The 56,624-nt window shown below is 58.8% G+C and carries 56 protein-coding genes (2 of these 56 running past the window's edge); 21 read left to right on the top strand and 35 right to left on the bottom strand.

The annotated features are described in order from the left end of the window. A protein-coding gene (locus JOE34_RS13815) for an ATP-binding protein (protein WP_024664589.1) crosses the window boundary here: on the top strand, positions 1–533 show its final stretch. 1,819 nt of this gene lie to the left of the window's left edge; 533 of the gene's 2,352 nt are visible here — the last part of the coding sequence; its start codon lies beyond the left edge, outside the window; its stop codon occupies positions 531–533. A gap of 4 nt (positions 534–537) precedes the next feature. Here JOE34_RS13815 and JOE34_RS13810 read toward each other — a convergent pair whose 3' ends face one another. Together JOE34_RS13810 and msrB are read right to left on the bottom strand one after the other, a co-directional pair. Then, positions 538–1,023 carry a glutathione peroxidase gene (locus JOE34_RS13810; RefSeq protein WP_003418059.1) on the bottom strand — a complete coding sequence of 162 codons (486 nt, stop codon included), beginning with the start codon at positions 1,021–1,023 and terminating at the stop codon, positions 538–540. 57 nt (positions 1,024–1,080) lie between these two features. Continuing rightward, complete coding sequence (gene msrB / locus JOE34_RS13805; RefSeq protein WP_010422258.1) at positions 1,081–1,476, bottom strand: peptide-methionine (R)-S-oxide reductase MsrB; 396 nt, start codon at positions 1,474–1,476, stop codon at positions 1,081–1,083. 188 nt (positions 1,477–1,664) lie between these two features. Between msrB and JOE34_RS13800 the strand changes: the two genes are divergently transcribed. Together JOE34_RS13800 and htpX are read left to right on the top strand one after the other, a co-directional pair. Next, a complete protein-coding gene (locus tag JOE34_RS13800; RefSeq protein WP_046266072.1) occupies positions 1,665–2,876 on the top strand; it encodes a pyridoxal phosphate-dependent aminotransferase in 1,212 nt (403 codons plus the stop codon). A gap of 265 nt (positions 2,877–3,141) precedes the next feature. Continuing rightward, positions 3,142–4,029, top strand: a complete 888-nt coding sequence (gene htpX, locus JOE34_RS13795; RefSeq protein WP_161421310.1) for a protease HtpX — start codon at positions 3,142–3,144, stop codon at positions 4,027–4,029. A gap of 430 nt (positions 4,030–4,459) precedes the next feature. Here the strand turns inward: htpX and JOE34_RS13790 are convergent, their stop codons facing one another. Beyond that, on the bottom strand, positions 4,460–5,116 hold the full coding sequence (locus tag JOE34_RS13790) for a thiopurine S-methyltransferase (RefSeq protein ID WP_046266052.1): 657 nt from the start codon (positions 5,114–5,116) through the stop codon (positions 4,460–4,462). 101 nt (positions 5,117–5,217) lie between these two features. Between JOE34_RS13790 and JOE34_RS13785 the strand changes: the two genes are divergently transcribed. Beyond that, positions 5,218–5,985 (top strand): class III extradiol ring-cleavage dioxygenase, encoded by a 768-nt coding sequence (locus tag JOE34_RS13785; RefSeq protein ID WP_003393803.1) that lies wholly within the window; start codon positions 5,218–5,220, stop codon positions 5,983–5,985. A 90-nt stretch (positions 5,986–6,075) separates the two neighbouring features. On the opposite strand, the gene JOE34_RS13780 is transcribed toward JOE34_RS13785, so the two are convergent. After that, positions 6,076–7,782: a DEAD/DEAH box helicase gene (locus JOE34_RS13780; RefSeq protein WP_170855933.1), complete on the bottom strand. Its 1,707-nt coding sequence runs from the start codon at positions 7,780–7,782 to the stop codon at positions 6,076–6,078. 421 nt (positions 7,783–8,203) lie between these two features. Beyond that, on the bottom strand, positions 8,204–8,965 hold the full coding sequence (locus JOE34_RS13770) for a spermidine synthase (RefSeq protein ID WP_209995977.1): 762 nt from the start codon (positions 8,963–8,965) through the stop codon (positions 8,204–8,206). Positions 8,966–9,134: 169 nt separating this feature from the next. Here JOE34_RS13770 and JOE34_RS13765 point away from each other — a divergent pair, with 169 nt between their 5' ends. Further along, entirely contained in the window at positions 9,135–10,481 is a 1,347-nt protein-coding gene (locus JOE34_RS13765; protein WP_004411146.1) for a 3-deoxy-7-phosphoheptulonate synthase class II, read from the top strand. A 27-nt stretch (positions 10,482–10,508) separates the two neighbouring features. Here the strand turns inward: JOE34_RS13765 and JOE34_RS13760 are convergent, their stop codons facing one another. Continuing rightward, positions 10,509–10,742: a DUF1127 domain-containing protein gene (locus JOE34_RS13760; protein ID WP_003342689.1), complete on the bottom strand. Its 234-nt coding sequence runs from the start codon at positions 10,740–10,742 to the stop codon at positions 10,509–10,511. Positions 10,743–10,836: 94 nt separating this feature from the next. Here JOE34_RS13760 and JOE34_RS13755 point away from each other — a divergent pair, with 94 nt between their 5' ends. Continuing rightward, complete coding sequence (locus JOE34_RS13755) at positions 10,837–11,691, top strand: LysR family transcriptional regulator (RefSeq protein WP_003314677.1); 855 nt, start codon at positions 10,837–10,839, stop codon at positions 11,689–11,691. Here the strand turns inward: JOE34_RS13755 and JOE34_RS13750 are convergent. Next, positions 11,681–12,427, bottom strand: a complete 747-nt coding sequence (locus JOE34_RS13750; RefSeq protein ID WP_003424767.1) for a sulfite exporter TauE/SafE family protein — start codon at positions 12,425–12,427, stop codon at positions 11,681–11,683. The two genes, JOE34_RS13755 and JOE34_RS13750, sit on opposite strands and share 11 nt — an antisense overlap. Positions 12,428–12,616: 189 nt before the next feature. Here JOE34_RS13750 and JOE34_RS13745 point away from each other — a divergent pair, with 189 nt between their 5' ends. Both JOE34_RS13745 and JOE34_RS13740 read left to right on the top strand, forming a co-directional pair. Then, positions 12,617–13,090 carry a MarR family transcriptional regulator gene (locus JOE34_RS13745; protein WP_003342696.1) on the top strand — a complete coding sequence of 158 codons (474 nt, stop codon included), beginning with the start codon at positions 12,617–12,619 and terminating at the stop codon, positions 13,088–13,090. Positions 13,091–13,292: 202 nt separating this feature from the next. Further along, positions 13,293–13,712: an organic hydroperoxide resistance protein gene (locus JOE34_RS13740; RefSeq protein WP_003342698.1), complete on the top strand. Its 420-nt coding sequence runs from the start codon at positions 13,293–13,295 to the stop codon at positions 13,710–13,712. 102 nt (positions 13,713–13,814) lie between these two features. Here the strand turns inward: JOE34_RS13740 and JOE34_RS13735 are convergent, their stop codons facing one another. Together JOE34_RS13735 and earP are read right to left on the bottom strand one after the other, a co-directional pair. Continuing rightward, entirely contained in the window at positions 13,815–14,384 is a 570-nt protein-coding gene (locus JOE34_RS13735) for an elongation factor P (RefSeq protein WP_002554550.1), read from the bottom strand. A gap of 99 nt (positions 14,385–14,483) precedes the next feature. Continuing rightward, entirely contained in the window at positions 14,484–15,620 is a 1,137-nt protein-coding gene (gene earP / locus JOE34_RS13730; protein ID WP_074952140.1) for an elongation factor P maturation arginine rhamnosyltransferase EarP, read from the bottom strand. A 159-nt stretch (positions 15,621–15,779) separates the two neighbouring features. On the opposite strand from earP, the gene JOE34_RS13725 reads away from it, so the two are divergent. The 3 genes from JOE34_RS13725 (at position 15,780) to JOE34_RS13715 (ending at position 16,994) form a co-directional block, all read left to right on the top strand. Then, the gene (locus JOE34_RS13725; protein WP_003424765.1) at positions 15,780–16,178 is read left to right on the top strand and encodes a hypothetical protein; all 399 of its coding nucleotides are present in this window, start codon (positions 15,780–15,782) and stop codon (positions 16,176–16,178) included. 3 nt (positions 16,179–16,181) lie between these two features. Then, positions 16,182–16,664 (top strand): transcription elongation factor GreAB, encoded by a 483-nt coding sequence (locus JOE34_RS13720; protein WP_057406724.1) that lies wholly within the window; start codon positions 16,182–16,184, stop codon positions 16,662–16,664. Positions 16,665–16,787: 123 nt separating this feature from the next. Next, positions 16,788–16,994 (top strand): hypothetical protein, encoded by a 207-nt coding sequence (locus tag JOE34_RS13715; protein WP_002554553.1) that lies wholly within the window; start codon positions 16,788–16,790, stop codon positions 16,992–16,994. 72 nt (positions 16,995–17,066) lie between these two features. Here the strand turns inward: JOE34_RS13715 and JOE34_RS13710 are convergent, their stop codons facing one another. Next, complete coding sequence (locus tag JOE34_RS13710) at positions 17,067–18,344, bottom strand: aromatic amino acid transport family protein (protein WP_003424763.1); 1,278 nt, start codon at positions 18,342–18,344, stop codon at positions 17,067–17,069. Between the two features lie 367 nt (positions 18,345–18,711). On the opposite strand from JOE34_RS13710, the gene JOE34_RS13705 reads away from it, so the two are divergent. Beyond that, positions 18,712–19,503 (top strand): TlpA disulfide reductase family protein, encoded by a 792-nt coding sequence (locus tag JOE34_RS13705; RefSeq protein ID WP_003393787.1) that lies wholly within the window; start codon positions 18,712–18,714, stop codon positions 19,501–19,503. Positions 19,504–19,622: 119 nt separating this feature from the next. Next, entirely contained in the window at positions 19,623–20,192 is a 570-nt protein-coding gene (locus tag JOE34_RS13700; protein WP_003314666.1) for a TetR/AcrR family transcriptional regulator, read from the top strand. Positions 20,193–20,295: 103 nt separating this feature from the next. Here the strand turns inward: JOE34_RS13700 and JOE34_RS13695 are convergent, their stop codons facing one another. The 14 genes from JOE34_RS13695 to mtnA all read right to left on the bottom strand — a co-directional run bounded on the left by JOE34_RS13695 (position 20,296) and on the right by mtnA (position 38,532). Continuing rightward, on the bottom strand, positions 20,296–20,658 hold the full coding sequence (locus tag JOE34_RS13695) for a helix-hairpin-helix domain-containing protein (protein WP_003314665.1): 363 nt from the start codon (positions 20,656–20,658) through the stop codon (positions 20,296–20,298). 158 nt (positions 20,659–20,816) lie between these two features. Further along, the gene (locus JOE34_RS13690; protein ID WP_003393786.1) at positions 20,817–22,811 is read right to left on the bottom strand and encodes a nucleoside-diphosphate sugar epimerase/dehydratase; all 1,995 of its coding nucleotides are present in this window, start codon (positions 22,809–22,811) and stop codon (positions 20,817–20,819) included. Between the two features lie 104 nt (positions 22,812–22,915). After that, positions 22,916–23,926: a glycosyltransferase family 4 protein gene (locus JOE34_RS13685; RefSeq protein ID WP_209995975.1), complete on the bottom strand. Its 1,011-nt coding sequence runs from the start codon at positions 23,924–23,926 to the stop codon at positions 22,916–22,918. Beyond that, complete coding sequence (locus tag JOE34_RS13680; RefSeq protein ID WP_057406726.1) at positions 23,919–24,899, bottom strand: SDR family oxidoreductase; 981 nt, start codon at positions 24,897–24,899, stop codon at positions 23,919–23,921. Before JOE34_RS13680 ends, JOE34_RS13685 begins: the two co-directional genes overlap by 8 nt. Before the next feature lie 198 nt (positions 24,900–25,097). Then, on the bottom strand, positions 25,098–26,531 hold the full coding sequence (locus tag JOE34_RS13675; protein ID WP_209995966.1) for an MBL fold metallo-hydrolase: 1,434 nt from the start codon (positions 26,529–26,531) through the stop codon (positions 25,098–25,100). Positions 26,532–26,943: 412 nt separating this feature from the next. Further along, positions 26,944–27,186 (bottom strand): lipopolysaccharide assembly protein LapA domain-containing protein, encoded by a 243-nt coding sequence (locus JOE34_RS13670; RefSeq protein WP_003314660.1) that lies wholly within the window; start codon positions 27,184–27,186, stop codon positions 26,944–26,946. 24 nt (positions 27,187–27,210) lie between these two features. Then, entirely contained in the window at positions 27,211–27,507 is a 297-nt protein-coding gene (gene ihfB / locus JOE34_RS13665) for an integration host factor subunit beta (RefSeq protein ID WP_002554561.1), read from the bottom strand. A gap of 321 nt (positions 27,508–27,828) precedes the next feature. Further along, a complete protein-coding gene (rpsA, locus tag JOE34_RS13660) occupies positions 27,829–29,520 on the bottom strand; it encodes a 30S ribosomal protein S1 (protein ID WP_002554562.1) in 1,692 nt (563 codons plus the stop codon). Between the two features lie 121 nt (positions 29,521–29,641). Beyond that, a complete protein-coding gene (gene cmk / locus JOE34_RS13655; RefSeq protein WP_003319089.1) occupies positions 29,642–30,331 on the bottom strand; it encodes a (d)CMP kinase in 690 nt (229 codons plus the stop codon). After that, positions 30,328–31,932: a prephenate dehydrogenase/arogenate dehydrogenase family protein gene (locus tag JOE34_RS13650; RefSeq protein ID WP_209995964.1), complete on the bottom strand. Its 1,605-nt coding sequence runs from the start codon at positions 31,930–31,932 to the stop codon at positions 30,328–30,330. Before JOE34_RS13650 ends, cmk begins: the two co-directional genes overlap by 4 nt. 57 nt (positions 31,933–31,989) lie before the next feature. Further along, entirely contained in the window at positions 31,990–33,084 is a 1,095-nt protein-coding gene (gene pheA / locus JOE34_RS13645) for a prephenate dehydratase (protein ID WP_003314657.1), read from the bottom strand. Further along, complete coding sequence (gene serC, locus JOE34_RS13640; RefSeq protein WP_003393775.1) at positions 33,084–34,169, bottom strand: 3-phosphoserine/phosphohydroxythreonine transaminase; 1,086 nt, start codon at positions 34,167–34,169, stop codon at positions 33,084–33,086. Before serC ends, pheA begins: the two co-directional genes overlap by 1 nt. A 204-nt stretch (positions 34,170–34,373) precedes the next feature. Continuing rightward, positions 34,374–37,151, bottom strand: a complete 2,778-nt coding sequence (gene gyrA / locus JOE34_RS13635) for a DNA gyrase subunit A (protein ID WP_024661915.1) — start codon at positions 37,149–37,151, stop codon at positions 34,374–34,376. A gap of 304 nt (positions 37,152–37,455) precedes the next feature. Further along, positions 37,456–38,532 carry an S-methyl-5-thioribose-1-phosphate isomerase gene (gene mtnA / locus JOE34_RS13630; RefSeq protein ID WP_004416794.1) on the bottom strand — a complete coding sequence of 359 codons (1,077 nt, stop codon included), beginning with the start codon at positions 38,530–38,532 and terminating at the stop codon, positions 37,456–37,458. Between the two features lie 120 nt (positions 38,533–38,652). Between mtnA and JOE34_RS13625 the strand changes: the two genes are divergently transcribed. From JOE34_RS13625 to JOE34_RS13605, 5 genes are all read left to right on the top strand, one after another. Next, on the top strand, positions 38,653–39,984 hold the full coding sequence (locus JOE34_RS13625) for a TRZ/ATZ family hydrolase (RefSeq protein ID WP_209995962.1): 1,332 nt from the start codon (positions 38,653–38,655) through the stop codon (positions 39,982–39,984). Positions 39,985–40,069: 85 nt separating this feature from the next. Beyond that, entirely contained in the window at positions 40,070–40,768 is a 699-nt protein-coding gene (ubiG, locus tag JOE34_RS13620) for a bifunctional 2-polyprenyl-6-hydroxyphenol methylase/3-demethylubiquinol 3-O-methyltransferase UbiG (RefSeq protein ID WP_209995960.1), read from the top strand. Positions 40,769–40,771: 3 nt separating this feature from the next. Next, positions 40,772–41,443, top strand: coding sequence for an N-acetylmuramic acid 6-phosphate phosphatase MupP (gene mupP / locus JOE34_RS13615; protein ID WP_057406730.1), 672 nt, complete (start codon positions 40,772–40,774; stop codon positions 41,441–41,443). Positions 41,444–41,455: 12 nt separating this feature from the next. Next, positions 41,456–42,196, top strand: coding sequence for a YciK family oxidoreductase (locus tag JOE34_RS13610; protein WP_024648749.1), 741 nt, complete (start codon positions 41,456–41,458; stop codon positions 42,194–42,196). Between the two features lie 207 nt (positions 42,197–42,403). Beyond that, entirely contained in the window at positions 42,404–43,330 is a 927-nt protein-coding gene (locus tag JOE34_RS13605) for a GGDEF domain-containing protein (RefSeq protein WP_003424751.1), read from the top strand. Positions 43,331–43,357: 27 nt separating this feature from the next. On the opposite strand, the gene JOE34_RS13600 is transcribed toward JOE34_RS13605, so the two are convergent. From JOE34_RS13600 to JOE34_RS13570, 7 genes are all read right to left on the bottom strand, one after another. Beyond that, complete coding sequence (locus JOE34_RS13600) at positions 43,358–44,140, bottom strand: iron-containing redox enzyme family protein (protein ID WP_003314645.1); 783 nt, start codon at positions 44,138–44,140, stop codon at positions 43,358–43,360. A 31-nt stretch (positions 44,141–44,171) separates the two neighbouring features. Beyond that, positions 44,172–46,634 carry an EAL domain-containing protein gene (locus JOE34_RS13595; RefSeq protein ID WP_044312333.1) on the bottom strand — a complete coding sequence of 821 codons (2,463 nt, stop codon included), beginning with the start codon at positions 46,632–46,634 and terminating at the stop codon, positions 44,172–44,174. 123 nt (positions 46,635–46,757) lie between these two features. Then, positions 46,758–48,584, bottom strand: coding sequence for an ABC transporter ATP-binding protein (locus JOE34_RS13590; RefSeq protein ID WP_004416781.1), 1,827 nt, complete (start codon positions 48,582–48,584; stop codon positions 46,758–46,760). Then, positions 48,577–49,209, bottom strand: a complete 633-nt coding sequence (locus tag JOE34_RS13585) for a DsbA family protein (protein ID WP_032661176.1) — start codon at positions 49,207–49,209, stop codon at positions 48,577–48,579. The genes JOE34_RS13590 and JOE34_RS13585 overlap by 8 nt, the downstream gene beginning before the upstream one ends. A 3-nt stretch (positions 49,210–49,212) precedes the next feature. Further along, positions 49,213–50,151: a rhodanese-related sulfurtransferase gene (locus tag JOE34_RS13580; RefSeq protein WP_003424746.1), complete on the bottom strand. Its 939-nt coding sequence runs from the start codon at positions 50,149–50,151 to the stop codon at positions 49,213–49,215. 187 nt (positions 50,152–50,338) lie between these two features. Next, positions 50,339–50,632 carry a BolA family protein gene (locus JOE34_RS13575; protein ID WP_003314638.1) on the bottom strand — a complete coding sequence of 98 codons (294 nt, stop codon included), beginning with the start codon at positions 50,630–50,632 and terminating at the stop codon, positions 50,339–50,341. Positions 50,633–50,647: 15 nt separating this feature from the next. After that, entirely contained in the window at positions 50,648–51,175 is a 528-nt protein-coding gene (locus JOE34_RS13570; protein WP_003314637.1) for a DUF2059 domain-containing protein, read from the bottom strand. Positions 51,176–51,344: 169 nt separating this feature from the next. Between JOE34_RS13570 and JOE34_RS13565 the strand changes: the two genes are divergently transcribed. Then, positions 51,345–52,739 carry a class II fumarate hydratase gene (locus tag JOE34_RS13565; protein ID WP_003342769.1) on the top strand — a complete coding sequence of 465 codons (1,395 nt, stop codon included), beginning with the start codon at positions 51,345–51,347 and terminating at the stop codon, positions 52,737–52,739. Beyond that, complete coding sequence (locus JOE34_RS13560; RefSeq protein WP_003342771.1) at positions 52,732–53,346, top strand: NAD(P)H-dependent oxidoreductase; 615 nt, start codon at positions 52,732–52,734, stop codon at positions 53,344–53,346. The genes JOE34_RS13565 and JOE34_RS13560 overlap by 8 nt, the downstream gene beginning before the upstream one ends. Before the next feature lie 20 nt (positions 53,347–53,366). On the opposite strand, the gene JOE34_RS13555 is transcribed toward JOE34_RS13560, so the two are convergent. Then, positions 53,367–54,326, bottom strand: coding sequence for a DMT family transporter (locus JOE34_RS13555; RefSeq protein WP_003314634.1), 960 nt, complete (start codon positions 54,324–54,326; stop codon positions 53,367–53,369). Positions 54,327–54,428: 102 nt separating this feature from the next. Further along, entirely contained in the window at positions 54,429–55,028 is a 600-nt protein-coding gene (locus tag JOE34_RS13550) for a DTW domain-containing protein (protein WP_003393755.1), read from the bottom strand. Positions 55,029–55,253: 225 nt separating this feature from the next. Here JOE34_RS13550 and JOE34_RS13545 point away from each other — a divergent pair, with 225 nt between their 5' ends. After that, on the top strand, positions 55,254–55,550 hold the full coding sequence (locus JOE34_RS13545) for a hypothetical protein (protein ID WP_003342779.1): 297 nt from the start codon (positions 55,254–55,256) through the stop codon (positions 55,548–55,550). A gap of 86 nt (positions 55,551–55,636) precedes the next feature. Here JOE34_RS13545 and JOE34_RS26135 read toward each other — a convergent pair whose 3' ends face one another. Both JOE34_RS26135 and rmuC read right to left on the bottom strand, forming a co-directional pair. Further along, a complete protein-coding gene (locus JOE34_RS26135) occupies positions 55,637–55,759 on the bottom strand; it encodes a PA1414 family protein (protein WP_003418154.1) in 123 nt (40 codons plus the stop codon). A gap of 200 nt (positions 55,760–55,959) precedes the next feature. Next, positions 55,960–56,624: the 3' portion of a DNA recombination protein RmuC gene (gene rmuC, locus JOE34_RS13540; protein ID WP_161420716.1), read on the bottom strand. 700 nt of this gene lie beyond the right edge of the window; 665 of the gene's 1,365 nt are visible here — the last part of the coding sequence; its start codon lies off the right edge, out of view; the stop codon is at positions 55,960–55,962.

The raw sequence follows: 56,624 nt of genomic DNA, 5'->3' as shown, positions 1-56,624 counted from the left end.
TCATGCCTGGCGAACAGGTTGCCGCCCTGGCCCCGCTGCAACAGCAGGCCCGACCACTGGCGCGCAATGCGCTTTACCACACGCTGCGGCGCATACTGGGTCAGGAAGAAACGGGGCTCAAGGACACGCAGGCGCTCGAACACACTGCGCCACGTCTGGCGCGGGTGTTACTGGTGGAGGACAACCCGGTCAATCAACTGGTCGCCAAGGGCATCCTCGGCAAGCTGGGTTGCGAAGTGATCATCAGCAGCCACGGCGGCGAAGCCCTGGAACAGCTGGAGCAAGGCCATTTCGACCTGGTATTGATGGACTGCAACATGCCGGTCATGGACGGCTATGAAGCCAGCCGCCAGATCCGCAGCAGTGGCCGCTGGCCGAACCTGCCGATCGTTGCCCTTACCGCCAATGCCATGCCCGATGAACGCGAGCGCTGCAAGGCGGCAGGCATGAATGACTATCTGGCCAAGCCGTTCCGGCGTGCCGAACTGGTCAGCATTCTGGATCAGTGGATACCCATTACCGGTATCGACTGAAGGCTCAGCGCAGCAGCGCCTCGATCTCGCCCGTCAGTTCCTCAGGCTTGGTCAATGGCGCGAAACGCTTGACCAGCCGACCATCCTGGCCAATCAGGAACTTGGTGAAATTCCACTTGATGCGCTCCGTACCCAGCAACCCCGGAGCCTGCTGCTTGAGCTGCACGAACAGCGGATGGGCCTGCTCGCCGTTCACATCGATCTTCTTGAACAGCGGGAAGCTGACGCCATAGTTCAGCTCGCAAAACCCGGAAATCGCCCCCTCGTCGCCTGGCTCCTGCTTGCCGAACTGGTTGCAGGGAAAGCCCAGCACCACCAACCCCTGATCCCGGTAATCCTGCCAGAGCTTCTCCAGCCCCTTGTATTGAGGGGTGAAGCCACATTTGCTGGCCGTGTTGACCACCAGCAACGCCTTGCCGGAAAAATCAGCGAGGGTTTTCTGTTCGCCCTTGATCGTCGTGACCGGGATGCTCAGCAGGTTTTCACTCATCAAAGGAGGCCTCGATACTGGAATTGGAACAGGGCGGTGGCTGAATCTGCAGGGCGTTCAGGCGCGCGGCACCAGATCCAGGCATACCGAATTGATGCAATAACGCAGTCCGGTAGGTGGCGGTCCATCCGGGAACACGTGGCCTAGGTGCGCATCACATTTGGCGCAGACCACTTCAGTACGAATCATGCCGTGGCTCATATCGCGAACCTCGATCACTGCACTGCCCTCGAGCGGCGCATAGAAGCTGGGCCAGCCGCAGCCTGAATCAAACTTGGTGGTGGAATCGAACAGCGGCTCATGGCAGCAGATGCATTCGTAGATACCGTCTGTCTTTGTCCCGTTGTACTTGCCGGAGAACGGCCGCTCGGTGCCTTTCAGACGACAGACGTTGTACTGCTCCGGGTCGAGCATCTGCTTCCACTCTTCCCGCGTTTTTTCCAACTTGTCCACAGGTACACCTCCGAATTCGAAAAACCCTGATCTGTACCTTTTCCGCAGATCAGGTGGCACGTATCATTGCGCCAGGTCAGACGTCAGTCTGGCACCCGCGTTTGTCGTACACAAACCCATTTTCATGGCGAATGTAGCGACCTTCATTGCAAGCCGGCGACAGCTCGTCCATTTTCGGGATCATCACCATGCAGTTCAACAAATCGAACAAGCTCGCAAACGTCTGCTATGACATTCGCGGGCCAGTGCTCAAGCACGCCAAACGCCTGGAAGAGGAAGGCCATCGCATCCTCAAGCTGAACATCGGCAACCCGGCGCCGTTTGGTTTCGAGGCGCCGGACGAAATTCTGCAGGACGTGATCCGCAACTTGCCGACTGCGCAGGGCTACAGCGACTCCAAGGGCCTGTTCAGCGCCCGCAAGGCGGTGATGCAGTATTACCAGCAGAAGCAGGTCGAAGGTGTCGGCATCGAAGACATCTACCTGGGCAACGGCGTGTCCGAGCTGATCGTGATGTCGATGCAGGCGTTGCTCAACAATGGCGACGAAGTGCTGGTTCCGGCCCCTGACTACCCGCTGTGGACCGCTGCTGTCGCCTTGTCCGGTGGCAGCCCGGTGCATTACCTGTGCGACGAGCAGGCCAACTGGTGGCCTGATCTTGAAGACATCAAGGCCAAGATCACCCCGAACACCAAGGCCATGGTCATCATCAACCCGAACAACCCGACAGGTGCGGTGTACTCGCGCGAAGTACTGCTGGGCATGCTGGAACTGGCCCGCCAGCATAATCTGGTGGTGTTCTCCGACGAAATCTACGACAAGATCCTGTATGACGACGCAGTGCACATCTGCACCGCCTCGCTGGCGCCGGACCTGCTGTGCCTGACCTTCAATGGCCTGTCCAAGTCGTATCGGGTTGCGGGCTTCCGTTCCGGCTGGATCGCCATTTCCGGGCCGAAACACAACGCGCAGAGCTACATCGAAGGCATCGACATTCTGGCCAACATGCGCCTGTGTGCCAACGTACCGAGCCAGCACGCCATCCAGACCGCGCTGGGCGGCTATCAGAGCATCAACGACCTGATTCTTCCTCCTGGCCGTCTGCTGGAACAGCGCAACCGCACCTGGGAGCTGCTCAACGACATTCCCGGTGTCAGCTGCGTGAAGCCGATGGGCGCGCTGTATGCGTTCCCGCGCATTGACCCGAAGGTCTGCCCGATCCTCAACGACGAGAAGTTCGTCCTCGACCTGCTGCTGTCCGAGAAGCTGTTGGTGGTCCAGGGCACGGCGTTCAACTGGCCATACCCTGACCACTTCCGCGTCGTAACCCTGCCCCGCGTCGATGAGCTGGAGCAGGCCATTGGCCGCATCGGTAACTTCCTCAAGAGTTATCGGCAGTAAACAGCCACAGCCCTCCCGCCTGACCTCTCTGCCCCGACCCGCTCGGGGCAGTTTATTTCTGCGTGCCTGAAACATCATGAGCGCCCTGCCACAAACGCTTCAGGCATCGACCGCTCTGGCTCAGGCGCCGTTCAGCCTTGCGGGATTACCATTGATTGCGACAAGAGGACACAGTTTGAAATAGTCCCTCTGTTGAATAGCAGCAAGCATCACCTTATATACCCGGCATCGAGTTACATATTTACCTGAGGAGAACGTTTCGACCATGATGCGCATTTTGCTGTTTTTGGCCACTAACCTTGCGGTCGTGCTGATTGCCAGCATCACCCTGAGCCTTTTTGGCTTCAATGGGTTCATGGCGGCCAACGGGGTTGATCTGAACCTCAATCAGCTGCTGGTTTTCTGCGCTGTGTTCGGTTTCGCGGGCTCGCTGTTCTCGCTGTTCATCTCCAAGTGGATGGCGAAGATGAGCACCGGTACTCAGATCATCAGCCAGCCTCGCACTCGCCATGAGCAATGGTTGCTGCAGACCGTTGAACAACTGTCCCGCGACGCGGGCATCAAGATGCCGGAGGTCGGTATTTTCCCAGCGTACGAAGCCAACGCGTTTGCCACGGGCTGGAACAAGAACGATGCCCTGGTTGCGGTCAGCCAGGGCCTGCTCGAGCGCTTTTCGCCGGATGAGGTGAAAGCCGTACTGGCGCACGAGATCGGCCACATTGCCAATGGCGACATGGTGACGCTGGCGCTGGTGCAGGGCGTGGTGAACACCTTCGTGATGTTCTTCGCCCGCATCATCGGTAATTTCGTCGACAAGGTGATCTTCAAGACTGAAAACGGTCAGGGCATCGCTTACTACATCACGACGATCTTCGCCGAGCTGGTACTGGGCTTTCTGGCCAGCGCCATCGTCATGTGGTTCTCGCGCAAACGCGAATTCCGCGCTGACGATGCCGGTGCACGACTGGCGGGTACGAGTGCAATGATCGGCGCGCTGCAACGCTTGCGTTCCGAACAGGGCGTCCCGGTGAACATGCCTGACAGCCTGACCGCCTTCGGTATCAATGCCGGTCTCAAGAAGGGCCTCGCCGGCCTGTTCATGAGCCACCCGCCGCTGGAGCAACGCATCGAGGCCCTGCGCCGCCGCGGTTGAATCAGATGGTCGCACCCACGCTCCGCGTGAGACGCTGGTTTTTCTTTGTCAGGGGAAATGAAGTTCGACTCAGGTCACCTTTTCGCCCCTCGGCGACCTACTTTGATGGGGCCAAAGTAGGCAAATCCCCTCGCTCCTGTTTCCGGCCCGACTTCGTCGGGTTCCTTCGCCCCGTCACTAATCCGGGGGTCGCTGCAACGGGCCATCCATGGCCCGGTGCAGCTAACTCGGCGTCCTGCCGAGTTACCCCCGGATCAGCGCCATGACTCAGCCGTCACTTACGTCGCACCCTGCGTCGTCAGTGCCATCGCGATAAAAAAGCGCTTTTATGTGCAGTGGCTATGGACAAGCCATGACGTTGTGCTGCCTCCCAGAATTGACTCAATGCACATCCACGGAAGTGAGAGTCGGGAGGCTTGCGCGCTCAGAGTTACACACGTTCCAACACATAAACATGCTCATCCATACGCTCCAATCCGGCCTTCAACCCCTTGGCACTGCTGTGCAGCGTATCCTGCCCACCAACCTTGGTGACCTCCCAGTTCCCTGACATGACCCTGTGCAGCCATGTTTGCGGGACGGAGAATGGCGGGCCTTCGAGCAGGGCCTGGTCGTATTCCAGGGTAATCAGCAAACCGCTGCACGTCCGCGGCATCAGCGCTTCAAGGTGCTGCACATAGCGTTCACGCATGTCCGCTGGCAAGGCGATCATCGCGGCGCGGTCGTAAAACGCCGCGCAATGACCGATATCGCGCGCAGTCAGCGCGAAGAAATCACCGCACCAGATTTCGATACCCGGCGCTGCATAAACCTTGAAGTCGCCCTGCGACGTAATCTGCGGCTGCTCACCACGCTCGGTGAAATAGCTCCCCACCGCTGCCTCGGAAAGCTCGCCGCCCACCACGTGATACCCCTTTCCCCTCAGCCAGCTCATGTCCTGGCTCTTGCCACATAACGGCACCAGAACCCGCGCTCCCGGAACAACATTCAGCGAGGACCAATATTGTTGCAGGTCCTTATTGACCTCTGACTGGTGAAAGCCGATCTGCCCGGCACTCCAGCGCTGCAGCCAAAAATCCGCCTGCATGAAACCTCCTGAAAATTCGATAAAAAAGCGCCAGAACTTATATTAGATTTAGATCATAAAAATGACCGACTATGAGTCATCCCACTATTCTGGAGCTTTAAATGTTCCCCAGCCTGTTTATTTCCCATGGCTCCCCCATGCTGGCGCTGGAACCCGGCGAAAGCGGCCCGGCTCTGAAGCGACTGGCTGCCAGCCTGCCCCGGCCTCGCGCCATCGTGATGGTGTCTGCCCACTGGGAAAGCCATGAGCTGATCGTCAACGGCAACCCACAACCCGAGACATGGCATGACTTCGGCGGCTTTCCGCCCCAACTGTTTGCAGTGCAGTACCCGGCGCAAGGGCTGCCGGAACTGACGCGCAAGGTGGTTGAACTGCTTGCCGCCAGCGACCTGCCTGCACGCATCGACAGCAGACGTCCCTTCGACCACGGCGTCTGGGTGCCTTTGTCGCTGATGTACCCGGACGCCGATATTCCGGTGGTGCAGGTTTCGCTGCCCAGCCGCCAGGGGCCGGAATTACAGACCCGCGTGGGCCGGGCACTGGCCAGCTTGCGTGAACAGGGTGTGCTGATCATCGGTTCAGGCAGCATCACGCACAACCTGCGTGACCTTGACTGGAACGCCGGCCCCGACAGTATCGAGCCCTGGGCTGCCGCGTTTCGCGACTGGATGATCGACAAACTGCAAAACGACGACGAAGCCGCACTGCACCACTACCGCAGCCTCGCCCCTCACGCGGCCCGTGCGCACCCCAGTGACGAGCACCTGCTGCCGCTGTATTTCGCACGCGGCGCTGGCGGTGTTTTCGGCATTGCCCATCAGGGCTTCACCATGGGCGCACTCGGGATGGATATCTATCGGTTCGGGTGAAGCCAATAGCGCCAACCTGCCTGAATCCAAGGCAAAAAAATCCCCGAACCAGTCGGGGATTTTTTATTGGCCGATCAGCTCAAGAGCAGATCAGTCTTCGCGATAGCGACGCAGCTTGAGCTGCTTGCCAGCAACGCGGGTGTCCTTGAGCTTGGTCAGCAGACGCTCAAGACCATCTTCCGGCAGTTCAACCAGGCTGAAGCTGTCACGAACCTGGATACGGCCGATCGCTTCGCGGGCCAGGCCGCCTTCGTTGAGAATGGCACCCAGCAGGTTCTTGGCAGCGATACCATCACGCGCACCCAGCGCGGTACGGCAACGAGCACGGCCTTCGGCCAATGGAACCGGCGCACGACGCTCACGCTCAGGACGATCACCACGGTCGCTGCTGCGCTCTGGACGATCACCGCGTGGGGCGTTGTTCGGAACCAGTGGACGCTCGCGCTCGATGGCTGCCAGGGTCAGTGCCTGACCGTTGGTAGCCTTGCGCAGCAGTGCAGCGGCAAGAGCGCGAGGGCTGCAGCCGATGTCGGCAGTCAGACGATCGAGCAGATCACCGTGAGTCGATTCGGCATCGGCGACCAGCGGCGACAGGCTGTTGGTCAGTTTCTTGATGCGCGCATCCAGAACGGCCTGGGCATCCGGCAGGCGGACTTCCGCAACCTTCTGACCGGTAACACGCTCGATCACTTGCAGCATGCGGCGCTCACGAGGCGTCACCAGCAGCAGTGCGCGACCTTCGCGACCGGCACGACCGGTACGGCCGATACGGTGAACGTAGGACTCTGGATCGTAAGGCATGTCCACGTTGAATACGTGAGTGATACGCGGAACGTCAAGACCACGGGCAGCAACGTCGGTCGCCACAACGATGTCCAGACGGCCATCCTTGAGGGATTCGATAACGCGCTCGCGCTGGTTCTGGGCGATGTCGCCGTTCAGTGCGGCAGCCTTGTAGCCTTTGGCTTCAAGGGCGCTGGCCAGATCCAGGGTCGCCTGCTTGGTGCGGACGAACATGATCAGGGCATCGAAGTCTTCGACTTCCAGCAGGCTCAGTACAGCCGAGGTCTTCTGGTCAGCGTGAACCAGCAGGTGAGCCTGTTCGATCGCGGTAACAGTCTGGGTCTTGGTCTGGATCTTGACGTGCTTCGGATCACGCAAATGGCGCTCAGCGATGGCACGGATCGACTGCGGCAAAGTAGCCGAGAACAATACGGTTTGCTTGGTTTCCGGCATGGCCTTGAAGATAACTTCGAGGTCGTCCATGAAGCCCAGCTTGAGCATTTCGTCCGCTTCGTCGAGAACCAGGTGGTTCACGGTCGCCAGGACTTTCTCGTCACGACGCAGGTGGTCGCAGAGACGGCCCGGGGTAGCGACGACGATCTGTGCGCCATTACGGATAGCCTTGAGCTGAGGGCCCATCGGCGCGCCGCCGTAGACCGCTACAACGGTCACGCCCGGCATTTGTTTTGCGTAGGTCTCGAACGCGGTGGCAACCTGAAGTGCCAGTTCGCGGGTCGGGGCCAGGATCAGTGCTTGCGGCTCGCGCTTGCTCGGGTCGATCCGATGCAGGATAGGCAGTGCGAAAGCGGCGGTTTTACCCGTACCGGTTTGCGCCTGACCGATCATGTCGTGGCCGGCCATGATGATCGGGATCGACTGCTGCTGAATGGCCGACGGCTCTTCGTAGCCAGTGGCGATAACGGCTGCGAGGATATTTGGATGAAGTTCAAAAGCGGCGAAGCCGCCGAATTCCTGGGTCATGGGTCTGCCTCTAGTGCATCCGCAAAGACCCATGCTCCAAAGCTGCGCGTGCCGTGTACGACCCTAAAGTCACCCTGGCTGCTTTGTCGGCGGGGATTTGCGAAAACGTTTGATGAATGGATCGCCTAGGATAGTCCGCAGAGCGAACAAGCAGCCGAAGCTGGCTTCGGGAAATTGCAATACCTTGACGAGGGTCCTGTTAAAGACCGGCGCGCACTATACCGGAAATACGCACCTTGGTGAGTCTTTTTTTACGAAACGTTGCGCCATTTTTGAGCGGCGGCAGGCCCTGAGTGCGGGCAGAAGACCGCTTGATCAGGGCGCGGGCCCGAGATTGCGGGCATTGCCGCTTAAACGTTTAACCTATTCTTGCACATGACCGGCATTCTGGCCTTCGAGGTGTGGCGAATTGTCCCACCCCGTTTTCAGAACAACCTACTCACCTGCCGCCTGCTCAGGTGGCGGAACGAATGGCCCTGATCAGCGACGCCAGCGAGTAGCCCAGATGCGGCGCAAGTGCCTCGGCTCGCCCGCTCAACGCGTCGATATCCAGCGTCTGATCCAGGTCGGCGGGCACGAGCAGGATGACGTTGCCCTCCTTCACCGGCAGCTCCCAGTAATGACGGTGGTAAAGGCCGCGCAACAACGCCGCTCCCAGCGGTTTGCCGTCGTCAGTGGCCCACTGATTGATGATCAGCCAGCCGCCCGGGTTCAACCGCTGCTGACAGCTCTGCAGGAAATTCCAGGCCAGGTGCCCGACGCCAGGCCCGACATCGGTGTACAGGTCGACAAAGATCAGGTCGGCAGGCTCGGCGCTGTCCAGCAGGTCCAGCGCATCGCCGATGCGGATATACAGTCGCGGATCGTCGTCGAGCCCCATGAACTCCATGGCCAGACGTGGCACATCCGGGCGCAGCTCGATGACTTCCACGTCCTCGAGTGGCAGGAACTTCATGCAGGCCTGGGTCAGCGTACCGGCCCCCAACCCCAGAAACAGCGCGCTTTCCGGCGCGTCATGGCACAGCGCGCCGATCAGCATCGCCCGGGTGTAGTCGTACTCCAGCCAGCTCGGATCGGCTGTAAAGGTGCAGCTTTGCTCGATGGCATCGCCAAACTCCAGAAAGCGGTAGTCCTCCACTTCCAGCACGCGAATCATGCCGAAGTCGTCGTGGACCTCGGCCAGGACTCGCTCTACGCGCTCACGCTCTTCCGTCATCACCGTTCCTGGTTGCCTGCGCTGAGCGCAAAATACGAATTGTCGGGCAAGCGCACGGCTTTGTCACACGTTGTGGCGTACAGCACCGCTCCAATGCTCCGCACCAGACTGGCAGAGCAACGGCGAACTGCTAACATGCCGATCCGATTGCACAACTCTAGAGCCAATAATGAGCCAACCCTGGAGCCCCGACAGCTGGCGGGCACTGCCGATTCAGCAGCAACCTCACTACCCTGATGCCGAGCACCTGCACCGGGTCGAACAGACGCTGGCCAGTTATCCGCCGCTGGTGTTCGCCGGCGAAGCCCGTGAGTTGCGCCGTCAGTTTGCCGAAGTGACCCAAGGGCGTGCGTTCTTGCTGCAGGGCGGCGACTGCGCAGAAAGCTTCATGGAGTTTTCCGCCGCCAAGATTCGCGATACGTTCAAGGTCCTGCTGCAGATGGCAATCGTGATGACGTTTGCCGCCGGCTGCCCGGTGGTGAAAGTCGGACGCATGGCCGGGCAATTTGCCAAGCCACGCTCGGCCAATGACGAAATCATCGACGGCGTGACGCTCCCGGCGTACCGCGGCGATATCGTCAACGGTATCGGGTTCGACGAGAAGAGCCGTGTGCCGGACCCGGAGCGCCTGCTGCAGGCCTATAACCAGTCCACCGCCACCCTGAACCTGCTGCGCGCCTTCGCTCAGGGCGGATTTGCCGATTTGCATCAGGTCCACAAATGGAACCTGGACTTCATCGCCAACTCGGCGCTCGCCGAAAAATACAGCCAGCTGGCCGGGCGTATCGATGAAACCCTGGCGTTCATGCGCGCCTGCGGCATGGACAGCTCGCCGCAATTGCGCGAAACCAGCTTCTTCACCGCTCACGAAGCGTTGCTGCTCAACTACGAAGAAGCCTTCGTGCGACGCGACAGTCTGACCAACGATTACTACGATTGCTCGGCGCACATGCTGTGGATCGGCGACCGCACCCGTCAGCTGGACGGCGCGCATGTCGAGTTCCTGCGCGGGGTCAACAACCCGATCGGCGTCAAGGTCGGCCCGAGCATGAATACCGACGATCTGATTCGCTTGATCGACATCCTCAACCCGGACAACGACCCGGGCCGCCTGAACCTGATCGCCCGCATGGGTGCCAACAAGGTGGCTGATCACTTGCCGCAGCTGATCCGCGCCGTCGAGCGCGAAGGCCGCAAGGTGCTGTGGAGCTCGGACCCGATGCACGGCAACACGATCAAGGCCAGCAGTGGCTACAAGACCCGCGATTTCGCGCAGATCCTTGGCGAAGTGAAGCAGTTCTTTCAAGTCCACCAGGCCGAGGGCACTTACGCGGGCGGCATTCATATCGAAATGACCGGACAGAACGTCACCGAATGCATCGGTGGTGCGCGCCCGATTACTGAAGACGGCCTTTCGGATCGCTATCACACGCATTGCGACCCACGCATGAACGCCGATCAGTCATTGGAACTGGCCTTCCTGATTGCCGAGACCCTCAAGCAGGTCAGGCGCTAATACAGGAAACCCGGGCCAACTGCCCGCTCAATGCTTGAGCGGGTCGTCCCAGAACGGACGTTCGGCTTCCTGCTGAATGTCGGCACGGCTCAAGCCCAGGTCCTTAAGTGTTCCGTCACTCATTTGCGCCAGCAGGTGGCGCTGGCGGTGCAACTCCAGCCAGCGCTGCAGATGACCCTTGAGCACTGTGAACACCGCGCCCGCCTGCAAACACCCATCAGCCCTTTCCACCCCTACGCATTGTTTCTGACCTTTCATCATCTTGCCCTCCTTGTGGGATGACTGAAGTCTCGCTTCGGGCGTAGGATCAATCCAACGAATGTTCGTTATGCCTTCCATCTGGGAGATTGATGTATTGGCCACCTACCCGAGCATTGATACCGAACTGTTGCGCACCTTCGTGGCGATTGCCGATCACGGTGGTTTTACCCGTGCAGGCGAAGCCGTCAACCGCACTCAGTCGGCGGTCAGCATGCAGATGAAGCGTCTGGAAGAAGATGTCGTGCAGCGCCCGCTGTTTCAGCGTGAAGGTCGGGTCCTGAACCTGACCGCCGAGGGCCAGGTATTGCTCGGTTACGCGCGACGAATCCTCAAGCTGCACAGCGAGGTGTTCAACACCTTGCGCGAGCCGCACATGATCGGCGTGGTAAAAATCGGCTCGCCTGACGATTACGTGATGCGCTTCCTGCCCGGCATTCTGGCGCAGTTCGCCCAAGCGTATCCGCTGGTTCAGGTAGAAGTGCATTGCGAGCCATCGGACCTTCTGCTGCAACGTCACGACCTGGATCTGACCATTGTCACGCGCAAGCCAGGCACCGAGATCGGCACATTGCTGCGTCAGGAACGTCTGATGTGGATGGAGGCCATCGGCTTTGCCCCGCATGAGCAAACGCCCATTCCCCTGGCGATGTTCAACACCCACTGCTTCTGTCGTGACTGGGCATGCAATGCGCTGGACGGCGTCGGGCGTGACTACCGCATCGCCTACAGCAGCTCGAGCATGGCGGCGATCACCGCAGTGGTCAGCGCAGGCCTGGCAGTCACCGCGCAGTTCCAGAGCCTGGCCACAGCGGATTTGCGTATCCTCGGCGAGGCGGAACAATTGCCACAGTTGCCAACCGCCAGCATCGTCCTGCTACGCAAGCCTGAAAATCCCTCGCCCATCACCGAATGCATGGCCGATTACATCATCGCCGGCTTCAAACCTTGAGCGCGAGAATGACCGCACAGAGCACTAGAAACACGCAGAACATCAGGCGCAGGGTGCGCTCCGGCAACGAATGCGCCAGCTTCACGCCCCAACTGATGCTGGCCAGGCCGCCAATGGCCAGCGGAATGCCCATTGCCCAGTTGACGTGATCGTGCAGCGCGTAGGTGACCAGCGTGATGCCGGTGCTCGGCGCCGCCAGGGATAGCGCCAGCCCTTGGGCCACGACCTGGGTCGCGCCAAAGACACTGGTGAGGATCGGCGTCGCCACTACCCCGCCGCCAACGCCAAAAAGACCACCGGTCACGCCGGACCCGACGCCCAGCAGCCATAGCCACTTTTCATGACGCAACCCGCCCGCGGCCTGTTTGCTGCGCCAATACATCTGCGCAACGTTGAACACGGTCAGTACCACCAGAAAACCGACGAAGGCCAGGCGCATGCCCTGCGGGTCGACGCGGACCGCGAGCAGTGAGGTCAACCAGGCAAAAATGAAACTGGGGATGATCAACATCAGCGCATTACGCAGCAGAATCCGGTTGCGCTGGTTGTAACGCCACAAGGCAAGCAACACATTGGGCAGGACCATCAACAAGGCGGTCCCTTGAGCGAGTTGCTGATCCAGACCAAACAGCACCCCGAGTGCGGGAATTGCCACAAGACCACCACCGATGCCGAACAATCCTCCCAGGGTGCCCATCGCTGCACCCAGCAACACAAACATCACAATTTCAATCACACTGCATCCCCACCCAATCAATGAGCAAATGCTACGCAGTCCTGCTCTGGACCGACACCCGATGGCGCCGTTTTTTTTCACGCGTCACGCACAATCCCAGCGCGTTGAGCGCACATGAGCAAAATTATCTGGCGCATTAAAGAGTGCAACACTAAGTTAAACTCATCCGACCGAGTTTGAGGACCTGATATGAGCGCCGACGAAAGCCCGACCCGCGCCGCACCTGCCGATTGCGATTCGCTGCTGCTGGATAACCAGTTGTGTTTCGCCCTGTATTCCACGTCGTTGATGATGACCAAGGTTTACAAGCCGCTGCTGCAGGCGCTCGGGCTCACCTATCCGCAGTACCTGGCGATGATGGTGCTGTGGGAAAGGGACGGGCTTACCGTGGGGGATGTCAGCACCCGCCTGCTCACCGATCCGGGCTCATTGACGCCATTGCTCAAACGCCTCGAAGGTGAGGGCTTCATCAGCCGTACGCGCAGCAAGGAAGACGAGCGGGTGGTGCTGCTTCACCTGACTGCGCAGGGCCGCGAATTGCAGCAGAAGGCCTTGACCGTCCCTGGCTGTGTTCTTTCGTCGAGCGGGCTGACCATGGAAAAGCTTCGCGACCTGCAAGCCCAGTTGCTGCAGCTGCGCGAGCACCTGCACCACAGCCTCTAGGAAAAAGTGCAGACCTGCCTCTCGTCACCGCGCGTGAGGTCTGACAGGTGCTCCAAGCATGTTTTCTTGCTTCCAACGACCATCCTCGACCTTTTTGCAAAATTAGCTTGCGCGCAAACTATCCTTGGACTACCTTTGCTTTGCGATTAGTTAGCGCGCAAGTATTTAGCGCAATCAAACCTTCATCGAACGAGGCAAAATCATGGACACTCTTTACACCGCAGTTGCAACCGCCACCGGCGGCCGTGATGGTCGTGCTGTTTCCGACGACAAGATTCTCGACGTCAAGCTGGCGACCCCGAAAGAACTCGGTGGTGCTGGCGGCGCAGCCACTAACCCTGAGCAGCTGTTCGCTGCCGGTTATTCGGCCTGCTTCATCGGTGCATTGAAGTTCGTGGCCGGTCAGAGCAAACGCAGCATTCCGGCAGACACCTCGATTACCGCCCATGTAGGCATTGGCCAGATTCCAGGCGGTTTCGGTCTGGACATCGATTTGCATGTCAGCCTGCCAGGCCTGGAGCAAGCCGACGCTCAGCAACTGGTCGATGCCGCTCACGTGGTTTGCCCTTACTCCAACGCCACTCGCGGTAACGTCGATGTGCGCCTGCATGTAACGGTCTGATCCGGTCTGACGCCTGAGTAACGGCCACCTCACAAGAACCTCAGGCACAAAAAAACCCGCAGCGATGCGGGTTTTTTGCGTAACGGGGTTACAAAACCGTGCTTACTTCGCACGGCCTTTGTAGGAACCGCCTTCACGGGTATCGATCTCGATCATGTCGCCGATTTCGATGAAGTCAGCAACACTCAGCTCGGTGCCGTTTTTCAGTTTGGCAGGCTTCATGACCTTGCCCGACGTGTCGCCACGAGCGGAGCCTTCAGTGTAGTCAACCTGACGCACGATAGTAGTCGGCAGCTCGACGGAAACCAGACGGTCTTCGAAGAACACGGCTTCGCAGACGTCGGTCATGCCTTCTTCAACGAAAGGCAGAACGCTTTCGATGTCTTCGGCGTTCAGCTCGTACATGGTGTAGTCAGTGGTGTCCATGAACGTGTAGGTGTCACCGCTGATGAAAGACAGGGTGGCTTCCTTGCGATCCAGGATCACGTCGTCCAGCTTGTCGTCGGCGCTGTAAACGATCTCGGTCTTGTAACCGGTCAGCAGGTTTTTCAGCTTGGTCTTCATGATCGCGCTGTTACGACCGGATTTGGTGAACTCAGCTTTCTGAACCAGCCAAGGATCGTTCTCGAGACGGATCACGGTACCGGGTTTCAGCTCTTTACCAGTTTTCATTGCATATATCCGAATTTGGATGGAATTAACCAAAGGCTCTGTACGAGAAACAACCTGCGCAGGCCTTTTTCGTACAGAGCCTTGTATCAAGGCCGCGTATCATAGCGAATTTACATAAAACTGCACCAGCGCCGTGGCAAGATCAGTCTGTGCGGCTTGTTGCTGGGACCAGTGTTCGGCATGGTGCTGGATCTGCGGCCAGTGTTCTGCCAGCGCCGCCCAGCACTCGCCAAGGTCGCCACCGACATTCCAGCGCTGCCAGAACTGATTCAGCGCCTGCGCGGCTGCCGGCGAAAGACCCGCGAGATAGAGCGTTAAAAACGCATCGAGCTTGGGCAGATGCGCGTCGTCTTCCTGCTGGTAGATGTGCCAGAGCATCGGCCGCCCCGCCCACTGCGCACGCACGAACGAGTCTTCGCCGCGCACAATGTTGAAATCGCAGCTCCAGAGCAGTTGGTCGTAAAGCGCCTGACGGATGAACGGCAGGACCTGAACCGTCAGCCCGCCGCAGGCCTGAATGAACCCGGCGCGCAGCGGATCTTTGTTACCCAGCCAACGCTGCAGGTCGCCGAGTATGCGCCCCTCTGGCACCAGAAGATGCGTCGGCCGGCTGTCGCAGACCAGGGCATCAAGCCAACTGCCGAGCGCGGGATTTTCATAGGCAAATACCGAGATCAGGCGCGCATCGGCCAACGCTTCGATACCCAACCCGCTCAGGAAGGCTTGCCTTGCCGCGCTGTTTTGCTGAAACGCCTGGCGCTGCTCGATGAGGTTTTTTTCGCGCAACAGGCCACCCGTGGCTTCGGAAAAACCCGGGAAGAAAAAGAACTTCTTCAAACCGTTCGACTGTGGCGAAGGCAGGCCGTGGCAGCCAGACACCCAGTCCTCGGCGCTGAGGTAATCGAGATTCAGCCACAGCGGCCTTGGCGAACGCTGCAGCATCGCTTCGGTGTAGCGCGTCGGCAGGCGGCAGGCGAACGCTTCGATGACGACATCAGGAGTATCGGTGTTCAGCCATTCGGTCGGCCACTGGCAGACGCTCACGCCCTCTTGCCATTGTTGCCGGGCCTGGGGATCGGCACCGGGGCATAAGCGAACGAAGGCCGACAGATCATCGATCCATAAACGCACCTGCAAGCCATGCTCGGCAACCAACTGGCGCGCCAGGCGCCAGGTCACGCCCGCATCACCGTAGTTGTCGACTACGCTGCAAAAAATGTCCCACGAGGCTTTCATCCTGGCTCCCTGAGGCTGGATGGCAAAAAACGCTGATTGTCGTTCAGAACGGCACGTTGTCACCAGCCTGATGCTGTCGGACAAACAGGTGGCACAGTTTTCATACCCAACCATCAGGCATGGCACAATCACATCTGTTGGCCTGCAAGGAGTTCAGCCATGTCATTCCCTACCCGCCGTCGCGACCTGTACGTGTCGTTGAAATTGATCGTGTGCATTGCGCTGGGCATCTGGCTGGGCGCCCTGGCGGTGTTTCTGACCGCCCTGCTGTATTACAAAAGCCTGCCACCGGCCCAGACCCAGGCGCTGGACAATGCCGCCGCACAGTTGACCACCCCGCCCGCGCAAAAGCCCGCCTCCCCGTCTGCGCCGGAGACCGAGATGTTTCGCAAATATGAGCAAAGCCTGCGTGAAAGCGAGGCGCGTCAGGCGCGTGAACAGGCGCAGGAGCAACAGCAGCGCACCTTCAACCGCTCGAAGTGTGACTTCTGGATACAGCAGGATCGCACCGCGCCTAGCGAAAAAAGCCGTGCCAGCATCAATCAGTACTGCGGATAAACCATGAACAAACAGGATGTACTGCAACGGATCGTCGACAAACTGAACAGCGATCTGGACATCGCCGAACGAGCGGCGCAGACCGCCTACGAAACGGCCACTCACGAAGAGAACATTGCCGAGAACAAGTACGACACGCTAGGGCTGGAGGCTTCTTATCTGGCAGCCGGCCAGGCGCGCCGCGTCGAGGAGATTCGTCAGTCGTTGACGCTTTATCGGAAATGGTCTCTCAAGCCATTCGATGAATCGCGTGGCATTCAGACCGGTGATCTGGTGGTCGTCGAGGATGCCGACGGGCAGACACACTATCTGTTTCTCGGCCCCGATGCTGCCGGCCTGAAGGTCAGTGCAGGGGATCAACTGGTCACCGTCATTACTGCCAGAGCCCCGCTCGGGCAGAGCCTGCTGGGCAAATTCGAAGACGATGCCGTACAGATTGTCATCAACGGCAGTCGACAATCCTACGAGATCACACAAACGTTGTGACACACCCGGCATCTGCAGGGTTGATCGCATCAAGTTTTTGTGGGTAAGGTTAACCGTCGCCATCACCACCGCAACCGGGGCAACATCAAAGCAAACAAGGACTAAAACCCAAGGAGATTTTTCATGACGAACGTCATCGCATTCCCTGACGCCCATGAACGTGATCGCCTGAAGTCCAGCCAAGATCCGGCGTTGAGATACTTGAACAAGAAAGAACGACAACTGATCGACCAACTGCGTTCGACCAGCCATGCGGGAAGGCAGTACGTTTACGACTATGCGAGCATCATGCACTTGTCCAGGCCGTTGTATCCCGAGCCAGTGGACTGATCACGATCGCATAACCTTATCGCAGTCTGCGCCGCTGGATCGGCGCAGACTTCGAGGTTTCGCTTGCTGGCTTTAGCGGATCAGCGAAAAGATCAGTGCTGAAATGGCCACCACACCGGCGGCAACCACAAAGTAGTTGGACCACGCGCCAGCGTATTTACGCATGGCCGGTACCTTGTGGATGGCGTACATCGGCATCAGGAACAGCAAAGCCGAAATCACCGGCCCGCCCAGGGTTTCGATCATGCCCAGGATGCTTGGGTTGAGTGTTGCCACCAGCCAGCACACCACCAGCATGAAAGCCGCCGTCATACGGTCCAGCGCCTTGGGTGCAGGACGACGACCCGCCTTCAGAACCAGGCCTTTCAAGCCCTCGCTTGCACCGATGTAGTGACCGAGAAACGACTTGGAAATAGCCACGAACGCAATCAGTGGCGCGACAAAGGCGATGGTCGGGTTGTTGAAGTGGTTGGCCAGGTAGGACAGGATCGAGATGTTCTGCGCCTTGGCCTCGGCGAGCTGGACAGGCGACAGGGTCAACACGCAACTGAATACGAAGAACAGCACCATCACGACCATCAGACCGTGGGCGCGGGCCAGAATCTGCGAACTGCGCACTTCAGCGTTTTCGCCATATTGGCGCTTCTGATCGACGGCAAACGCGGAAATGATCGGTGTGTGGTTGAAAGAGAACACCATCACCGGAATGGCCAGCCACAGCGTGGGTATGAACGCCGATAGCTCAGGGAACGTGGTGGCGGTGCTCAGAATGCCGCCGGTCCAGTGCGGAATGAGGAATATCGCCAGAAACAACAGTGCGACGATGAACGGATAAACCATCAGGCTCATGGCCTTGACGATGAACCGCTCGCCACAACGCACCACGGCCAACAGCCCCATGATCAGCACAAACGCCAGTGCGGCGCGCGGCGGTGGCGTGATGTGCAGCTGGTGCTCAAGAAAACTGCCCACGGTATTGGTGAGGGCCACGCTGTAGATCAGCAGGATCGGGAAGATGGCGAAGAAATACAGCAAGGTGATCATCGCGCCAGCACTCTTGCCGAAATGCTCTTCGACCACATCGGTGATGTCGGCCCCCTCACGTCCTGAGAGCACGAAGCGCGTCAAACCGCGGTGAGCGTAGAACGTCATGGGAAACGCCAGCAGTGCCAGCGCCATCAATGGCCAGAAACCGCCGATACCCGCGTTGATTGGCAAAAACAGGGTACCCGCACCGATGGCGGTACCGAACAATCCGAGCATCCAGGTGGTGTCATTACGATTCCACGACGCGATGCTCTCGGGAGCTACATCCAGACGTTCTACGACGCCATTAGCCTGATCATTCATCCGGTCGACTCTCCGTGGCCGGTTTATCAAAAAGGGAAACGCATCGAAAAAACCGGCAGTTCAGCGCTCCCCTCGAAAACAGCGGGCGAGATTCTCCGGGATTGACGCCAGAAGTCAAAGGTTTGTAGGACAATAGTTTCTTCCACGACATGCTGGCGTTCGAGCGCACGCCTTTTGCACAAAGGGCTGGAGGACGGTCGACCTCTTGTCGAGGAATTAGTGTTTCAACAGCTTACGGGCTCAATCGAGCCGACCCCGCGGCTTAACATTCGGGAACAGTTCTGCGTTTTTCCTGGAGGGACAGCAGCGATACCATGCCGCGCCTGTGCGGTAAATCCGGCAAAAACCTCTTCAAGGACCAAAAACGATGTTGAGCATCAACGCCGGGCCGTTCGCCCTCGCGATATCCCATCTTTTGCTGTTGGGCGCCTTGATAACCGCCACGTGGGTAGAGGCCCGGCTCGTCCGGCACACCCTGACCAGAAAGACCGCAGTATTCGGACTCTTCATTCTGGGTATTGCCACTGCACGTATCGCATTCGTCCTGACCTATTTCGCGCAATACAGCGACGCCCCCTGGAAGGCGCTGGACATCCGTGATGGCGGCTTTGTAGTCTGGCCCGGGGTTATCTGCGCTCTGCTGGGCGGCTTGATCATTGGCTGGCGCCGTCCCGGACAGCGGCGCGCCCTGACGTTCGCAATGAGCATCGGACTGGCGATCTGGGTATCGGGCGGTTTGATTCTGGACCACTATCAGAAGGGCAATTCGCTGCCTGATACAACCCTTCGGACGCTGACTGGCGAGCCGGTCAGGGCCTCCGACTATCGGGGCAAACCAGTGGTCATCAACCTGTGGGCCACCTGGTGCCCTCCGTGTCGCCGCGAAATGCCGGTGCTGCGCGATATGCAACGGGAACGCGAGGACATTACATTTCTGTTCGTCAATCAGGCCGAAAGCGCCGGAGAAGTCAGCGACTACTTGTCGAAACAGCAATTGGTGCTAAGCAACAGCTTTCTCGATCCGGACGGCGAGTTCGCCCGCCAGGTGGGTTCGGCGGCGCTGCCCACCACTCTTTTCTACTCACCAGACGGACGGCTGATCGACAGTCATCTGGGCGAATTGTCCAGAGCCAGCCTCACTCATTACCTGGATAAATAGCTGGGTATTCACCTACCTGATTGAGATGAAGTTGTCATTGCGAGCGAAAGCCTGCTGCATCGTTTCACCTATCCATGTATAAATGCGCTTACACATTGGCCCTTCTGGAGACTCAGCGCATGCGTTACGCGCTTGATCATAAGGCCCAAACGCACCAACGCATCGTCAAGGAAGCGTCCATGCGCTTCCGTCGTGACGGCATTGGTGCTACGGGCTTGCAACCTTTGATGAAGGCACTTGGCTTGACCCATGGCGGGTTCTACGCGCATTTCAAATCCAAGGATGATCTTGTTGAACAGGCATTGAGTCACGCCCTCGACAATGTGAAAGGAATCACCAGCGACGTTTTCGCCAGGCAGGACTCGCTCAGTGAATTCATTGATCTCTACCTATCGATAGCCAGCCGTGATGCGGAAGACGGCGGTTGTCCGTTACCGACTATGTGCCTCGAACTAGGCCAGCGCGATCAGCCCAGCATGACGACGGATAAAATCATCCTTCATCTGCTTGAGCAGTTCGACAAGCCCCTGGCGGAGAATGGACTGGAGTCCAAAAGCCTGCCGGTGCTGTCCGCACTGGTAGGCGGTCTGGCACTCGCCCGCAGCGCTTTTGACGAGGAACTGTCACAGCGCATTCTGGACACGACCCGCGACTATCTCAAAAAGGAGATAAAAAAGAGCACCAACTGATCCTCTGGAACAGATACTTTCTCGGAGAGCTTCCCCGGTGAGAGTTTATAAACACACAGGCCGATCATTGATCGGCCTGTGTGTTTAGCGGATGAAGCACTGATCAGTCGAGTGCAAGCTTTTCGCGATTCCTCTCCAGAATGGCCTTGCCGATTCCTTTTACTTCGATCAGTTCATCAATCGAGGTGAAATCGCCGTTGGCTTCCCGATAAGCCACAATGGCATCAGCCTTGTTCTTCCCGATCCCTGCCAGTTCTTTCTGCAGTGTCTGAGCATCGGCAGTATTGAGATTGACCCTGTCCTTGCGCTGCTCATGCGCCACAGCGGGTGCTGTTTCTTCCATCATCGGCGAATGGGATACCGCGGGCTGCGGGATGGCGGGCTGGGACGCAGGCGCGGCGTTGACCGCAACCGAGGTACTGGTGAGCAAGGCAAAGATCAAGGCACTGAAGATAGGGGTTCGCATAGATAAAGCTCCATAGCAGTTCAAGGCAGCATCCACATGCTGTGCCTGAAACTTAGACCAGCGTCCCCTCCTGGAAAAGAAGTCGAGCGTTGCTGCCTGTTGCCGGATCGTTCAACGTGTTTCCACCCCTGCCCAGAGCCCCGGCAGTACTGATGAAATCACGTTTCGCCGCTGCGTTCCTGATACATCCAGTCAACGATTTCACCTTCTGGCGTATAACCGTTTACCGTTTCGCGCAGCAACTGACGCACGCTGGTGTAATCATCTCGGTCGACCGCATCCAGCAGCTTTGTCAGGCGGCCTTTCAATACATCCCATGGCAGGCAATCTTCGTTTGCACTCATGATCATCGGGTGCTCGGTGGCAACCACGTTGTCGCCGATCAACAGCTCTTCATAGAGTTTTTCGCCGGGACGCAGGCCAGTGAACTCGATGGAGATATCACCGTGCGGATTTTTCTCCGAGCGAATGGCCAGACCGGAAAGATGGATCATCTTCTCCGCCAGTTCGACAATCTTGACCGGCTCCCCCATATCGAGAACGAAGACATCGCCGCCATGCCCCATGGAGCCGGCCTGAATCACCAACTGAGCGGCTTCGGGGATGGTCATGAAATAGCGGGTGATCTTTGGATGCGTCACCGTCAGCGGACCGCCTGACTGGATCTGCTTGTGGAACAGCGGGATCACCGAACCGGAAGAGCCAAGCACGTTGCCAAAGCGCACCATGGTAAAGCGGGTCTTGTTGACCTGATAGACATTGGCCTTGTCACCGAAGATCACTGGCGCGGTTTCGCGGCTCAATGCCTGCAATATCAATTCGGCAAGGCGCTTGGTGCTGCCCATCACATTGGTGGGGCGGACCGCCTTGTCGGTAGAGATCAGGACAAAGTTGGACACCCCCGCCTGCAACGCCGCCTGGGCGGTATTGAGCGTACCCACGACGTTGTTGATGACGCCTTCAGCAATATTGTGCTCGACCATCGGCACATGCTTGTAGGCAGCAGCGTGATAGACCGTATCGACCTTCCAGGTTTTCATGATCGACAGCAGCTTGGGGTGATTGCGTACCGAACCGAGTATGGGCAGCAATTTCACCGAGAGTGACTCTCGAGCCGAGCGCTGTTCAAGTTCGGAGAGAATGCTGTAGAGATTGAACTCGCTATGGTCCAGCAGCAGTAATTGGGTAGGTTGCAGCAGCAGTATCTGTCGGCACAGCTCGGAACCGATCGAGCCGCCGGCGCCGGTCACCAGCACCGTCTTGCCCTTGATGCAGTGCTCGAGCAGGTTATCGCGAGCCGGGACTGCGTCGCGTCCCAGGAGGTCTGCGATGTCGACTTCCTGAAGGTCATCGACCTTGACCCTGCCAGCGGCCAGATCCATGAAGCCCGGAACGCTTCGTACGTGCAGCGGAAAGCCTTCCAGAAAGCCGAGGATTTCCCGACGACGCCCGCGCGACGATGACGGGATTGCCAGGAGGATTTCCTGAGCTCCCGTGGAATCGATCATTCGCTGGATGTTTCGCGGCTTGTAGACCTGAAGACCGGAAATGACCCGGTTGGAAATCGACTCATCATCATCGATGAACGCCACCGGATGCATCAGACGGCCCATGCGCAATGCGGCGACCAACTGGTTTCCCGCTGCACCGGCGCCGTAAATGGCAACCTTCTGCAAACCGTTGTCGCTCTTGGCGAAAGGCACGTGCTGCGCCGCAGCGAACCAGTCGCCGAGAAAATACTGCCGCATGGCCAGGCGCAGACCGCCGATCATGACCATGCTCAGCCACCAGTAATTGAAGATCACCGAACGCGGAACCAATTGCTGGTGGTTGCTGTACACGTAGACCATGCAACCAAGGATCAACGACGACATCGTGACGGCCTTGATGATGGCAATCAGCGCATCATTGCCGAAGTAGCGCATGACTGCGCGATACATGCCGAATCGTATGAACAGCGGGATAGCCGCAACGGGCGCACTGATGAACAGCCACGTGTGCTTCTCGAGAGGATTGATCAGCTCATCGATACCCAGCCGTACCACAAACGCCATCCACAGAGCCAGCCAGACCAGGAAGACGTCGGTAGCAACCTGAATTATTCGTTTTTTGCGGCGTGGTAGAGCCAGTAATCTGGTCCGCAATCTGCTCATCAATTTTTTTATGCTCCGTTATGCTACCGGTTGCAACATGATCTGAAATCGGTACCTGTGAAACAGCTACGTGTCTAAGACAACCAGAAAAACACTTCGTTACCTTATTCTGCCTCGCCGGCGCCGAACCTCAACGCCAGCAGAATCAGCGGGCAGTAAGCAATGACCGCCCATATAAGCCCTTCCCCATCGCCCAGCGCAACCCATAGTGCAATGGGCAGCAACCAGACCAGATTGATCAACCCCACCGCAAGCGTAACCGGCACATGCCTGCCGTAGTGACACGAAGCAAACTGGTACGCATGGCTGCGATGCGCCTCGTAGAGCCTTTCTTTACGTAACAGGCGTCGCACGAGGGTTACGGTCGCATCGACGACAAACACTCCCAGCAGAATCAACCAGGACCAGAATAACTGAGGTGAAGCCCAGGAACCCTGAATGGATAGCACACCGAGCACTATGCCGAGGAAACCACTGCCCGCATCGCCCATGAATATCTTCGCCGGAGGGAAGTTCCAATAGAGGAAACCTGCTGCGGCAGCGCCCAGCATGAGCACTTCCCAGGACAGCCCGGCCTGGCCGCCAAACGCGTAGATAATGCTCATGCCCAGGCATACCGTGACCGCCTCGATACCGGCGATGCCGTCTATTCCGTCCATGAAGTTGTAGAGGTTCAGCATCCACACCAGATAGAACGCCGCGAGCACCTGCCAGAGCACCCCCAGGTCGACCGTCCAGCCCATGACGTCGAGCGGGGCAAGTCCGCCCAGCCAGAACAAGGCCCAGGCAGCCGCAGCAAAATGCCCCAGCAGGCGCCACCGTGCGGCGATATGCCCGTGATCGTCCATGAAACCGATCACCGCCACCAGGCCTCCCGAACCGACAATTGCGGCAAGCGCAGAGGGAGGCAGATAACCCGCCCACCCCAGCACAGCGATCGCCAGGATGAAAGTGATGACGATGGCAACACCGCCGCCCCTGGGCGTGGGTATGGAATGCGAACTTCGGGCGTTTGGAATGTCGATCAGACTTTTGGCGAGCGCATACTTGCGCAGCAACGCCGTTAGAATCAGAGACAGAAAGGCAATAGCGATTACCGACAGCCACTCAATCATGCTTGTCGTGTTCCAGATAATATCGGGCAGTGTCCTGCATGGCGTGTTCAATACTCACAGGTGGATGCCAATCCAGCATCGTACAGGTTTTACTGATATCGACCTGCAGCGAGTTGCACAGCCGTTGTGAAAAAGCTTTCTTGCCTAACAGTGCTGCAGCCGCTTTCAACAGCGAGGCCGGCACCGGCAACAGTCGAGCAGGTTTGCCCAGGGCCTTGCCCATTTCGCGCAGCAGCCTGGTCGTGGACAAATCCTCCCCATCACTGACCAGAAACGTCTGGTCAGCCGCAGCAGGATGATCCACACAGACCGTCACCAGGTCTGCCAGGTTATCCACCGCCACAAGGCTTCTACGATTATCGATGGACCCGAGCGGCAACGGCAGCCCCTTGTCCAGCCAGCGCATCATGCTTCTGAAGTTAGCCTTGACCCCCGGACCGTAGACCAGTACCGGTCGAATGATCACCACCTGCATACCGGTGCGGGCAGACAACTCACGCAAGCCCTCTTCGGCCCTGTGCTTTGAAACACCATAGGCATCCAGCGGATTGCACGGGTCGCTGGCCGTGAATGGCGCACCCACAGGCGTAGACTCGCCATTGGCCTTGATGGAACTGATAAAGATGAAGCGTCTGACGCCTGCGGCTGCGGCCTGCTCGGCCAGATTCAGCGTTGCGGTGACATTAGCGCGGAAGTATTCCTGATCCGGCGCTTCAGCGGTCTCGTTCAGTACATGAACACGGGCAGCACAATGAATCACCACGTCCGCGCCAGCTGCAAAACTTGCCCATTGATTGTCCGGTGCCAATGATTGCGCGCTGACAACATCGATGCGCGGACTGGAAGCGACATAAGCGCCTCGGACTGCAACCCTCACAGCAAAGCCTGTGCGCTCGATCAGCCGACGAACCACGGCACTGCCCACGAAACCTGTCGCACCTGTTATTGCAACCAATGCAACATCACCGCTCATGCAAACACGCCCTTCCAAATCGGCCAAATATTGCTCAAGTAACGCCTTTTGACAACTGAAATATGTTCAATCCATTTTATAACGTTCACGATGATGCTCAACGTGTACCAGGGTCAATGCACAATCATCATGTCCTGGCACTCACTTGCAAGAATTCGATTACCACGCCAGCCGACAACTAACGTGCTCATCGTGCCTTCAAGGGATAAACAGTTCCAACGGGCGTTTTTCGAGCGAGTACTTACGACTCAGAATATTACCCAGAACCTTTTTCGCAGCCGCTTCGCCATGCACCAACCGAATCTGCGTCGGCCACTCTTTCATCCCCGTGACGAACTCGACCAATTCGACCTGATCGGCGTGAGCAGAATAGCCTTTTGCGGTATGGACTCCGGCATTTATATCAAAGCGCTCGCGATCCAGCTCTACATAGCCGCTCGATGGGCCATGTAACTGAATGGCCTCGCCCGGTGTTCCCTTGCCCTGATAGCCGACAAATACCACGTTATGTCGTGTGTCGCCGAGCATGGCTTTCAGGTAATTGACGATTCTGCCTCCTGCACACATGCCGTTACCGGCAATCACAATGGCCGGACGCGCCGTACTGGCCAGGTAATTGACCGTACGCAAATGCTCTTCATGGGTGTCGACGGTAACCAGTTGCTCGAAACCCAACGGCTTTCTGCCGACGTCGAGCCTTAGCCAGGCGTCCTCTTCCCAATAGTCTTCGAACGACTGATAGACCTTGGTAAAGCGACTCGCCAGAGGCGAATCAAGGATGATCGGCAACCTCGACCAGTCTGGGGCACTCTCACCCCGGTGCTCGCTGCTTTCAGTGCAATGATTCGAAGGCATCTTGCGTCGCAGTATGTCTTCCAGCTCGTAGAGCAATTCCTGGGTTCGGCCGATGCTGAACGCCGGTATCAGCACGGTGCCGTTATCCTCCAGCGCCTTGTCTATGATGCGCTCAAGTCCAAGCTGACGAATGTTGCGATCTTCGTGAACACGATTGCCGTAGGTGCTTTCCAGCACCAGCACATCCGCGCGCTCGGGCGGCTTCGGCGCAGGCAGAAAAGGCGTATGACTCGCCCCCAGGTCACCGGAAAACACCACCCGCACAGAACGCCCTTGTGCAGGATATTGAAGATCGCATTCTATATAGGCCGACCCCAATATGTGTCCGGCGCGCTGCAAGCGGACCCGGCAATGCACGGATTCGTTGTCGATCAGGCTGAACCAGTCATCGAATGGCAGAGCGATAATTCTCTTGTTGATGACGTCCAGGTAGCGCGCGACTTGCCCGGGGTCGTGTGCAAATTCAATTTTCAGGAGATCTTCCATGACCAGTGGCAACAGATGGGCACTGGGCTCACTGCACAGTATCGGCCCCTTGTAACCGGATGCCAGCAACTCTGGAATACGCCCGACATGGTCATTGTGTACGTGGCTGATCAGCAGCGCCCTGATAGCCTCGGGATCGAATCCGAATGACGCGCTTTCGGACTGCCTGCCGCGCTCCTGCACCGACCCACAGTCAATCAGCAGGCTGCTCGATACGTCAATGTGCAGCTGATGACACGAGCCCGTTACTGTATCGACAGCGCCGTGATGAATGATTTGCGGATAAGACATGCAGTCACCTTTTCTTGCCAGCCTGCTCTGAATATCCGGGATATCCGATATCAGGGCTGAACATTAAGTTTCGGCGCATTCTGCACTTGAACGAATCATTTTCAAGCCTTGACACAAGGCTGTCAGGGCAGCAGTAATCGACGCTGAAAATCAATATAACCCGCACCCCCTTTAAAATGGGTACACGATTTAAAAAAGCGAATATTCCTACACGGCGTAGTAACTAATCTTCATATAACAGAAGAATAAACCGACAGAATTATAAGACTCTTTTTTCGACAAAACTGTTTGAAGACACAACAAAGCGTGCCAGCTCAGCAGCAGCGCATGCTGCTTCATGAACAGAAGGGAGTAAAATACGCGCGCTATCGTGTCGCCAGATCGTTCTCCGACGACGCATGATCAGCGCTGCTCAGACAGAGCGAGGGGAAGGTGCGCGCTTTTTGCGAAGGCTGGCTATCCACGCCAGTATCGGGCCAATGACCATGCCCACGAGCAACGCGAGGACAACAGGCAATGCCAGCGGAAGCTGAGGCGCCGACCAACCGAAAAACGTCACGGCAACAGACTGCCGGTTCTCAAGCACAAACACAGTTGTTGCCAAAACAACGAGCAATACGGCGACGATCAAAATGACTCGTTTGAAGATACGCATCTGGTGATCCTGTGGTGAATGGCTTTAAAAGCCCTCTTCTTCATCCTCGTTGACCCGATCCCGCAGCTCCTTGCCCGGCTTGAAATGCGGGACAAACTTGCCATCGAGGCTGACCGACTGACCGGTCTTCGGGTTGCGCCCTACCCGCGGTGCGCGGTAATGCAGCGAAAAGCTGCCAAAGCCTCGAATCTCGATTCGGTCTCCGGTTGCCAGACACTGGGACATTTGTTCAAGCATGGTCTTGATGGCCAGCTCGACATCCTTGGATGAGAGCAGCCCTTGATGGGTGACAATTCGTTCGATCAACTCCGACTTCGTCATATTTTTCCCTTCTTTTTCAAGCAGCTAGATCAGCGCTTGGAAGGTTTTAGCATGACCGGATGAATTTGAACAGCCCATCTATTGACTTATGTTCAATCCCGTCTAACCAGGCATAAACAGATTACAGCGACATGACAGGGGCGAGGCAGGGGAAGGGATCTGGAGCAATAGACGAAACGAGACAGCCTGAGAGGCCAATGGAGGCGTTTTGCGACTCACACTGTGCGTGAGAGCAAGCCAGGAAGACCCGAACCTGTAGCGCCTGAACGATAGAAACAAAAAAGGACGACCGAAGTCGTCCTTTTTTTGGTCAAGCAGAACTTAGTTCTGTTTTTCCATTTGCGCGCGCAGCAGGTCACCAATAGTGGTAGGACCAGTGCTTTCAGCGACTTCAGGCTTGCTACGCAGGCTCTGGATCGCTTCTTTCTCGTCTTCAACGTCTTTCGACTTGATGGACAAGCTGATTACGCGGCTCTTGCGGTCAACGCTGATGATCTTGGCTTCGATCTCTTCGCCTTCCTTCAGAACGTTACGCGCGTCTTCAACGCGGTCACGGCTGATTTCGGAAGCCTTGAGGGTCGCTTCGATGTCGTCGGCCAGAGTGATGATGGCGCCTTTGGCGTCAACTTCTTTAACGATACCGCGAACGATGGCGCCCTTGTCATTGACAGTGACGTACTCGGAGAACGGATCGCTTTCCAGCTGCTTGATACCCAGCGAGATACGCTCACGCTCAGGATCAACCGACAGGATCACAGTGTCGAGCTCGTCGCCCTTCTTGAAGCGACGTACGGCTTCTTCGCCCACTTCGTTCCAGGAAATGTCGGACAGGTGAACCAGACCGTCGATGCCGCCGTCCAGACCAATGAAGATACCGAAATCGGTGATCGACTTGATGGTGCCGGAGATTTTATCGCCCTTGTTGAACTGGCCAGAGAAATCTTCCCACGGGTTAGATTTGCACTGCTTGATGCCGAGGGAGATACGACGACGCTCTTCGTCGATGTCCAGAACCATGACTTCCACTTCGTCGCCAACCTGAACGACTTTCGAAGGGTGGATGTTCTTGTTGGTCCAGTCCATTTCGGAAACGTGTACCAGGCCTTCCACGCCTTCTTCCAGCTCTGCGAAGCAGCCGTAGTCGGTCAGGTTGGTAACACGCGCGGTAACGCGGGTGCTTTCCGGGTAGCGAGCCTTGATAGCGACCCATGGATCTTCACCCAGCTGCTTCAGACCCAGGGAAACACGATTGCGCTCGCGATCGTACTTCAGGACCTTGACATCGATCTCGTCGCCAACGTTGACGATTTCCGATGGATGCTTGATGCGCTTCCAGGCCATGTCGGTGATGTGCAGCAGGCCATCGACGCCACCCAGATCGACGAATGCGCCGTAATCGGTGAGGTTCTTGACGATACCCTTGACTTGCTGACCTTCCTGCAGGGACTCGAGCAGAGCTTCGCGCTCGGCACTGTTCTCGGCTTCCAGGACACTGCGACGGGAAACGACAACGTTGTTGCGCTTCTGGTCCAGCTTGATGACCTTGAACTCGAGCTCTTTGCCTTCCAGGTGAGTCGTGTCACGCACAGGGCGGACGTCAACCAGAGAACCAGGCAGGAACGCACGGATGCCGTTAACGTCGACAGTGAAGCCGCCTTTAACCTTACCGTTGATAACGCCCTTGACCACTTCTTCAGCTGCGAAAGCCGCTTCCAGAACGATCCAGCACTCGGCACGCTTGGCTTTTTCGCGGGACAGCTTGGTTTCGCCAAAGCCATCTTCGACCGCGTCCAGCGCAACGTGAACTTCATCACCGATCTTGATGGTCAGCTCGCCAGCGTCGTTGTGGAACTGCTCCAGCGGGATGAGGCCTTCAGATTTCAGACCGGCGTGAACCGTAACCCAACCTGCCTGGTAGTCGATATCAACGATGATCGCGGTGATGATCGAACCGGCCTGAAGGTTGAGGGTCTTTAGGCTTTCTTCAAAAAGTTCTGCAAAGCTTTCGCTCATTTTAATTCCTGTTGATCAAGGGCGAAGAATACGCCCATCTGCCACGCTCCAGACAACGTGGGTTTCGTTCAAGTAAAAGAAAGCCTGCGGGACTATGACTGGTCTCCCACATGCTTCTTCGTCATCCGGCAATACCGCGAAGCGCGATTTCGCTCAGAATGCGTTCCAGCACCTGTTCGATGGACAATTCAGTGGAATCCAGCTGTATGGCGTCGTGCGCCGGCTTCAACGGTGCTACCGCTCGCTGGGTGTCACGCTCGTCGCGTGCACATATCTCATCTAGCAGACTCGACAGACTAACATCATCGCCCTTGGCCTTCAACTGCAAGTAACGTCGACGCGCACGCTCCTCGGCACTGGCGGTGAGGAATATCTTCAGCGGTGCATCCGGAAAGACCACGGTGCCCATGTCGCGACCGTCCGCGACCAGACCCGGCTCTTCCTGAAACGCTCGCTGACGCAACAGCAACGCATCGCGCACCGCCGGCAGCGAGGCCACCTGTGATGCGCCGCTGCCGACCTGCTCGTTGCGAATGGCGTGGGTGACGTCCTCGCCTTCCAGAATGATGCGCTGCCCCTGCCCTGCCGCAGTCGCTTCGAACTGAACATCAAGATGAGCGGCCAGAACCTTGAGCGCTTCTTCATTGGTCAGGTCGACACCGTGATTGCGCGCCGCGAAAGCCAGCAGGCGATACAACGCGCCGGAGTCGAGCAGGCACCAGCCAAGTTTCCTGGCCAGCAATCCGGCAACCGTGCCCTTTCCGGAACCGCTAGGGCCGTCGATGGTAATAACAGGAGCTTTGATTTTCACTTTTTGTCCTCTTGCGCTACACGCATGCCAACTTGAGCGCACAGCGCCAGAAAATGGGGAAACAATGCGGCGGCATCCGCGCACGCCTGGATACGGATGGGTGCCGAAGCCCTCAACGATGCAACGCGAAACGCCATGACGATACGCTGATCACCGCGAGCATCCACCTCGCCGCCACCCGGCACACCGCCTTCGATAATGATGCCATCCAGCACGGGCTCGGCCTCGATACCGAGCGCCAGCAAACCGTCAGCCATCAGCCTGACGCACTCCGACTCATCGGCTTGCAGGGCCTGCGCGCCGCGCAGAATGGTACGCCCTTCTGCGCAGGCTGCGGCAACAAGAAGCACCGGAAATGCATTCAGCGCCAGAGGCACCAGTGCTTCGGGGATGTCAGCGCCTTTGAGCCGGGCCGAGCGAACATGCAGGTCAGCGACCGCTTCATTCGCCAGCTTGCGGACGTTCTGCAGCACGATATCGCCGCCCATCAGGCGCAAAATATCGATCGCCCCCTCGCAAGAGGAACTGACGGGAACGTCCTCCAGCAGCAGATCGCAGCCTTCACTGATCGACGTCGCGACCATGAACAGCACCGCCGACGTCACGTCAACCGGCCCCTTGATGCGATGACTGACACCCTCAGCAGACCCGCTGTGAAGTGCACGAGGCTCCTCAGGTTCGGTATCGACACGCGCACGGCTGGCGAGAATTCTGCCGAAGTGCTCCCTCGCTGCGCGTGCACGGGTAAATACATCCATCAACTGCGCGCCATCACCGGCATCCACAGCCTCGCGCAAGGCGTCGAGATCGGTGCGAAAGCTGTCCAGGGTGCGCAGTACGGCATCACGATTGGCCATGAAAATGTCATGCCACATGGTCGGATCGCTGCCTGCGATGCGCGTGAAATCACGAAACCCGCCCGCGGCATACCTGAATATGTCCAGGTTCTCATTGCGCTTGGCCAGCGAGTCGACCAGACCGAATGCCAGCAGATGCGGCAGATGGCTGGTGGCAGCCAGCACCTCGTCGTGGCGCTCGACCTGCATGTGCTCTACGTCGGCCCCAAGGGCTGACCACAACTGGTCGACAATCGCCACCGCCTGGGGATCGGTTTCAGTCAGTGGCGTGAGAATGACCTTATGGCGACGAAACAGCGCCGCATTGGACGCCTCGACACCGCTCTGCTCGGAGCCTGCAATCGGATGGCCGGGAACGAAGCGCGACGGCATGTGCCCGAACGCCTGACGTGCAGCCCTCACCACATTGCCTTTGGCGCTGCCGACATCGGTCAGGATTGCATGACCCAGATCGATCGGCGCCAGCAGCGCAAGCAGCTTTTCCATGGCCAGTATCGGCACCGCCAGCTGGATCACGTCCGCACCACGGCAAGCGGTGGCAAGGTCAGCCTCACAACGGTCCACGACCCCCAGCTCGACCGCCAGCTGTCGCGACTGCGGATCGAGGTCGACGCCGACCACTTCGCCACACAGGCCGCTTTCGCGCACACCCTTGGCAAAGGAACCACCGATCAGCCCGAGCCCGACGACCACCAGACGACCGATCACCGGCCGTACTGACTGTTCTGCAATCACATCAACCACGCGAACACACCTGACAACCCGGCAAGGTAAAAAACAAACGAATCATGGACCACACCCTCAGAGCACCGCTTTCGGGTAGGAACCCAGCACCTTCAAGGCGACGGCTTCGCTGCTGATTCGCTCCAGCACGGCCTTGACCAGCGGATCCTTGTGATGGCCGACGAAGTCGATGAAGAACACGTAGGTCCACTTGCCACTGCGCGAAGGACGGGTCTCGATACGCGTCAGGTCCAGGCCATTCTCGTGAAACGGCACCAGCAGCTCGTGCAGCGCGCCCGGCTTGTTGCTCATCGACACAATGATTGAGGTCTTGTCATCGCCGGTCGGCGGGACTTCCTGATTGCCGATAATGAGAAAACGCGTGGAATTGTCCGGACGATCTTCGATCTTTTCCGCCAGACGGGTCAGGCCATACAGACCTGCCGCCATATCGCCGGCGATGGCCGCCGAGTTCCACTCGCCCTTTACCCGTTTGGCAGCTTCGGCGTTGCTGGCAACGGCGACGCGCTCGACATTCGGGTAATGGGCATCCAGCCATTTACGGCACTGAGCCAGCGACTGGGCATGGGAATAAATGCGCGTGATGCTTTCCGTCTTGGTGCTTTCGCCCACCAGCAGATGGTGGTGAATGCGCAGTTCGACTTCGCCGCAGATCACCATGTCGTGCTCAAGAAAGCTGTCGAGGGTGTGATTGACCGCGCCTTCGGTGGAATTTTCCACCGGAACCACGCCGAAATTCACGGCACCGGCGACCACTTCGCGGAACACTTCGTCAATTGCCGCCATCGGCAGACTGATGACGGCGTGCCCGAAATGCTTCATCGCGGCGGCCTGGGTAAACGTCCCCTCAGGGCCAAGATAGGCGACCTTGAGCGGCTGTTCCAGCGCGAGGCAGGAAGACATGATTTCGCGGAACAGACGCGCCATTTCTTCGTTGCTCAACGGCCCGCGATTACGCTCCATGACTCGCCTGAGCACCGCAGCTTCGCGCTCCGGCCGATAGAACACCGGCACCTCGCCTTCAGCCAGCGAGGACATCTTGACCCTGGCCACCTCCTGGGCACAGCGGGCACGCTCGCTGATCAGTTCCAAAACCTTTTCATCGAGGCTGTCGATACGGACGCGAAGCGCCTTGAGTTCTTGCTCGGACATCAGCCGTGCTCCTTCTCGAAGTCTTTCATGTAGGCCACCAGCGCGTTGATAGCGTTGATATCGATTGCGTTGTAGATGGATGCACGCATGCCTCCCACCGAGCGATGGCCCTTGAGGTTAAGCAGGCCGTTTGCATCGGCACCGGCCAGGAACGGCTTGTCGAGACGATCGTCAGCCAGGCGGAACGGGACGTTCATCCACGAACGATCAGGCTTGTTGATCGGGTTGCTATACAGCTCGCTGGCGTCGATGAAGTCATACAGCGTGCGCTGCTTGATTTCGTTGCGCTTGCCGATCGCTTCGACACCGCCCTGCTCTTTCAGCCATTCGAAGACCAGCCCGGACAGGTACCAGGCCAGGGTCGGCGGCGTGTTGTACATCGAACCATTGTCGGCCGCGACTTTGTAGTCGAGCATGGTCGGGCACAGCGAGCGCGCACGACCCAGCAAGTCTTCGCGAATGATCACCACCACGATGCCGCTGGGGCCGATGTTCTTCTGGGCGCCGGCGTAGATCATGCCGAAACGCGAGATATCGAGCGGACGCGAGAGGATGTCCGAAGACATGTCGGCGACCAGGGGCACGTCGCCGGTTTCCGGAATCCAGTTGAATTCCAGGCCGCCAATGGTTTCGTTTGGCGCGTAGTGGACGTAAGCCGCGTCCTTGGACAGCTTCCACTCGTTCTGGCCGGGAATGGCAAAGTAATCGTAGGCCTTGGCACTGGCCGCGACGTTGATTGCGCCGTAGCGCGAAGCCTCGTCGATAGCCTTCTGCGACCAGATGCCGGTGTCGATGTAATCGGCCTTGCCATTTTCAGGCAGCAGGTTCAGCGCGATCTGGGCGAACTGCTGGCTGGCACCGCCTTGCAGGAACAACACTTTGTAATTCGAAGGAATGGACAGCAGGTCACGCAGATCCTGCTCGGCCTTGGTGGCAATGGAGACGAACTCATCACTGCGGTGGCTCATTTCCATGACGGAAAGGCCTTTGCCATGCCAGTCGAGGAGCTCCGCCTGGGCACGCAGCAGAACAGCTTCAGGAAGCGCAGCAGGACCTGCGCAGAAGTTAAAGGCTCGCTTGCTCATATCCACTCTCGTCAAATACGTTGGGTCTGTACGCGCTTGTTTCTGGTTACTTGCCACGAGCAGACAGACGCCGCAGCGACTGGCAGCTCCTTGCGGGAATCTTGATCCGGCCGCCGGGCTGGCCAAATGCCGCAAGGGCTGGACTTGCCTGGAATGCAGATGCATGCACAGACGAGCCAGCCCTTACCTGATTTACGTTACCGCTTAGTTCTGTGGTTCGTCTTCGTCTGACGCAGCATCCGCCTGCAGGCCTTCACCGGCATCGTCCACTTCAGCAGCATCGACGATCACGCCGTCGACAAGCTCACCCTCAAGCTCTTCGCCTTCGACTTCCGACGGCTCCTGAACACGCTCCAGACCGACCAGTTTCTCGTCGCTGGCCAGCTTGATCAAGGTAACGCCCTGGGTGTTACGACCCAGACTGGAAACTTCACCGACACGGGTACGAACCAGCGTGCCCTGATCGGAAATCAGCATGATTTCTTCGCCATCGAGCACCTGAACCGCGCCGACCAGACGGCCGTTACGCTCGTTGCTGACCATGGCGATGACGCCCTGACCGCCACGCTTGTACTCGGGGAACTCGGAGATCGCCGTACGCTTGCCGTAGCCGCGCTCGGAAGCGGTCAGAATCTGGCTGCCTTCTTCCGGGATCAACATCGAAATCAGCTTTTGACCTTCTGGCAGACGCATACCACGAACGCCGCGGGCTGTACGGCCCATGGCGCGCACGTCGGATTCCTTGAAGCGGGTCACCTTGCCGCCGTCGGAGAACAGCATGATTTCCTGCTCGCCATCGGTAATGGCTGCGGAGATCAGGATGTCGCCCTCGTCCAGTTCAAGGGCGATGAGGCCCGAGCTGCGCTGACGGCTGAATGCAACCAGCGGGGTCTTCTTGACAGTACCGTTGGCGGTGGACATGAAGATGAACGGAGCCTTCTTCTTGTCGGCCGCCTTGATACGGGCCTTGCGCTCTTCTTCGGTCTCGCTGCTGTTTTCCGCGTCGTCCAGCTCGCCTTCCAGGGCCTCGCCTTCCTCATCGGCACGCTTGCGCATGGCTTCAAGGTCGACCGGCAGCATGGTGGTGATGTATTCCCCGTCGCTCAACGGCAACAGGTTGACCAGCGGACGACCACGGGCAGCGCGGGACGCTTCCGGAATCTCGTAGGTCTTGAGCCAGTAGACCTTGCCCTTGCTGGAGAACATCAGCAGCGTGGTGTGGCTGTTGGCAACCAGCAGGTGAGCAATGTAATCCTCATCCTTGATGCCGGTGGCCGACTTGCCCTTGCCGCCACGACGTTGAGCCTGATAGACCGCCAATGGCTGAGTCTTGGCATAGCCGCCGTGGGAAATGGTGACAACACGCTCTTCTTCGGTGATCAGGTCACCCAGCGTCAGGTCCAGACGTGCATCGAGAATTTCGGTGCGACGGGCATCGCCGTATTCGGAGCGGATCAGTTCCAGCTCTTCGCGGATCACTTCCATCAGGCGCGTTGCGCTGTTCAGGATGCGGATCAGCTCGCCGATCTGGTTGAGAATTTCCTGGTACTCGCCCAGCAGCTTCTCGTGCTCGAGACCGGTCAGGCGGTGCAGACGCAGTTCCAGAATGGCCTGAGCCTGTTCCGGCGACAGGAAATACTTGCCTTCACGCAGACCGTATTGCGGATCGAGGTTCTCGGGGCGGCACGAATCGGCACCGGCACGCTCGACCATCTCGACCACTGCGCTCGATTCCCAAGGCGTCTTGATCAACGCTTCCTTGGCTTCGGCAGGTGTCGGAGAGGCCTTGATGAGGGCGATGACCGGGTCAATATTGGACAGCGCAACGGCCTGACCTTCAAGGATGTGGCCACGCTCGCGCGCCTTGCGCAGTTCGAACACGGTACGACGGGTCACCACTTCGCGGCGATGACGAACGAAGGCTTCCAGCAGATCCTTGAGGTTCAGGATGCGCGGACGACCGTCGATCAGGGCGACGATGTTGATACCGAAAACGCTTTGCAGCTGGGTCTGGGCATAGAGGTTGTTGAGGATAACCTCAGGCACTTCGCCACGACGCAGCTCGATGACCACGCGCATACCATCCTTGTCGGACTCGTCGCGCAGTTCGGTGATGCCTTCGAGTTTCTTTTCCTTGACCAGCTCGGCGATCTTCTCGATCAGACGCGCCTTGTTCAACTGGTAAGGCAGCTCGGTGATAACGATCTGCTGGCGACCGCCCACCTTGTCGATGTCTTCGACGATGGAGCGGGCACGCATGTAAATGCGTCCACGGCCCGTGCGATAGGCTTCGATGATGCCGGCGCGACCGTTGATGATCGCCGCAGTCGGGAAATCCGGACCGGGGATGTATTGCATCAACTCGTCGACCGTCAACTCGGGGTTGTCGATCAGCGCCAGGCAACCGTCGATGACTTCACCGAGGTTGTGCGGCGGGATGTTGGTCGCCATGCCCACGGCGATACCGCTGGAACCGTTGACCAGCAGGTTGGGAATACGGGTCGGCATGACCGCCGGGATCATCTCGGTGCCGTCGTAGTTCGGCACCCAGTCCACGGTCTCCTTGTGCAGGTCGGCCAGCAGCTCGTGCGCCAGCTTGGTCATGCGCACTTCGGTGTATCGCATGGCGGCGGCGTTGTCGCCGTCGACCGAACCGAAGTTGCCCTGACCGTCTACCAGCAGGTAGCGCAGCGAGAATGGCTGAGCCATACGAACGATGGTGTCGTACACGGCGGTGTCGCCGTGCGGGTGATACTTACCGATCACGTCACCAACCACACGGGCGGATTTCTTGTACGGCTTGTTCCAGTCGTTACCCAGCTCGCTCATTGCGAACAGCACGCGCCTGTGCACGGGCTTCAAGCCATCGCGTGCATCGGGCAGTGCGCGACCGACGATTACGCTCATTGCGTAGTCGAGGTAGGACTGCTTCAGCTCGTCTTCGATATTGACCGGGAGGATTTCTTTGGCCAGTTCGCCCATGAGAAGCCTGATTCCTTTTTCTGGTGAAACCTCGCAAACCCATTCGGGGTATACGAAGCTCGCCGCTGCCAGCATATGCAGGGCAGCGACTTACGACAAATCAACGAGTTATGCCATGAATCTACGCAGCGTGGGCGACTACAATCAGTGTCCCCGATAACCGCCGGATATTACCACAATCGCCGAGGCGCTCACATCCTTTGCAGGCGCTGAAAGCGAGCCGCAGACACATAACACGCCTGAGAAACGCTTACAGGCCCGCCCAGCCGCATTGCACAACGGCGACGGGTCAGGCCTGTCTGCCTCAGTGAAGGTGTTTACGGCTCATCAATTGAGCCATGCGCGCGGTATCGGGACGTTCGACAATGCCCTTTTCGGTCACGATGGCGTCGATCAGGTCTGCCGGCGTCACATCGAACACCGGGTTGAAAGCCTCGACCTCGGCGCCGACTCGCTGGCCGCCCACTTCGAGCAGTTCACGGCCGTCGCGCTCTTCAATGATGATGTCGTCACCACTGGCCATGTCCATGTCGATGGTCGAGCTCGGTGCGACCACCATGAAGCGCACCCCATGGTGCATGGCGGCGACAGCAAGCTGATAGGTGCCGATCTTGTTCGCCACGTCGCCGTTGGCGGTGATGCGGTCAGCACCGACGATGACCCAGGTGATGCCCTTGGTGCGCATCAGGTGCGCGGCGGCGGAATCTGCGTTCAGGGTCACCGGGATGCCCTCGTTGGCCAGCTCCCAGGCGGTAAGCCGCGAACCCTGCAGCCAGGGCCGGGTTTCGTCGGCGTAGACCCGCTCGATCATGCCTTCCAGATGCGCCGCACGAATCACGCCCAGCGCCGTGCCGAAGCCGCCAGTGGCCAGCGCCCCGGTATTGCAGTGGGTGAGCACCGTCTGCAGATTACCCTGGTGCTTGCGGATCAGGTCGGCGCCCAGCTGCGCCATGGTCAGATTGGCCTCGCGGTCGCTCAGGTGAATCGCCACGGCTTCGGCCTCGAGGGCCGCCAGCGGGTCATCGCCGTGCTTGACGCGCATAAGACGATCACGCATCCGGTTCAGCGCCCAGAACAGGTTCACTGCCGTCGGGCGCGAATCGGCCAGCAACTGCAAGTCCTCTTCCAGCGCCGGATACCAGTCTGCACCTTGCGCGATACGCGCACGTGCGGCCAGCACCGCACCATAGGCAGCACTGATGCCGATAGCCGGCGCGCCGCGCACGACCATCGTACGAATCGCTTCGGCGACTCCCTCGGCGGTGGTATAGCGGTGCCAGACTTCCTCGAACGGCAGTACCCGCTGGTCCAGCAGGTACAGAGCGTCGTCTCGCCAATCGATGGCCTTAACTTTCTCTGCAGCCAACATTCGATCGCGCATCGCCAACTCCATCTTGAACATCCGAAACCCAGCATCAAAAGCCGCTGATTATAGCGAGCCGCCTGCGAAGACGCTCGGGTATACTTCGTCATCAACGTAATAAACGATGGAAACCTTCTCATGCCGAACGCTACAGCACCGCTCGACCTTTTGCTCCTGCCCGCCTGGCTGGTGCCGGTCGAGCCCGCAGGCGTCGTGCTCAAGGACCACGGCATCGGCATTCGCGATGGCTGTATCGTCTATATCGGTCCACGTGCCGAAGCGCTGCGGCAAAACGCCGTGCAGGTGCAGGAACTGCCCGGCATGCTGCTCAGCCCCGGCCTGATCAACGCCCACGGCCATGCGGCGATGACCCTGTTTCGCGGGCTGGCCGATGACCTGCCACTGATGACCTGGCTGCAGGACCATATCTGGCCTGCCGAAGGCAAGTGGGTCGATGAAGACTTCGTGCGTGACGGCACAGACCTGGCCATCGCCGAGCAGCTCAAGGGCGGCATCACCTGTTTCTCCGACATGTATTTCTACCCCAAGGTGGCCGCCGAACGCGTCCACGCCAGCGGCATGCGTGCGCAGATCACCGTCCCGGTGCTGGATTTTCCGATTCCAGGTGCCCATACCACGGCTGAAGCCCTGCACAACGGCATCGAACTGTTCAACGATCTCGCCCATCATCCACGCATCAAGATCGCCTTCGGCCCGCATGCGCCCTATACCGTGAGCGATGAGAACCTGGAGAAGGTCCGGGTAATCGCCGACGAGCTGGACGCCACGATCCAGATGCACGTCCACGAGACCGCATTTGAAGTCGAGCAGGCTGTCGAACAGCGCCAGGAACGCCCCCTCGCCCGCCTCAACCGGTTGGGCATGCTCGGGCCGCGCTTCCAGGCCGTGCACATGACCCAGATCAGCGACGACGATCTGGCCCTGCTGGTGGAAAGCAATACCAACGTCATTCATTGCCCGGAATCCAATCTCAAGCTGGCCAGCGGTTTCTGCCCGGTTGAACGACTGTGGCAGGCCGGTGTGAACGTTGCGGTGGGCACCGACGGTGCCGCCAGCAACAATGACCTGGACCTGCTCGGCGAAACCCGCACAGCCGCCTTGCTGGCCAAGGCTGTTGCTGGCTCGGCTACGGCGCTGGATGCACACCGCGCGCTGCGCATGGCAACGCTGAATGGCGCTCGCGCCCTGGGTATTCAGGCCGAGACCGGCTCCCTGGAGATCGGCAAGGCGGCGGACATGGTCGCTTTCGACCTGTCGGGCCTGGCCCAGCAACCGATCTACGATCCGGTATCGCAGCTTATATATGCCACTGGCCGCGATTGCGTGAGTCATGTCTGGGTGGCCGGCAAGCAATTGCTCGACGCTCGCCAGCTGACCCGCATGGATGAACACGCTTTGCGCGACACCGCGATCGCGTGGGGCCAGCGTATTTCCGGTAAAACCGAATAATTCGATTCGGACCGAACACATGCCAGTCAGGCTTATCTATAACCCTGACTGATGAAAAAGAATTTTGAGTTCAAGAGGGACACCCATGAGCAACGTCGACCGCGCAGAAATCGCCAAATTCGAGGCCCTGGCCCATCGCTGGTGGGACCGCGAAAGCGAATTCAAGCCGCTGCATGACATCAACCCGCTGCGCGTCAACTGGATCGACGAGCGTGTCGGCCTGGCGGGCAAGAAGGTGCTGGACGTCGGCTGCGGCGGCGGCATTCTCAGCGAGGCGATGGCTTTGCGCGGCGCCACGGTGACCGGCATCGACATGGGCGAAGCGCCGCTGGCAGTTGCGCAGCTGCATCAGCTCGAATCGGGTGTCAGCGTCGAGTATCGACAGATCACCGCCGAGGACATGGCCGAAGAAATGCCCGAGCAATACGATGTAGTGACCTGCCTGGAAATGCTCGAGCACGTGCCGGACCCCTCCTCGGTGATCCGCGCCTGCTACCGCATGGTCAAGCCTGGCGGCCAGGTGTTCTTCTCGACCATCAACCGCAACCCGAAAGCCTATCTGTTCGCCGTGGTCGGCGCCGAATACATCCTCAACCTGCTGCCACGCGGCACTCACGACTTCAAGAAATTCATCCGCCCTTCCGAGCTGGGCGCCTGGAGCCGTGACGCCGGTCTGCAGGTCAAGGACGTCATCGGCCTGACCTACAACCCGCTGACCAAGCATTACAAGTTGACCTCCGATGTCGGCGTCAACTACATGATCCAGACCCTGTGGGAGGCATGATTGATGCGCCTGAGAGCGGTTTTATTCGACATGGACGGCACCCTGCTCGACACCGCACCGGACTTCATCGCCATCGCCCAGGCAATGCTTGCCGATCGTAACCTGCCTGCGGTGCCGGACAAACTGATCCGCGACGAAGTTTCCGGCGGTGCCAGAGCCATGGTCGCGGCCAGCTTTGCGATGTCACCCGAAGATCCACAATTCGAGGCATTGCGCCTGGAGTTTCTGGAACGCTATCAGCGTGAATGCGCCGTCCACAGCAAACTGTTCGACGGCATGGACGAACTGCTGGCCGACATCGAAAAGGCGGGGCTGATCTGGGGTGTGGTGACCAACAAACCGGTGCGCTTTGCCCAACACATCATGGAGCAGCTCGGCCTGTCGGAACGCTCGGCGCTGCTGATCTGCCCTGACCATGTCACACACAGCAAGCCACACCCGGAACCAATGATTCTGGCCTGCCGGATGCTTGACCTGGACCCGGCCAGCGTTCTGTTCGTAGGCGATGACCTGCGCGACATTGAGTCCGGGCGCGACGCCGGCACAAAGACCGCCGCCGTGCGCTACGGCTATATCCACCCCGACGACAACCCGGATCACTGGGGCGCCGACGTGGTGGTCGATCATCCGCTGGAATTGCGCAAGGTGCTGGATAACGCACTGTGCAGCTGCTAAACGAGGCTTTACATGTTTGATTACTCCGCGCACCCGGAACTGCTCAAGGGCCGGATCATTCTGGTCACTGGCGCCGCTCGCGGCATCGGTGCCGCAGCCGCCAAAGCCTACGCAGCGCATGGCGCCACCGTCCTGCTGCTGGGCAGGACCGAAGCCAGCCTGGCGCAGGTCCATGACGAGATAAATGCAGCAGGCCAGCCGCAGCCGTTGGTCATACCCTTCGATCTGCAAAGCGCCGACCCTGCGCAGTATCAAGCGCTGGCGACCATGATCGAGCGCACAGTCGGCCGTCTTGACGGGCTGCTGCACAACGCCTCGATCATCGGCCCGCGTACCTCAGTGGAGCACCTGCCCGGCGAAGACTTCATGGAGGTCATGCACGTCAACGTCAACGCCACCTTCATGCTCACCCAGGCACTGCTGCCGCTGCTTCAGCGTTCGGAGGATGCATCGATAGCTTTCACCTCCAGCAGCGTGGGCCGCAAAGGGCGCGCACAATGGGGCGCTTACGGCGTATCGAAGTTTGCCACCGAAGGTCTGATGCAAACCCTCGCTGACGAGCTGGAAGGCGTCAGCACTGTCCGCGCCAACAGCATCAACCCCGGCGCGACCCGTACCGGCATGCGCGCGCAGGCCTACCCGGATGAAAACCCGCAGAACAATCCGGCACCTGAAGAGATCATGCCGGTCTATCTGTACCTGATGGGGCCGGACAGCAAAGGCATCAACGGGCAGGCATTGAATGCCCAGTGAAGGGAAAAGGCCGTCGTGACGAAAAACCGTCACAAAGGCTGTTTCGAGCGGCTTTTTAAGTCAAGGAATTGCCGATCCGGGGCCACTGTCAGAGAGATGGCGTCAGCTAAACCACTGATTTTAATAAGTCTGGCCAAAAATGAACCGAATGGCACCACGTCCCCTCTAACCCAGCCAAGCCAGCAATATGTGCTGAGGAGCGAAGAGATGAATTTTCCTACCCAGACCCATGCAATCGATTTCGATACGGCTGAACTGCAGCGCCTGGGTTTTAGAAATCGACCTGACGCCGTGCTTCCCCCCCCGTCACTGCCCGAGCTGATCTATCAGCTTGGGCGACAATTGCAGACCAGTCTGGAAGCCGAGCGGATACTGACCCTGTTCTTTCAAGGCGTACAACGGTTCCTGCCATTGAGCGGTCTGATGTATCGACATATCGAAAGCGACTTGCACCTGCGTCTGGGCGAGATGTCATCCGACAGCGCCAGTTTTCATCTGCGTCACGAAGGCAAATGCATCGGCGAACTGGAGTTTCAGGGCTCCAGGCCATTCGATACGCGGCAACTGAGCGACCTCGAATCCCTGCTGGTGTGCCTGGTGTACCCGTTGCTGAATGCGCTGCTGTACCGCATTGCTACCCAGACTGCCCTGCGTGACCCGCTGACCAGCACCGGCAATCGCATCGCCATGGATCAGAGCCTGGCCCGTGAAATCGAGATTTCACGTCGCCACAAGCAACCCTTGTCCCTGCTGATGCTGGATATCGACCACTTCAAGAAAGTGAATGATGAATACGGTCATCACACCGGTGACGATGTGCTGAAGACCGTCGCGCAGAGCCTTAAGGCACAACTGCGCAATATCGACCGGGTGTTCCGCTATGGCGGTGAAGAGTTCGTGGTGATTCTTTCCAACACTGGCGCCGATTCTGCCGAACTGATTGGTCAGCGTCTGTGCCAGGCCGTGCGAAATCTCGAGTTTCGCGAGCTTAGCCCGGCATTGACCATGACTGTCAGCCTGGGTTGCTCGACACTGCTGCCGACTGAAACAGCCGACAGCCTGCTGCGTCGTGCGGACAATGCTCTGTACGTCGCCAAGCGCGAAGGCCGCAATCGTATCGCCATGGCAAGCTAGCACTCTCTCCTGCCGTCTCGCCCGTCCTTACGCCTCCAGCGCGGCAACACGTCCTCGCGGCTTGACCCTGTCCATCTGCATGCAACGTTCAAGAAACAGGTACATATAGTCGTAGCTTTTGGTAACGGCCTGACGCAGCTCGGCCTGCAATTGCACACTCGGCTTGCTACCCACCAACGTACAAATAATCTCGAGCGCCTCCCAAGGGTGCGCGTCGTCGTACTGTGCATGCATCTTGAGCCACTTCATGGCTTTCTTGCGTGTCTCTTCAGGAAAGGCTTCGGCGTACACACCGCTGGAGCAGACCACGGCCGACCATTCGCCGGTCGCCCCCTCAATGGCGTAGTTGGTAGCCGCCATCGCCACGGCCAGCGAATCTGACGAACTGGTCTGCCAGCACCAGTGGCTCAGCGCGTGCAACTCGGGCGCTACCCGCTGATCGTGCAAGTCTTCAAGCGTCACTTCATGGGCCGCACACCAGTTCACCCAGTAGTCGGCATGATTGAGTTCGACACGGATATTGCGCATCAGCCAGCGGCGCGCCATGTCTTCACCCGGGTGACGACCAAAACGGGTCTTGGTGAGATTCTTGGCCATGTACACCGCAAACTGCTCGACGACTGGCCACCCGCCGATCAGGTAGTGCCGCATGATCTGCGGACTCAACTTCGCGTCACGCATTTGCTGGTACAACTCGTGCTCGACCACCCGCGCTTTTGCAGCGCTGCAATCCTTGATCAAATGCTGCGCCCAGGCCGGATAACTGCTGGCTTCCATGAGCGGACCGGTTCTTTCGAAAGCGTCGATCACTGGGGTATCTCCTTATGAGGGTTTCAACTGATTAACGTAGCGTTCCTGGCGCGCCGAACATCAGGGGGTCAGGCCGTACGGGCTGAATATAAAGACTCTCGCAAGTGAACAATTCAGGGCGGGAAATCAGATAGCCCTGTGCAAAATCCACGCCCATTTCCTGCAACGCAGCTTCGATCTGCGGCGTCTCAACGTACTCCGCAATGGTGCGTTTGCCCATGACATGACCGATATTGTTGATCACCTCGACCATCGCCTTGTTGATCGGGTTGTCGAGCATGTCCTTTACAAAACTGCCATCGATCTTCAGGAAATCCACCGGCAAATGCTTGAGATAGGCAAAGGACGACATGCCCGAGCAGAAATCATCAAGGGAAAACTGACAGCCCAATCCCTTCAACTCGTTGATGAATCTGATCGCACTTTGCAGGTCGGCAATCGCACTGGTCTCGGTGATCTCGAAGCAGATCATCCCGGGCGATACGGCAAACGTCTCGAATTGCTGTTTCAGGTATTCGAGGAACGTATCATCTCCGATACTCGATCCTGACAAATTTATAGCACATAGCGCCTGTGGCACCTGATGCCGATCATCACTCTGGCACTGAGCTATGACTTTGAACACATTGTGTACCACCCAGCGATCCAGGGTGGTCATGAGTCCGTAGCGCTCGGCGGCCGGAATGAAATTGTCCGGGACGACCATTCGCCCGGACTCGTCGCGCAGGCGCAGGAGGATTTCAATGTGTCGTACTTCACCCGACTCGCCCTTTATCGAAGCGATTTCCTGCGCATAAAGGCAAAAGCGATTCTCGTCCATGGCCATATGCAGGCGCTGTATCCAGGCCATCTCGCCAAAACGCATCGACAGCGTCAGATCATCCACACTGTAGGCCTGGACCCGATTGCGACCTCTTTCCTTGGCCATATAGCAAGCCATGTCAGCGGCCGACAATGATCCTTCCAGAGACGCAGGCGTGTCGCCGAGGTGCACCAGGCCAATACTGACGGTAGCCATGAATGGCCGGCCTTTCCACATGAAATGCAGACGCTGCACCGCCTCGCGCAACGCCTCGGCAATATCGAGCGCCGTTTCGGCGGGACAATCGACCAACAACACACCGAATTCGTCACCTCCCAGCCGGGCCAGCGTGTCGCCGTCACGCAAACCCTGCGGCAAGGCCCGGCAAAGCTGACGCAATAGCTCATCACCCGCCGCATGGCCACCGGTATCATTGACCAGCTTGAACTGATCCAGATCGAGAAACATCAGGCAGTGGCTGCGGCCCTGACCGCAGTCTTCATCGAGCACTCGCTGCAAGCGGCGTTCGAATTCACTGCGGTTGACCAGCCCCGTCAGCGGATCATGGGCAGCCTGCCAGGACAGATCGGCGATGTACTGCTGCTCCTGGGTCATGTCATGCAGCACCAGCACCGCACCACTGATCACGCCTTCGGTGTAGATCGGCGTACCCACCAGCGCGACCGACACCGTGCTGCCATCAAGCCGCTGAATCAGCTTGCTGTTGGCGCTGCCGCCCTTGAGTTTGCCGGTGATGATCTGCTCGACCAGCGTTGACTGGTCCTTCTGATCGTTTTCATCCAGCAGATTGAACAGTGCAGCCAGAGGAAGCCCGCTGGCCTGAGTACTTTTCCAATGGGTGAGGCCCTCTGCGGCAGGGTTCATGTAAACAATGGCGCCGGCCACATCGATGGTGATCACCCCGTCGCCGATAGACTCCAGCGTGATCTGTGCGCGCTCCTTCTCCAGTTGCAGGGCATCGGCAAATACACGCCGCTGAACGATCAGACGTCGCACCCGCAGCAGCGCCAAGAGAATCAGTAACACGGCGGTGACCAGGTTGACCGCTATCAACAGGTTGAGGATCAGCCTGGAGCCTTCGCCCAGTGCATCACTGAAAGCGCGCGCAGCAGGCGTTACGCCTTCATCGATCACATTGATCTGCTCGCGCCATTGATCGACCTCGGCGGCGCTCACAGCGCCCTGCCCGACCCGCTCATGAATATGCCGCGCAAGCTCGTCGAGCTGCATGAGGTAGCCGTCACCCACTTCCCAGAAATGGATGACCTGCTTCATGAAGCTGAAGCTATGGAAATTCATGTACATCCAGATGATGCCGTTTACATCATCCGGGTGATTGCCGCCTTGAATGATTCCACTTCTGGCATCGGCCAGCGACGGGTTGGGCTGATCAAGGGCTTTGCGTAGCGCCTGGCCGCCCTGAGGTACGGAAAAGGCTTTTTGATACTTGAGGTAGTCACGCTCATCGTGACGGCTGGCGTACAGGCTCAGGTAGTGAATGGCGTCCTTCTGCCCCTTGGACCAGAGGCTCTCCCCCGCCACATAGCTGCGTACCGCAGACATGGTGTAGAGACTGACGCACCCCAGCAACGCCTGAAACAGGGCGACGGCAATGAAAGGCCACACGATGCCCAACAGACGGGGCTTGGAGAAGGTCCATGCTTGCTTCATGGGTTTCACGTCACCACATGCCTGAATAAACGTCTAGCGCAGAGACTAGGCTAAATTCGCCCGTGATGGCAGGTGATTCTCCCGCAATCGAGCCAACCTGTGCGCTGATCGAGGCTTCGCACATCAGATTTGTTGCAAATGTCCGTACAGTTTGGCGTACAGACCTCCATCGGCAATCAACTGCTGATGGTCACCGTCTTCAACAATACGCCCGCCATCGAACACCAGCACCCGGTCAGCCTGCTTCACGGCCGACAGGCGATGGGCAATGATCAGCGTCGTGCGGCTGCGTAGAAAACGTGCGAGCGCCTGATGCAGGTTGTACTCGGTGGCAGCGTCCAGCGCCGAGGTGGCCTCATCGAGGATCACCACTTTGGGGTCGGACAGCACCATGCGCGCGATGGCCATGCGCTGGCGCTGGCCACCCGACATTCTGACCCCGGAGCGTCCGACAACACTGTCCAGACCTTGTGGCAGATCGCGGATCGCAGGGTCGAGTTGCGCAACCTCCAGCGCGCGCCAGCAGTCTTCATCGCTGCAGTCACGGCCCATGGTCAGGTTGGCGCGTACGGTGTCATTGAACAGGGCCGGATGCTGCAGCACCACGGCGACGTTCTCACGCACGGTCTCCAGGCCGATATCCTGCTGGCTGACGCCGCCAAAACGGATCACCCCGGTACGGGCCGTATAGAGCCCGAGCAGCAACTGCACCAGGGTGCTCTTGCCGCCGCCGCTGGCACCGACAATGGCGACCTTTTCTCCCGGCGCGATGTTCAGGTTCAACTGGTCCAGCACCAGGTCTTCGCCATAGCCGAAAGTCAGGCCACGCACTTCGACCCCTACTGTTTCCTTGCCCTCGAACGGGTCGGTGCCACCGGCATATTGCGGCTCGTCGGCACGCGCCAGCAGCTCGTTGATGCGCGTCAGAGCTCCGCCGGCTGCGTAATAGGCGTATTGCAGGTTCAGCAGTTGCTCCACCGGCGTCATCATGAACCACAGGTAGCTGAACACCGCGAGCATCTGCCCAATGGACAGGTCCGAGAACAACACGGTAAGCATTGCCGCGGCGCGAAAAATATCGATACCGAACTGGAACAGCAGCCCGCTGGCACGGCCCGAGGCGTCGCTTTTCCATTGTGAATTGATTGCGTAGTCACGCACTTCCTGCGCACGCACGCCCAGGCGCCCCAGAAAGAAGCCTTGTCGGTTCCCTGCCCTGACTTCCTGAATCGCATCCAGCGTCTCGCTCAGCGCCTGGGTAAACCGCGATGTGCTGTCGTTCTCCAGCTTCTTGAGGTGCTTGACGCGCTTGCCCAGTTTTACCGTGAGCAGGATGACCAGCGGGTTGAACAGCATAATCAGCAGTGCCAGCTTCCAGTGCATCCACATCAGAATGCCCGCGGTGCCTGCCAGGGTCAGCGTGGCCACCAGCAGACGACTGAGGGTTTCACCGACGAACTTGTCCAGCGTATCCAGATCGGTGACCAGGTGCGTGGTCACCGTGCCGCTGCCCAGGCTTTCGTATTCACGCAGGGAAATGCGCTTGAGCCGCTCGATCAGCCGCAGCCGGATACGATAGACGATGTCCTTGGCCAGCCCGGCGAACAGCCGCGCCTGCAACACATTGAACACCAGCGCTCCGACCCGCAGCACCAGCGTTAACGACAGCATCAGGCCAATGTAGCCCGCCGCCTTTTGCCAACTGCCAGGCAGTAGGTGATCCATGACCTTGAGCGCAGCATCGCCACGGCCCAGCAACACCTCGTCGACCAGCAACGGCAGCAGCAACGGGATAGGCACACTGCACAGTGTGGCCAGCACCGCGACACCGTTGGCCAGCCACAGGGACTTTTTATGCCGCAAGGCGAGACGACGGATCTCGGCCCAGCTCAATGCATCGCTGCGCGTGGCGTGCGACGGTCGGGCAGCCTCAGTCACCTCATCATGCACTGGCTGCACGCTCCAGCCATCGACCCAGCAAGGGCGAAAGGCTGCTCAGTGGCTGATAACCGTTGGTCAGCAGCGCCAGCTGACCATTGCGCTCGGCCAGCAGGGTCGGGAAGCCGGCAATGCCCAGATCCTGTGCCCAGGCAAAATCGGCAGCGGTCGCCGCTTGCCGCTGAGGACTTTCAAACTCATCGGCAAATGCCTGACGCGACAGCCCCGTCTGCTCCGCGAGCTCAGCCAGCAATGACGGACGCGTTACGTCACGGGCTTCGCTATAGAAAGCCCGCTGAATCAGTCCGACCAGCTCCCAGGCGCGATCCGGGTCCAACTGCCGTGCCGCAGTAACGGCCAGGCAGGCAGGTGTAGTGTCGTAGACAAACCCTTCCGGCAGCGCACCTTCGCGACGAAACGGCTGGCCGGTGGCCTCTTCGACCGCCTGCCAGTGTTCAAGAATGTAACGACGTTTGGCAGGCTCCAGCGCCGCACCTTCGGAGCGCAGCCCGCCCATCACCAGATGCAGCGGCACGCCCGCCGCCCGAGCCTGTTGCACCAACGCGTCGGCAACCGGGGCAAAGCCCCAGCACCAGGAACACATCGGGTCCATGACATAGATCAGGCGGGCAGACATGGCTCAGGCCTCGGAGGGTAAACGATAGTTGCGACCGATCGGATGAGGCTGGTTACGTGCCTTGGCCAGTTCGATCTGCTTTTGCCGGTCGATGGCGCTGCGACGCGTCTTCTCGCTCAGCGAATCCCAGCAATGCGGGCAGCTGACGCCCGGCGAGTAATGCTCGCTGGCGCGGTCCTCGGCACTGATGGGCGTGCGGCAGGCGTGGCACTGATCATAATCGCCTTCGGTCAGGTCGTGTCGCACCGTGACCCGATTGTCGAACACGAAACACTCGCCGCGCCAGTGACTTTCCTGCTCAGGGACCTCTTCCAGATACTTGAGAATGCCGCCCTTGAGGTGATAGACCTCTTCGAAGCCCTCGCCGAGCATGTAACTCGACGCTTTTTCGCAGCGGATGCCACCGGTGCAGAACATGGCGACTTTCTTGTGTACTGCCGGGTCGAAATGCGCCTTGATGTATTCCGGAAACTCTCGAAACGACGTGGTTTTCGGATCGATGGCGCCCTCGAAGGTGCCGATCGAGACTTCGTAATCGTTGCGAGTATCGATCAGCAGCACTTCGGGATCGCTGATCAGGTCGTTCCAGTCCTTGGCCTCTACGTACGTACCGACGCTCTTGTTCGGGTCGACGCCTTCGACGCCCAGGGTCACGATCTCTTTCTTGAGCTTGACCTTGGTGCGATAGAACGGCTGCTCGTCGCAGTAGGATTCCTTGTGGTCGATGTCAACCAGGCGCGGGTCGTTCTTCAACCACGCCATCAGACCATCGATGCCTTCGCGACTGCCGGACACCGTGCCGTTGATGCCCTCGTCGGCGATCAACAGCGTGCCCTTGATGCCGTTGTCGATCATCGCCTGCAACAGCGGCTCGCGCAGTTCCACGTAATCGCTGAGGGTAACGAACTTGTACAGCGCAGCCACGACGATCGGCTGAGTCATCGGCTCTTGAGTCATGTATCTCTCCAGTGGCGACCCTCGCAAAGGGCCTACCGGGTAAAAAATTGCGGACCAAAAAAACGCACCGGCCAAGCGGCGCGGTGCGGATTCTAGCAAAAACCGGAGTACAGCAGGCAGCTCGGCGGGTCAATCGCCCCGGCAAGGGGGCCGGATCAGTAAAAAGCCCTGATCAATGCCCGCCGGCACAGGTCGGCGAAGCAGGCGCTGCACCGATCTTCGACCATTCTTCAGGCGTGTACGTGTGCAGCGCCAGCGCATGAAACTCGCCCATGAGCGGGCCCAGCGTGGCGTAAACCTTCTGGTGCCGCTTGACCGAGTTCAGGCCCTGAAACTGATCACTGACCAGAACAGCCTTGTAATGGGTCTGCTGACCACGACTGTGCATATGACTCTCGTCGAGCACTTGCAGGTGGTGCGGTTGCAGCAGCGCAAGCGCCGACTCGATTCGTTGTTGCATGGTCATGATGGAAATCGCCTGTCAGGGCTTTTTGGCCGGAGCCGGAGCAGCTGCCTTGGCAGGTTCCAGTTCGGCAGTCATGTCAGCCAGCAGCTTGTTGACGACCGGAACAGCGCTTTCCAGCTTGCTCTGGGTCAACTGGGCCGACTGCTGAGCCAGCTCAGGCATCTTGGTCATCACTTTCTTGCCCAGTGGAGACTGGTAGAACGCAACCAGATCCTTCAGCTCGCTTTCGGTGAAGTTGGCGGTGTAGAGCTTGACCATCTCAGGCTTGAGCTTGTTCCAGCCAATGGCTTGGTCCAGAGCGGTATTGGCCTTGGCCTGATAAGTTTCAAGCAGGGCTTTTTTCGACGCAGGTGCCTTGGTTTCAGCAAAACGCTGAGCGAACATCTGCTGAACCTGAGCGTAGACCGGAGCGCCCAGGCGATCGGCGTTGGCAAGCTTCAGGAACGTTTCGGCGCTCGCGTTGTGACTGGCGGTGTCGGCGAAAACCTGGCCGCTGGCACAGACCAGGGCTACCGCGGTACAAATGGCACGAAGACGGGTCATCGAGTTTCCTTATCTAGCAAACGAGGCATTACCCCAGGGCCGACCATTCTGCGCTTATCTGGGCTTTTGGCTCAACCCCCGGTTCACCCAGCGGTTAAAAAGCACTGCGCGGGAACCCTGTGGGCATATGGACACCTAACCCTGCAACGTACTTAAAGGAGTAAGACCAGTGAGCCGCACCGAAACCGACAGCATTGGCCCGATCGAAGTCCCCGAAGATGCCTACTGGGGCGCGCAGACCCAACGCTCACTGATCAATTTTGCGATTGGCGACCAGCGAATGCCGCTGCCCGTCCTGCACGCGCTGACACTGATCAAGAAAGCCGCCGCACGGGTCAACGACCGAAATGGCGATCTGCCTGCCGATATCGCCCGCCTGATCGAGCAGGCCGCCGACGAAGTGCTCGACGGTCAGCATGACGCGCAATTTCCGCTGGTGGTCTGGCAGACCGGCAGTGGCACGCAGAGCAACATGAACGTCAACGAGGTGATCGCTGGCCGCGCCAACGAGCTGGCTGGCCAAGGTCGTGGCGGCAAGTCGCCAGTCCATCCCAACGATCATGTCAATCGCTCGCAAAGCTCCAACGACTGCTTCCCGACAGCCATGCACATCGCCACTGCCCAGGCGGTCAAGGAGCAACTGCTGCCCGCCATTGCCGAATTGTCCAGCGGTCTGGCCGAACAGGCCGCGCGGCACATGAAGCTGGTCAAGACCGGGCGCACGCACATGATGGATGCGACGCCGATCACCTTCGGCCAGGAGCTGTCGGGATTTGTCGCGCAACTCGATTACGCGGAAAAAGCCATTCGCGCCGCTCTGCCCGCCGTCTACGAGCTGGCTCAGGGCGGTACAGCAGTCGGCACCGGGCTCAATGCACCCAAAGGGTTTGCCGAGGCCATTGCCGCAGAACTGGCCGCGCTCTCAGGCCTGCCATTCGTCACCGCCCCCAACAAGTTCGCCGCGCTGGCCGGTCATGAGCCACTTGCTGCGCTGTCCGGCGCATTGAAGACGCTGGCCGGTACGCTGATGAAAATCGCCAACGACCTGCGCCTGCTGGGCTCAGGCCCACGTGCCGGGCTGGCAGAAGTCAGACTGCCTGCCAATGAGCCAGGCAGTTCGATCATGCCCGGCAAGGTCAATCCGACCCAGTGCGAGGCCTTGTCGATGCTGGCCTGCCAGGTCATGGGCAACGACGTGACCATCGGTTTTGCCGCCAGTCAGGGTCACCTGCAACTGAACGTGTACAAGCCGGTGATCATTCATAACGTTCTGCAGTCGATTCGCCTGCTGGCCGATGGCTGCAGCAATTTCAACGAGCACTGCATCGCGGGCATGGAGCCGGATGGCGAAAAAATGGCCGAGCACCTGGAGCGCGGCCTGATGCTGGTCACCGCCCTCAATCCGCATATCGGCTATGACAAGTCGGCGCAGATTGCCAAGAAAGCCTACACCGAAGGTCTGACCTTGCGCGAGGCGGCATTGGCGCTGGGTTACCTGACCGATGAAGAGTTCGACGCCTGGGTGCGGCCGGACAAAATGCTCGAGGCAGGCAGTAATGGCTGATGCCAGAAGCGGCGCAACGCCACTGGAAGGTAATGGCAAACGAATCCTGATGGTCTACGGCACGCCGAAGGCCATCAGTTTCTGTCACGCCCTGGGTGACGCCTATGCGCAGACCGCGCGTGGCGAAGGGCACGTGGTGCGGGTCATCAAGCTGGGCGAACTGGACTTCGATCCGATTCTGCACAACGGCTACGATCAGACTCAGACCCTTGAGCCCGACCTGCTCGAAGCCCAGCGTCAGATCCACTGGGCCGAGCATCTGGTCTTCGTCTATCCGGTTTGGTGGGGCGGCTTGCCTGCCTTGCTGACTGGCTTTTTCGACCGGGTACTGACACCCGGGTTTGCGTTCAAGGTGCATGGCCGCAAGCACTCATCCAATGAACTGCTTCGCGGCCGAACGGCGGAACTGCTGGTCGCCATGGACACGCCGCCGCGCTACTTTAAATGGATTTACGGCGCGCCGGCGCACCGCCAGATGGTGCGGACCATACTCGGCTTTTGCGGGATCAAGACCAAACGCCTGACCGAGTTTGCTCCGGTACACAGCGCCAGCGAACAGCAGCGCCAGGAATGGATTATTCAGGCGCAGGGGCTGGGCAGACGCTGATCTGCCCCACCACCCGCACGTCAGGCCTGCGCAAGCCGCGCCTTGCGTGCCCTGAGGCCGGCGACCAGCGAAGGGCCAAGCGCAGTCAGCGCCGACCCGGCCACCACCAGCAGCGCACCGCCGTATCCCAGCATGTTCAACTCTTCAGCCAGCACGTAATCCGGCCACAGCCAGGCGGCAACCGCCACGGCGGTTAGCGTGACCAGGGGCGTCAGCGCCAACGTCGCACTGACCCGCGAAGCCTCCCAGTGCGCCAGCGCTTCGGCGAAGGCACCATAGGCCACCAGCGTGTTCAGACAGCAGGCCAGCAGCAGCCAGCCTTGCAACGGGCTCAACAGCAATGCTTCGGCAGGGTGCGCCCACGGCGTGAGCAACAACGCGCAAAACAGGTAGATCACCATCATCACCTGCAGCGAATTCCACACCGTCAGGAGCTGCTTCTGACTCAGCCCGTAAAACGTCCATATGGTCGAGGCCAGGAGCACCACCAGCACGCCCAGGGTGTAGTCACCCAACGAGGTGAAAAGCTCCACCAGACGCTGATTGAAAAAGAATCCGAAGCCCACCAGCAGTACCATCAGGCCGATACCCTGCCCCAGACTGAAACGCTCCTTGAACAGAAAGATGCTGCTGATCAGCAGAAAAATCGGACCGACCTGAACCAGCAATTGCGTGGTGCCCGGGCTCAGCAGGCGCAAGCCAATGAGGTACAGCACATAGTTGCCGACCAGACCGAACACAGCCAGCCCGACCAGCACCCTGCCCTTGCGCCCCAGCACTTTGAAGCTAGGCAGGCGCTTGACCGACGCCAGCCAGATGAACAACAGCGCACCGGACACAGCCAGGCGGAACCAGGTCACTGTCACAGGATCCATCACCTGCAGCACCTGCTTGAGCTTGATCGGCAAAATGCCCCAAAGCAGCGCGGTCAACAGTGACAGACAAAGGCCATAGACCCAGCGACCAGACGAGATATGCATTGCAACTTCCGCAAGAGGGTTAAAACAGAACATTCATTCTAGGCGCTGATCGGCAAAGCAACAGTTACAGCTGGGTGCAGTTAACGGCGCGAATTGTGTTCCTTATCCCTGGCCGCCGTGATTGCGCTGGTAGGTCTCACTGCCCATGGCCTGAATCTGACCTTCGATCAACGCATCGAACGGCTTCAGCAACGCCTCGAACGAGGTGGGTGCTTCCAGCGTCTGCAAGGTATGCACGATGGCCTCGAGCGTCGACAAGGCCTCCGGGCCCGGCGCCTTGCGCAAGCGATAACGCGAAACAGGCACGTCGCCCGGCGTCACCCTTGGCAGCTCGGCGAGCAAGGGGTTGAGGTGCAGCAGCTTGCGCGCCTTGCGCCACGTGCCATCCGGCACGACCAGCAGCATGGGCAGTGAATCCTGCGCATAAGGCGTCAGCGTCTGCGCAGCCTCGCCCGGAAACAGCAATCGAGGCTGATAACCGGGCGGATTCAGAATCCGCTGCAGATCGTCGAACACTTCACCCACCAACAACTGCGCATTGAGCAGACCGAGCGCGGCCAGTCGGGCGGTGTTCAAGGCATGGCTGACTTCATCGGGATGCTGCAGGATCAACACTCGCGTGCGACTGTCCAGCTGTGGAATCAGGGCGCACAGACAATGCGTAGCAGGACGCAGACAACGTTCACAACGGGCGCGGGACATCGATGGGTACTCGGTCAATCTCACAAGGTTAAAGAGGCTGCACTGCGCGATGAATCAGCATTGCCGCAAACCGCCTGTCGAACAGCCAGGCATTTTAAACAAATCAGCCTCCCAACGGCGGGGCAATCCGAAGCCGCAACGGCGATTTGAGCTAGCCTCATGGGTCTGGGCTGGAGAAATGAAGTACGCCTGCTGTATCTGACAAGATCCACATCAGGGGCTTTCATGAATCGCGAAGAGATCAGGCAAAAGGTATTCGACGCCCTGGGTATCATTCTAGTGGACAAGAGCGCCATTCAGGATGACGCAACGCTCGCCGATCTGGCCCTTGATGACGAGGATATCGAGCGCTTTTTCAGCGCGCTGGAGGAAGCCTTCGATTTCACCCTCCCTGAAGCCATCAGAAGACAGGCAACCGCCAGACCAGATCAGTTTGCGCTGGACAGCATCGTCAAGCTGATTTTGCATGAGCTGAAAAAGGAACCGGGAAAGTCAGAGGAAAAGCACGGGCATCAGCATTGAAAGCCGGCCCTTTTATCGGGACGCCCTGTGCGCCCCGACGAAATTCAACATGCGCATTACCCTGTGGCCAGGGTCAGGCGAGAGGCTTACCGGCGTTGGCGGCGACGATCATCGTCGGCACGAACCGGAATGGGTTGCAGTTTTGGGCGTTCTATCAGACCCAATGCAACGCCTACATCGTGGAGCCATTCTTGCAGTTTGCTATTCATAGAGCCCCCTTGAGGGAAATACTCGGCAGTCGATCCGTACTCATCACTCACTAGAGATCATAGAAGCAAATGAACTGTTAGCCGAGTGCAACGAGAAACAATTTTCCCGATGGAGCCAATGTGACATTTGTGCAGGATCGCTTCTAGTCTTTGCGACGGACGGCCTGTTACTGAACATTACGCCGACGAGTCGACCAGACTCAGTCAGGCGGACTGATCAGGCCATCGCCGTCGGTCATCGCCCGCTCCAGTAAATCGGCGGGCAGACTCTTGCTGGCGCGCGCCCCAAGCAGTTTGAGCTGCTCGCTGCGGCTGATCAGGTTGCCACGCCCTTCCGTCAGCTTGTTGCGCGCAGCCGAGTAAGCCTTGTCCAGTTGTTGCAGGCGGTTGCCCACCTCATCCAGATCCTGGATGAACAATACGAACTTGTCGTACAGCCAGCCTGCGCGTTCGGCGATCTCACGGGCGTTCTGGCTCTGACGCTCCTGCTTCCAGAGGCTGTCAATCACCCGCAAGGTGGCCAGCAGGGTCGTGGGGCTGACAATCACGATGTTGCGGTCGAAGGCTTCCTGGAAGAGGTTCGGCTCGGCCTGCAGGGCGGCAGAAAAAGCGGCCTCGATAGGCACGAAGAGCAGAACGAAATCCAGGCTATGAAGTCCTTCGAGACGCTTATAATCCTTGCCCGACAAGCCTTTGACATGGTTACGCAACGACAGTACGTGCTGCTTCAGCGCAGCCTGACCAATGACCTCGTCATCGGCAGACACATATTGCTGGTAGGCCGTCAGGCTGACCTTGGCGTCGACCACCACCTGCTTGTCGCCCGGCAACATGATCAACACGTCAGGCTGAAAGCGCTCGCCGT

This window comes from Pseudomonas sp. PvP028, assembly GCF_017832255.1.
GTDB lineage: Bacteria > Pseudomonadota > Gammaproteobacteria > Pseudomonadales > Pseudomonadaceae > Aquipseudomonas > Aquipseudomonas syringae.
Note: the sequence above shows the minus strand (reverse complement) of the source record. Positions and strands in the feature narration are given on the sequence as shown.

Bases quoted from the DNA above. Each gene is read 5' to 3' on its own strand.
- JOE34_RS13810 (WP_003418059.1), bottom strand. From the start codon at position 1,023: ATGAGTGAAAACCTGCTGAGCATCCCGGTCACGACGATCAAGGGCGAA.
- JOE34_RS13800 (WP_046266072.1), top strand. From the start codon at position 1,665: ATGCAGTTCAACAAATCGAACAAGCTCGCAAACGTCTGCTATGACATT.
- htpX (WP_161421310.1), top strand. From the start codon at position 3,142: ATGATGCGCATTTTGCTGTTTTTGGCCACTAACCTTGCGGTCGTGCTG.
- JOE34_RS13790 (WP_046266052.1), bottom strand. From the start codon at position 5,116: ATGCAGGCGGATTTTTGGCTGCAGCGCTGGAGTGCCGGGCAGATCGGC.
- JOE34_RS13785 (WP_003393803.1), top strand. From the start codon at position 5,218: ATGTTCCCCAGCCTGTTTATTTCCCATGGCTCCCCCATGCTGGCGCTG.
- JOE34_RS13780 (WP_170855933.1), bottom strand. From the start codon at position 7,782: ATGGGTCTTTGCGGATGCACTAGAGGCAGACCCATGACCCAGGAATTC.
- JOE34_RS13770 (WP_209995977.1), bottom strand. From the start codon at position 8,965: ATGACGGAAGAGCGTGAGCGCGTAGAGCGAGTCCTGGCCGAGGTCCAC.
- JOE34_RS13765 (WP_004411146.1), top strand. From the start codon at position 9,135: ATGAGCCAACCCTGGAGCCCCGACAGCTGGCGGGCACTGCCGATTCAG.
- JOE34_RS13760 (WP_003342689.1), bottom strand. From the start codon at position 10,742: ATGATGAAAGGTCAGAAACAATGCGTAGGGGTGGAAAGGGCTGATGGG.
- JOE34_RS13745 (WP_003342696.1), top strand. From the start codon at position 12,617: ATGAGCGCCGACGAAAGCCCGACCCGCGCCGCACCTGCCGATTGCGAT.
- JOE34_RS13740 (WP_003342698.1), top strand. From the start codon at position 13,293: ATGGACACTCTTTACACCGCAGTTGCAACCGCCACCGGCGGCCGTGAT.
- JOE34_RS13735 (WP_002554550.1), bottom strand. From the start codon at position 14,384: ATGAAAACTGGTAAAGAGCTGAAACCCGGTACCGTGATCCGTCTCGAG.
- earP (WP_074952140.1), bottom strand. From the start codon at position 15,620: ATGAAAGCCTCGTGGGACATTTTTTGCAGCGTAGTCGACAACTACGGT.
- JOE34_RS13725 (WP_003424765.1), top strand. From the start codon at position 15,780: ATGTCATTCCCTACCCGCCGTCGCGACCTGTACGTGTCGTTGAAATTG.
- JOE34_RS13720 (WP_057406724.1), top strand. From the start codon at position 16,182: ATGAACAAACAGGATGTACTGCAACGGATCGTCGACAAACTGAACAGC.
- JOE34_RS13715 (WP_002554553.1), top strand. From the start codon at position 16,788: ATGACGAACGTCATCGCATTCCCTGACGCCCATGAACGTGATCGCCTG.
- JOE34_RS13710 (WP_003424763.1), bottom strand. From the start codon at position 18,344: ATGAATGATCAGGCTAATGGCGTCGTAGAACGTCTGGATGTAGCTCCC.
- JOE34_RS13705 (WP_003393787.1), top strand. From the start codon at position 18,712: ATGTTGAGCATCAACGCCGGGCCGTTCGCCCTCGCGATATCCCATCTT.
- JOE34_RS13700 (WP_003314666.1), top strand. From the start codon at position 19,623: ATGCGTTACGCGCTTGATCATAAGGCCCAAACGCACCAACGCATCGTC.
- JOE34_RS13695 (WP_003314665.1), bottom strand. From the start codon at position 20,658: ATGCGAACCCCTATCTTCAGTGCCTTGATCTTTGCCTTGCTCACCAGT.
- JOE34_RS13690 (WP_003393786.1), bottom strand. From the start codon at position 22,811: ATGAGCAGATTGCGGACCAGATTACTGGCTCTACCACGCCGCAAAAAA.
- JOE34_RS13685 (WP_209995975.1), bottom strand. From the start codon at position 23,926: ATGATTGAGTGGCTGTCGGTAATCGCTATTGCCTTTCTGTCTCTGATT.
- JOE34_RS13680 (WP_057406726.1), bottom strand. From the start codon at position 24,899: ATGAGCGGTGATGTTGCATTGGTTGCAATAACAGGTGCGACAGGTTTC.
- JOE34_RS13675 (WP_209995966.1), bottom strand. From the start codon at position 26,531: ATGTCTTATCCGCAAATCATTCATCACGGCGCTGTCGATACAGTAACG.
- JOE34_RS13670 (WP_003314660.1), bottom strand. From the start codon at position 27,186: ATGCGTATCTTCAAACGAGTCATTTTGATCGTCGCCGTATTGCTCGTT.
- ihfB (WP_002554561.1), bottom strand. From the start codon at position 27,507: ATGACGAAGTCGGAGTTGATCGAACGAATTGTCACCCATCAAGGGCTG.
- rpsA (WP_002554562.1), bottom strand. From the start codon at position 29,520: ATGAGCGAAAGCTTTGCAGAACTTTTTGAAGAAAGCCTAAAGACCCTC.
- pheA (WP_003314657.1), bottom strand. From the start codon at position 33,084: ATGTCCGAGCAAGAACTCAAGGCGCTTCGCGTCCGTATCGACAGCCTC.
- serC (WP_003393775.1), bottom strand. From the start codon at position 34,169: ATGAGCAAGCGAGCCTTTAACTTCTGCGCAGGTCCTGCTGCGCTTCCT.
- gyrA (WP_024661915.1), bottom strand. From the start codon at position 37,151: ATGGGCGAACTGGCCAAAGAAATCCTCCCGGTCAATATCGAAGACGAG.
- mtnA (WP_004416794.1), bottom strand. From the start codon at position 38,532: ATGCGCGATCGAATGTTGGCTGCAGAGAAAGTTAAGGCCATCGATTGG.
- JOE34_RS13625 (WP_209995962.1), top strand. From the start codon at position 38,653: ATGCCGAACGCTACAGCACCGCTCGACCTTTTGCTCCTGCCCGCCTGG.
- ubiG (WP_209995960.1), top strand. From the start codon at position 40,070: ATGAGCAACGTCGACCGCGCAGAAATCGCCAAATTCGAGGCCCTGGCC.
- mupP (WP_057406730.1), top strand. From the start codon at position 40,772: ATGCGCCTGAGAGCGGTTTTATTCGACATGGACGGCACCCTGCTCGAC.
- JOE34_RS13610 (WP_024648749.1), top strand. From the start codon at position 41,456: ATGTTTGATTACTCCGCGCACCCGGAACTGCTCAAGGGCCGGATCATT.
- JOE34_RS13605 (WP_003424751.1), top strand. From the start codon at position 42,404: ATGAATTTTCCTACCCAGACCCATGCAATCGATTTCGATACGGCTGAA.
- JOE34_RS13595 (WP_044312333.1), bottom strand. From the start codon at position 46,634: ATGAAGCAAGCATGGACCTTCTCCAAGCCCCGTCTGTTGGGCATCGTG.
- JOE34_RS13585 (WP_032661176.1), bottom strand. From the start codon at position 49,209: ATGTCTGCCCGCCTGATCTATGTCATGGACCCGATGTGTTCCTGGTGC.
- JOE34_RS13580 (WP_003424746.1), bottom strand. From the start codon at position 50,151: ATGACTCAGCCGATCGTCGTGGCTGCGCTGTACAAGTTCGTTACCCTC.
- JOE34_RS13575 (WP_003314638.1), bottom strand. From the start codon at position 50,632: ATGACCATGCAACAACGAATCGAGTCGGCGCTTGCGCTGCTGCAACCG.
- JOE34_RS13570 (WP_003314637.1), bottom strand. From the start codon at position 51,175: ATGACCCGTCTTCGTGCCATTTGTACCGCGGTAGCCCTGGTCTGTGCC.
- JOE34_RS13560 (WP_003342771.1), top strand. From the start codon at position 52,732: ATGGCTGATGCCAGAAGCGGCGCAACGCCACTGGAAGGTAATGGCAAA.
- JOE34_RS13555 (WP_003314634.1), bottom strand. From the start codon at position 54,326: ATGCATATCTCGTCTGGTCGCTGGGTCTATGGCCTTTGTCTGTCACTG.
- JOE34_RS13550 (WP_003393755.1), bottom strand. From the start codon at position 55,028: ATGTCCCGCGCCCGTTGTGAACGTTGTCTGCGTCCTGCTACGCATTGT.
- JOE34_RS13545 (WP_003342779.1), top strand. From the start codon at position 55,254: ATGAATCGCGAAGAGATCAGGCAAAAGGTATTCGACGCCCTGGGTATC.
- JOE34_RS26135 (WP_003418154.1), bottom strand. From the start codon at position 55,759: ATGAATAGCAAACTGCAAGAATGGCTCCACGATGTAGGCGTTGCATTG.